Consider the following 57,085-nt stretch of genomic DNA (forward strand, 5'->3'; position numbering starts at 1 on the left):
TCGAGCAGCGCATCGACAACAAGATCATCCGCCCCAGCGCCAACTACACCGGGCCGGAGAACCTGAAGTTCGTGCCGATCAAGGATCGCAAGTAAGACCGGCTGCCGGATTGCCCGCGGGTTGCTTTGATCCGAGCCTGCGGGCAAAGGGGGTAGTTGGTCGCTGACACGGGGCCACTACCCCCTTTTTCATACCTATATCGATTTCCCTACACCATGAATTCTGCAAACCGCAAACCGCTACCGGGCACCAAGCTGGATTACTTCGACGCGCGCGCCGCGGTCGAGGCCATCCAGCCGGGTGCCTACGACAAGCTGCCGTACACGTCGCGCGTGCTGGCAGAAAACCTGGTGCGCCGCTGCGACCCCGCCACGCTGACGGATTCGCTGAAGCAGCTGATCGAGCGCAAGCGCGACCTCGACTTCCCGTGGTTCCCCGCCCGCGTGGTGTGCCACGACATCCTGGGCCAGACTGCGCTGGTGGACCTGGCTGGCCTGCGCGACGCCATTGCCGACCAGGGCGGCGACCCCGCCAAGGTCAACCCGGTGGTGCCGGTGCAGCTGATCGTCGACCACTCGCTGGCGGTGGAATGCGGCGGCTTCGATCCCGATGCCTTCGCCAAGAACCGCGCGATCGAGGACCGCCGCAACGAAGACCGCTTCCACTTTATCGACTGGACCAAGAAGGCGTTCAAGAACGTCGACGTGATCCCGCCGGGCAACGGCATCATGCACCAGATCAACCTGGAGAAGATGTCGCCGGTGATCCATGCTGACAACGGGGTGGCCTATCCCGACACCTGCGTCGGCACCGACAGCCACACGCCGCACGTCGATGCGCTGGGCGTGATCGCCATCGGCGTGGGCGGCCTGGAAGCCGAGAACGTGATGCTCGGCCGCGCCTCGTGGATGCGCCTGCCGGATATCGTCGGCGTCGAGCTGACCGGCAAGCGCCAGCCCGGCATCACCGCCACCGACATCGTGCTGGCACTGACCGAATTCCTGCGCAAGGAAAAAGTGGTCGGCGCCTACCTGGAGTTCCGCGGCGAAGGCGCCTCGAGCCTGACGCTGGGCGACCGCGCCACCATCTCCAACATGGCCCCGGAATACGGCGCCACCGCGGCGATGTTCTTCATCGACGAGCAGACCATCGAATACCTGCGCCTGACCGGCCGCACCGACGAACAGCTCAAGCTGGTCGAGACGTACGCCAAGGCCGCGGGCCTGTGGGCGGATTCGCTGCAGAACGCCGAATACGAGCGCGTGCTGAAGTTCGACCTGTCGAGCGTAGTGCGCAACATGGCCGGCCCGTCCAACCCGCACAAGCGCCTGCCGACCTCGGCGCTGGCCGAGCGCGGCATCGCCGTGGACCTGGACCAGGCCCGCGCGCAGGAAGCCGAGGGCCTGATGCCTGATGGCGCGGTCATCATCGCCGCCATCACCAGTTGCACCAACACCAGCAACCCGCGTAACGTGATCGCCGCCGCGCTGCTGGCACGCAATGCCAATGCGCGCGGCCTGACCCGCAAGCCGTGGGTCAAGTCGTCGCTGGCGCCTGGCTCGAAGGCGGTCGAGCTGTACCTGGAAGAAGCCAACCTGCTGCCCGACCTGGAAAAGCTCGGCTTCGGCATCGTCGCTTTTGCCTGCACCACCTGCAATGGCATGTCCGGCGCGCTCGATCCGAAGATCCAGCAGGAAATCATCGACCGCGACCTGTACGCGACCGCCGTGCTGTCGGGCAACCGCAACTTCGACGGCCGCATCCACCCGTACGCCAAGCAGGCCTTCCTGGCCTCGCCGCCGCTGGTGGTTGCCTATGCCATCGCCGGCACCATCCGCTTCGATATCGAAAAGGATGTGCTGGGCACCGACCAGGACGGCAAGCCGGTGTACCTGAAGGACATCTGGCCGAGCGACGAAGAGATCGACGCGATCGTCAAACAGAGCGTGAAGCCCGAGCAGTTCCGCAAGGTCTACGAGCCGATGTTCGCGCTGACCGCGGACACCGGCGAGAGCGCCGCGCCGCTGTACGACTGGCGCCCGCAGAGCACCTATATCCGCCGCCCGCCGTACTGGGAAGGCGCGCTGGCCGGCGAGCGCACGCTGCAGGGCCTGCGTCCGCTGGCGGTGCTGGGCGACAACATCACCACCGACCACCTGTCGCCGTCCAATGCCATCCTGCTGAACAGCGCGGCGGGCGAGTACCTGGCCAGGATGGGCCTGCCGGAAGAGGACTTCAACTCGTACGCGACCCACCGCGGCGACCACCTGACCGCGCAACGCGCCACCTTCGCCAACCCCACGCTGATCAATGAAATGGCCGTGGTCGACGGCCAGGTCAAGAAGGGTTCGCTGGCCCGCATCGAGCCGGAAGGCAAGGTGGTGCGCATGTGGGAAGCGATCGAGACCTATATGGACCGCAAGCAGCCGCTGATCATCATCGCCGGCGCGGACTATGGCCAGGGCTCGTCGCGCGACTGGGCCGCCAAGGGCGTGCGCCTGGCCGGCGTGGAAGCGATCGTTGCCGAGGGCTTCGAGCGCATCCACCGCACCAACCTGATCGGCATGGGCGTGCTGCCGCTGGAGTTCAAGCCGGGCGTGAACCGCCTGACCCTGGGGCTGGACGGCACCGAGACCTACGACGTGATCGGCGCACGCCAGCCGCGCGCGACGTTGACGCTGGTGGTGCATCGCAAGAATGGCGAGCGCGTCGAAGTGCCGGTGACCTGCCGCCTCGACAGCGACGAGGAAGTATCGATCTACGAGGCCGGCGGCGTGCTGCAGCGCTTTGCGCAGGACTTCCTGGAGTCGAACAAGGCGGCGGCTTAACTCGTTGCCGAGTGTTTGCGCCCTCTCCCGCGTGCGGGAGAGGGGCGCGTCCGCAAGGGGTGCCGGTTGCGATCGGCTTCCTTCGCATACCTAACCATGATATTCATTCCCATGGCCCACGTATCCCAGATCAAGATCCCCGCCACCTACATCCGTGGCGGCACCAGCAAGGGCGTGTTCTTCCGCCTGCAGGACCTGCCCGAGACCGCGCAGGTTCCCGGTCCGGCCCGCGACGCGCTGCTGCTGCGTGTGATCGGCAGCCCCGATCCCTATGGCAAGCAGATCGACGGCATGGGCGCGGCCACCTCCAGTACCAGCAAGACCGTGATCCTGTCCAAGAGCACGCGTCCGGACCACGATGTCGACTACCTGTTCGGCCAGGTCTCGATCGACCAGCCCTTTGTCGACTGGAGCGGCAACTGCGGCAACCTGTCGGCCGCGGTCGGCCCGTTCGCGATCAGCGCCGGCCTGGTCGATCCGAGCCGCATTCCGCAGAACGGCGTGGCCGTGGTGCGCATCTGGCAGGCCAATATCGGCAAGACCATCATCGGCCACGTGCCCATCACCAATGGCGAAGTGCAGGAAACCGGTGACTTCGAGCTCGACGGCGTGACCTTCCCCGCCGCCGAGGTCCAGCTCGAGTTCATGGACCCCGCGGCCGAGGAAGAAGGCGCCGGCGGTGCGATGTTCCCGACCGGCAACGTGGTCGACGACCTGGAAGTGCCGGGCGTCGGCACGCTCAAGGCCACCATGATCAACGCCGGCATCCCGACCATCTTCGTCAATGCCGAGAGCATCGGCTACACCGGCACCGAGCTGCAGGACGCCATCAACAGCGACACCAGGGCGCTGGCGATGTTCGAGACCATCCGCGCCTACGGCGCGCTGCGCATGGGCCTGATCAAGAACGTCGACGAGGCGGCCAAGCGCCAGCACACGCCCAAGGTGGCGTTCGTGGCCCGGCCGGTGGACTACACCGCCTCCAGCGGCAAGAAGGTGGCCGCGGCCGATGTTGACCTGCTGGTGCGCGCGCTCTCCATGGGCAAGCTGCACCACGCCATGATGGGCACGGCCGCGGTGGCGATCGGCACCGCGGCGGCCATCCCCGGCACGCTGGTCAACCTGGCAGCGGGCGGCGGCGAACGCAATGCGGTCCGGTTCGGACATCCGTCCGGCACCCTGCGGGTCGGCGCCGAGGCCCAGCAGGTCGACGGCGAATGGGTGGTCAGGAAGGCCATCATGAGCCGCAGCGCGCGCGTGCTGATGGAAGGCTGGGTGCGCGTGCCGGGCGACGCGTTCTGAGCTGGCTGCAACAGAAAACGCCGGGGCCGGCGAGGCTCGGCCGGCCCGGCGATGTATGCGCCTGAAGTTATGGGAAAGGCGGTTTTATGCCGAATCGGCATAACCCTTGCGCCGCCCTTCCACCGCCATTTTCTCCTCACGTATAGTCTCTGCCGCTGCCTGAACCGGACCCTGCACCACAGGCCCGGCCGCGGGCAGCCACCGACTGAACACGGACGGCACCATTCCACCCATAAGGTATGTCGTGCCGCTTCCAGTACGGGCCACACGTTCGTATAGATACCGAGGAGAACCATGAAATATTCCGCCCGCGTCACCACGCTGGCCGCTGCCCTGCTGTCGGCGAGCCTGATCACCGGCGCCGCCCACGCGCAGCTCGCGCCTGCGGCCCAGCCTGCCGCCGCCGCTGCCACGGCCCCGGCCGAAGCGCGCAAGGCCAACATCGTCATCATCGGCACCGGCGGCACCATTGCCGGCGCCGGCGCGGCGGCGACCAACACCGCCGCCTACCAGTCCGCCGTGGTCCCGGTCGACAAGATCATCGCCTCGGTGCCGGAAATCTCCAAGGTCGCCAACGTCAAGGGCGAGCAGATCTTCCAGATCGGCTCGGAGAGCTTCAACAACGAACGCCTGCTCAAGCTGGCCAAGCGCGTGTCGGAACTGCTCAAGCAGCCTGACGTCGACGGCATCGTGATCACGCACGGTACCGACACCATCGAGGAAACCGCGTATTTCCTCAACCTGACGCTGAAGAGCGACAAGCCGGTGGTGGTGGTCGGCTCGATGCGCCCGGGCACCGCACTGGGTGCCGACGGCGCGCTGAACCTCTATGACGCCGTGCTGGTCGCCTCTAACCCGGCGTCCAAGGGCAAGGGCACGCTGGCGGTGCTGAACGACGAGATCCACACCGGCCGCGACGTCTCCAAGACCAACACCTTCAAGACCGAGACCTTCCGCTCGCCGTTCGGCCCGCTCGGCTACGTGGTGGAAGGCCGCACGCTGTTCTACCGCCTGCCGGCACGGCCGCACACGGTGCAGACGCAGTGGGACATCGACAAGATCGACAAGCTGCCCGAGGTGGCGGTGGTCTACGCCTACGGCAACGCCAACCCGGCCGCGGTCGACGCGGCGGTGAAGAGCGGCGCCAAGGCCATCATCTACGCCGCCACCGGCAACGGCAGCGTCGGCGACTACATGGTCGAGCCGCTCAAGGCCGCGCGCGCCAAGGGCGTGCATATCGTGCGCGCGTCGCGCACGGGCAGCGGCGTGGTGGTACGCAATGCCGAGCAGCCGGACGACAAGTACGACTGGATCGTCACCGACGACCAGCTGCCGCAGAAGGCGCGCATCCTGATGGCGCTGGCTCTGACGCAGACCAACGACAGCAAGGCGCTGCAGCAGGTCTTCTGGAAATACTGATCCAGGCAGCACGGATCCGCGCGCCGCGCAGGGCTCACCTGGCGGCGCGCGTCCCCGCCGTGATCAGCCGGGCCGCTGCGCGCCCGTGCTCATCGTCTCCGCCACGACCGTCCTCGGCATGCTGCCGTCGGGTCGCGCCAGTGCAACTGGCGCGCGTGGTGGTGAAGGCTAAAGTTTGGCGGTTAATTGCGTTAATAGAAACGTGCACGCACGCGGGCGCAGCGGCTCAGAACATCGCACTGCTCATCAAGGCCCTGGCAACCAGCACGCCTTCGTCGGGCGCTTCGGCGTACACCGAGACATCCGTCACCACCTGCCGGCGGCCACGCCGGGCCACCGAGGCCACCGCCCTCAGCGCGGCACCCTGTGCCGGCGCCAGGTATTGGATCGACAGCGAACCGGTGGCACCGCCCTGCACCTCGTCGGCACTAGCACCAGACGCAGCCGCGGCCGCGCCGGCAATGTCGATCAATGTCGCGATGACGCCGCCGTGCACGATGCTGCCGTGGGTCACGTTGGTCGGCAGGAACGGCATCTCCAGCTCGACATGGTCCGGCGCCAGGCTTGCCAGCCGCACGCCGAGGGCACGCGCCACGGGAGATCCCAGCAGCACGGTGTCGACCATGGCGCGCATGCGCGGGTCGACGCCGGCCGGGCGGCGGTGTTGGGACAGGGGCACGGCGGCGATGGTATGGGGCATGGCTGGACTCCTGAAAAGGCGCGATTCCTGCCGCAGCGTAATGGCGCCTGCCGCATGGCTCAATGACGTCCGAGGTAATCCCCGCCCCCACGGCACGGCCTTTGGCCGGGCTGCCGCTGCGGTCCCGATATAATGGGCGGCCGTTTTACCCTCCGCCCTGCGACCACCATGCCGTCACCTTACGAATCCGCCCCGCTCCGCCCCGAACCGGACCACGGCAGCACGGATTCCACGCTGTCCGAGCGCCCGGACAGCCCCTGCATCGGCATCTGCTCGACCTTGTTCGACGAGGTGTGCCAGGGCTGCGGCCGCACCGCGGCCGAGGTCAGCAACTGGGTATTTTTCAGCGACGAGGAAAAGCAGCAGGTGTGGGATCGCATCACGCGCGAAGGCACCGGCAAGCGTTTCCGCCAGGGCTGAGCCGCGCTCACCCGTAGCCCGTCATTCGCCGGACAGGCGCCGCTCCATCGCTTCGACTTCGCGCCGCTCCAGGCGCTGCCGTGCCAGCTTGCGCCAGTTTTCGGCCAGCGGTGCCAGCGCGGCCATTTCCTCCAGCGCGGCATAGTCGAGCCGCTCGACATACAGCACCTGCAGCAGACGGTGCAGCGACCATCCGGGACAGGGCCGCGCCACCAGTTCCAGCATATCGCCCGCGGCCACGTCGCCGGTTTCCAGCACGCGGTAGTACCAGCCGGTGCGCAGGCTCTGCTGCACGGCGCGCGACATGCCCGCATAGCCGAAGCGGTGGTTGAGCTTCCAGCACGGCTGGCGCGCCTGCGACACCTCGACCCGCGCCGTGCCCAGGCGGAATTGGTCGCCGATGCAGACGTCCGCTTCGGTCAGGCCCGTGGTGCTCAGGTTCTCGCCGAAGGCGCCAGGCGTGTCGAGGACGCCGTCGGCTGACGCGCCCTGTTCCCGCAGCGTCAGGCGCCACGCCGGGTAGTGGTCGAAGGCATAGTGGTGCAGCGCCTTTTCCGGGCCGCCGTGGTGGCGCGGATCTCCCTGCCCGTCGCCCTCGAGCCCGGTGGCGGTCACGCGCAGCCGCGCGCGCGTTGCGGCCTTGGCAATGCCGCTGGGTACGCCCTTGGGTCCGAACGGGCGCACGGCGCCGGTCAGCACCGCATCGACCGGCACGCGGATGGCGGATAGCGGCTGGCTCATAGTCCGGCTTGCTCCAGCCAGCGCGCGAACATGCGTTCCCCCGCCGCCGCCACGGTCGCGCCGACCTGCGCGGTGCGCGCGCGGATAGTGCGCGGATCGATGCCGGCCTTGCCCAGTTCGACGGTATGGCCGATCAGCCAGGCCTCGATATCGCGCGGCATGACCTCGGGGTGGAACTGCAGCGCCAGCGCCTGGTTGCCGATGGCATAGGCCTGGTTCGGCACCGCCGCGGTCGAGGCCAGCAGCTGCGCGCCGGCGGGCAGGTCGAAGGTGTCGCCGTGCCAGTGCAGGACTTCCCATTGCGCCGCGGCCAGCTCGGCCAGCGCCGAATCCTGCCCGGCCGGCGTCGGCGTAATCGGCGCCCAGCCGATCTCGCGCGGGCCGGGGTAGACCCTGGCGCCGGCGGCGCGCGCGATCAGCTGCGCGCCCAGGCAGACGCCGATGAGCTTGCCGCCGGCGCCCAGGCGCTGGCGGATCAGCGCGATTTCCGCCTCCAGCCACGGATAGGCGTTGGTCTCGTAGACGCCGATGGGGCCGCCGAGCACCAGCAGCAGGTCGGCCGGCTCGCTGGCGATGGGGCCAAGATCGTCGACGCCGGCCTGGAACACCCGCAGCGTGTGTCCGCGCGCGCGCAGGGCGTTGCCGATCACGCCCGCATGCTCGAAGGCGACGTGCTGGATCACATGGGTGGTACGCGTTGTCATCAGGGACTCCTTGCCGGGCTTGAGGGAGATAAAGGCCCTCATGTTAGCGTCTGTCGCCAACGCCCGGCGGACGACCCGGGCATGACCTCGCCAGTTTGAGAACCTTCCCGGCGAGGCATGCCGCGGTCCGCGCTATTTTGTCGCAGGCGCCAGCACCAGGGCGTCCGCCGCGCCCTGCTGACCGCGGGCTGCCGCCGGCGGCATGGTGATGTACTCCACCGCCGCCCACTTGCCGATCCAGTCACGGTAGCGCGGCAGCAGCGCATTGCCGGACTGCCCGGTGGAGTCCATGAAGCGCGACGCCGCCAGGTCGGACAGGTCATAGAGCGCGCGCACGCTGGCCGCGTGGGTGTTTTCGAACGGCGCCTTGTCGTCGCGCAGGTTGTGCCGGCCGACGTTGACCGTGTAGGTGTCGCCACCGGTCGGCACGCGCAGGTTGAACAGCGGCGCCAGGTAGCCGACCTTGCCGAACGGCCGGTGCTCCAGCCGCGCCGCATGGGCCTCGCCCCAGCGCCAGCGCGCGGGGTCGTCACCATAGCGGCGCGACAGGTCCGCCATGGCCTGGGTCCAGGCGTCGGCCACGGCATCGTCGCAGCTCTCGGCCGGGCCGGTATGGGGCCGGTCGCACCAGAACGCGCCCAGCTTGCGCGGATCGCGCAGGATGTTGAGCATGGGCTGCTGCACGTTGCGCTGGTCCCACAGGCGCACGAAGATCGCCTCGCCGGTCTTCTCCTCGAACAGCCGGCGCGACAGCTCGCGCAGCCATGCGGTGACCACCAGCGGCTCGGCGCGCGCGGGGTCCATGGTGCCGTCCCACTGGCGCAAGGCCTGCAGCAAGGCGCGTTCGCGCGCCGGGCGCGCGGCGTCGTTGCTGACCGGCGCGGCCAGCAGCAGCGGCAAGACATCGCGCACCGCCAGGGAGACCACGTCCTTCTGGATCGCGGCAAAGCTGTCGAAGCTGTGCTTCGGCGTGGCCGCCAGCAGCGTGCGGATGCGGTCGAAGCGATACGGCACCGTCCATTCGCTGGTGATGAAGTACGGATAGTCGGGCGCGACGATGCGCTGGTTGGCCGTCACGATCACGCCCCCGGCGGGGTTGTACTGGTGCGGCAGCGCCTCGAACGGGATAAAGCCGGTCCAGTCGTAGCGCGCATCCCAGCCGGGCGCCGGCGCCAGGCCCTTGAGGTCGTTGTCGGCGCGGCGCAGCGGCACGCGGCCCGGCGCGTAGAAGCCGATATTGCCGTCGACGTCGGCATAGACGATGTTCTGCTGCGGCGAGTGGAAGTCGCGCAGCGCGTCGGTAAAGCTGTTCCAGTCGCGCGCCTGGTTCAGCCGCAGCCCGGCGAGGAAGGTACGGTCATCCGCGCGCAGCGCGGTCCACTGGAATGCCACCACGTATTGCGCGCCCAGCGGCTCGGCGGCGCTGGTAAGCGACTCGGCCACGTCGGAAATCACCGGCCCGTGGCGCGTGCTGCGGACCTTCAGCGTCACGTCGGCGGCGCCCTTGACGCGGATGGTTTCGGTGCGGGTCTCGAACGCGGCCCAGCCCTGCGGCGTCTGGTACTGGGTGTCGTTGCCCGGACGCACGCGTTCGATATACAGGTCCTGCACATCCGGCGCGGTATTGGTCAGCCCCCAGGCGATCCGGTCATTGTGGCCCAGCACCACCAGCGGCATGCCGGGCAGCGTCGCGCCGGCCACCTCGAGCCCGGGCGCGCTCAGGCGCGCCAAGTACCACAGCGCCGGCGCCTGCAGCCCCAGGTGCGGATCGTTGGCCAGCATCGGCTTGCCCGATTGCGTGTGCGCGCCCGACACCACCCAGTTGTTCGAGCCCATGCCCTCGACATAGCCCGGCGGGGCCTTGTCGCCGACGCTGGCCATCGCGCTCGCCAGCGGCGCCAGCTGCCGGTACAGATGGCCATAGTCCATGGTGCGTACCGGCTGCTCGCCCGGATACGGCGCCAGCAGTTCGCTGATGCGGGCCACCGGCAGCACCTGCGCCAGCCGCATGCGCAGCGTCTCCTGGGTCCAGTTGCCGCCCAGGTCCCATGCCATCATGGTCTGCCAGCCCAGCGTGTCGGCCGGTTCCCAGCGCTCGGGCCGGGTGCGCAGCAGCAGGAACTCCGGCGGCAGCGGGCCCTGGCGCTGGTCGATCCATGCATTGACGCCGTCGGCATAGGCCTGCAGCGCCGCGCGCGCCTCGGGCGACGCCTGCGCGAAGATGGCCTCGGCGTTGCGCCGCACGCCCAGCGTGCGCAGGAACTTGTCGTTATCGACGGCGGACGGGCCCAGGATCTCCGCGAGCCGGCCGGCGACGATGCGCTTGTTCATCTGCATCTGCCACAGCCGGTCTTGCGCGTGGACGTAGCCCAGCGCGAACCACGCATCGACCTTGCTGGCGGCGCGGATATGCGGCACGCCATGGCGATCGCGCACCACCGTGACCGGTTCGCGCAACCCGGCCAGCACCTCGTTGCCCGACACCGGCGGCTGTGCCGCATGGCGATACCAGACCAGCGCGCCCGCCGCGCCGGCCACCGCCAGCCCCAGCAGCACCGCCAGCCACCTGGTCAGCCGACCCAACGCGCGCATCGTTGTTCCCCCTGTTGTCGTTGTCATGTTGTTCGGGCATTATCCGCGCATCTTCCGCACGAAAAAATGCCCGGACCGGCCGGGCATTTCCTCGCTGATGGCCTGCTTGCCGCGCGCCCGTCAGGCGGCGGACTTCTTCAGCTGCAGCGACTTGTACTCGAGGAATTCCTCCAGCCCGTACTTGCCGGCTTCGCGCCCGTTGCCGGACTGCTTGTAGCCGCCGAACGGCGCCTGCATGTTGAACGGCCCGCCGTTGATATCGACCTGGCCGGTGCGGATGCGGCGCGCCACGCGGATCGCGCGGGCCTCGTCGCCGGACCACACGCCGCCGCCGAGGCCATAGATGCTGTCGTTGGCGATGCGCACCGCGTCTTCCTCGGTGTCATAGCAGATGATCGACAGCACCGGCCCGAAGATCTCCTCCTGCGCCACAGTCGCGCGCGGCTCGACGTTGCCGAGCACGGTCGGCTTGACGTAAAAGCCCTGGTCCAGCCCTTCAGGGGTCTCGGGGCCGCCGGCCACCAGCTCGGCGCCCTCTTCCAGGCCGCGGCGGATATAGCCGGTCACGCGGTCCTTCTGCACCGCGGAGATCAGCGGGCCCAGCTTGCTGGTTTCCTGCAGCGGATCGCCCACGGTAAAGCCGGCCACCACCTTCTGCGCGATCGCCTTGACTTCGTCGTAGCGGGCGCGCGGCACCAGCATGCGCGTGTGCGCCGAGCAGGTCTGGCCGGAGTTGAGGAAGCAGGCATTGATGGTGCCCTTGACCGCCGCCGGCAGGTCGGCATCGTCCAGGATCACCGAGGCCGACTTGCCGCCCAGCTCCAGCGCGACGCGCTTGACGGTCTGCGCCGCCAGCTCGGACACGCGCTTGCCGGCGCGGGTGGAGCCGGTGAACGACACCATGTCGACTTCCGGATGGCTGGCCAGCACCTCGCCCACCACCGGGCCGTAACCGGTCACCAGGTTGAACACGCCGGGCGGCAGCCCCGCGGCCTCGATCACCTCGGCCAGCACGAAGGCATTGAGCGGCGCCACCTCGGACGGCTTGAGCACCACGGTGCAGCCCGCGGCCAGCGCCGGCGCCACCTTCAGCGTGATCTGGTTGAGCGGGTAGTTCCACGGCGTGATCGCGCCGACCACGCCAACCGGCTCGCGCACCACCAGCGAGTTGCCGACTTCTTCCTCGAAGCGGAAGCCTTCCAGCAGCCTGGCGGCCTGGCCCCAGTTGTAGACCGGGCCGCCCACCTGGATCGCGCGGGCCAGCTTGATCGGCATGCCGACTTCGCCGGCGATCAGCTGGGCCAGTTCTTCGCTGCGCGCCTTCAGCCCTTCGGCAATCCTGGCGATATAGCCCGCCCGCTCTGCCGGCGGCGTTGCGGACCAGCCGTCGAAGGCCGCGCGCGCGGCCTGGATGGCGTCTTCGGCGTCGCGCGCCGAGCCTTCGGGAATCGTCCCCATCACCGCCTCGGTGGCGGAATGGATGACATCGATCTTGCCGGTGCCGTGGGGCGCAACCCACTTGCCGTTAATGAAGAGTTTGTCTCGTTGTTGCATGGCCACAGTTCTCGGTTTGGTGAATTGGCGATTGCAATTTTTTGTTACTTTTATGGTGCACGCACATTGTAGAGCGGATTCCGGCCCATGTTATGGCGCTGCGGAAAACGGCGCCGGCCGTGCCTGCCGCTGCGCACAAGAACATGGCGATAATCGGCCGCGGGTGACAGGCGGGAGACTCGCCACGGCGCGCGCACATAACAAGACTAAGGGGACAAAGGCATGGTCGATCCGATCTACCGAAAGACGGAGGCGGGGCAGGATGAAATCCGCAGCCGCGCGCGCAAGCTGGACCACAAGCTGCGCGCGCTGCTGCTGATGGTCAACGGCGAGCGCCGCGAGCAGGCATTGCTGGCGCAGGTGGCGGGCATGGGGATCGGCCCGGAGGCCATGGCAACGCTGCTGGCGCAGGGGCTGGTCGAAGCCGTCGCCGAACCGGCACAGCCGCGCGCCGCCGCGCCGCAAGTGCCGTTGGGTGCCGCGCCGCCGGCTGCCGACACCAACCTGTTCTCCGTCTACGCGATGCGCCATGCGCCGGGAACCGAGCTGGCGGCGCCGCCGCAAGCCAGTGAAGCCGCGGCCCACTCGCCCGCCGAAATCCAGGCGTACCAGCGCCTTTACCACTTCTATACCGACGTGATCGGGCAGCATCTCGGGCTGCGCGGCTACATGCTGCAGGTGAAGGTGGAGAAGGCCGCCGACCTGCCCGCGCTGATGGCGCTGCGCGAACCGCTGCACGCGGCGCTGCTCAAGGCGCGGGGCGACATCACCGCCCGCGCCATCATGGCGCAACTGGACCAGGTCCGCGACGGCAGCGCCGCCTGACCCGCCGGCCCGGACAACAAAAAGGCCGCCCGGAGGCGGCCTTCGACATGCAGCGGGATTTGACGCTCAGCCGTCGATGCCCTGCGACTGCAGGTACTCGTCGTACGTGCCCAGGTAGTCGGTCAGCGTGCCGTCGGTGCGCACTTCGATAATGCGCGTGGCCAGGCCGCTGACGAACTCGCGGTCGTGCGAGACGAAGATCAGCGTGCCCTGGAACTTGTCCAGCGCGATCTGCATCGACTCGATCGATTCCATGTCCATGTGGTTGGTCGGCTCGTCCAGCGCCAGCACGTTGTGGCGGCCCAGCATCAGCTTGCCCCAGATCATGCGGCCCTTCTCGCCGCCGGACAGCACCTTGACGTTCTTCTTGATGTCGTCGGCCGAGAACAGCAGGCGGCCCAGCGTGCCGCGCAGCGAGGTCTCGTCGTCGCCGGCCTGGGTCCACTGGCTCATCCAGTCCATCACGTCGCGGTCTTCCGGGAACTCCTCGTAGGTGTCCTGCGGCATGTAGCCGACGTTGGCGTTCTCGGCCCACTTGACCGTGCCGCGGTCGACCTCGACGCCGCGCTGCACGCCGGTCTGCACCGCGCCGTTCAGCAGGCTGCGCAGCAGCGTGGTCTTGCCCGCGCCGTTCTCGCCGATGATGGCCACGCGCTCGCCAGCCTGGATCGCCAGCGACAGGTTATTGATGATCTTGCGGTCGTAGCTCTTGGTGATGCCTTCGACCTCAACCGCGAGGTTGTGCAGCTTCTTCTCGAATTCGAAGCGGATGAACGGGTTCTGGCGCGACGAGGGCTTGATGTCCTCGACCTTGATCTTCTCGATCTGCTTGGCGCGCGAGGTCGCCTGGCGGGCCTTGGACTTGTTGGCCGAGAAGCGGCGCACGAAGTCCTGCAGCTCGCTGATGCGCTCCTTGGCGCGCGCGTTGGCGGCCATCTGGCGCTCGCGGGCCTGCATCGACGCTTCCATGTACTCGTCGTAGTTGCCCGGGTAGACCTTGAGCGTGCCGTAGTCCATGTCGGCCATGTGGGTGCAGACCGAGTTCAGGAAGTGGCGATCGTGGGAAATGATGATCATGGTGGAGTTGCGCTCGTTGAGCACGGTCTCCAGCCAGCGGATGGTGTTGATGTCCAGGTTGTTGGTGGGCTCGTCCAGCAGCAGCACGTCCGGGTTCGAGAACAGTGCCTGCGCCAGCAGCACGCGCAGCTTCCAGCCCGGCGCCACGTCGCTCATCGGGCCCTGGTGCTGCGCGGTGGGGATGCCCACGCCCAGCAGCAGTTCGCCGGCGCGCGCCTCGGCGGTGTAGCCGTCGTATTCGGCGTACTTGGCCTCGAGCTCGGCGGCCTTCATGTAGTCTTCGTCGGTCGCTTCCGGATTGGCGTAGATGGCGTCGCGCTCCTGCGCGGCGGCCCACATCTCGGTGTGGCCCATCATCACCACGTCGAGCACGCGCATGTCTTCATAGGCGAACTGGTCCTGGCGCAGCTTGCCCAGGCGGATGCCCGGCTCCAGCATGACGTTGCCCGACGACGGCTCGAGGTCGCCGCCCAGGATCTTCATGAAGGTGGACTTGCCGCAGCCGTTCGCGCCGATCAGGCCGTAGCGGTTGCCCTCGCCGAACTTGACCGAGATATTCTCGAACAACGGCTTGGGGCCGAACTGCATGGTGATGTTTGCGGTAGAAAGCACGTCTGGAACCTTGTCTGGAGATTGTGGCGCCGCGGCGCGGGCCGGAAGGATTCCGGCAGCCATGGCCGGCGTTGCGGCACGGGCCACGCCGGGTTCATGCGCGAACCCGGCAGGAAATCAGGAAATAACCGCGCATTCTATCATCCGGACGCAATCCTTGCGACCGGCGCGCGCGGCGGCGAGCCGCGGGCTCAGGCCAGCGGCGGCAGCACCGGATAGCCCGAGAACGCCATGCTGAAGCCGTCGGCACGTGCGGACAGCCGCACCTGTGCGCCGACCGGCAGCGTCAGCTTGCGGGCGCAATGCCCGAACGGCAGGCCGGTCAGCACCGGCACCGGCAGCTGCTCGCGCAGGTAGGCCACCACGGCGTCCATGTCGTAGCCGTTGTCGTAGTCGGTGACGCGGTAGTTGGAGAAATCGCCCAGCACGATGGCGCGCTGCGCGCCCAGCACGCCCGCCTGCTCCAGCTGGACCAGCATGCGCTCGACCCGGTAAGGGGGCTCGTTGATGTCTTCCAGGAACAGCACCCCGCCCTGCACCTGCGGCATGAACGGCGTGCCCAGCAGGCTGCACAGCATCGCCAGGTTGCCGCCCCACAGCGTGCCCTCGACGCTGCCGGAGAACGGCTGGCCGCCGGACTGCGGCGCGGCGATGTCGACGCGGTAGGCTGGGTTGCGCAGGATGCCCTCGAAGTGCTCCCACATATAGGCGTCGACGCCCTCGGCGCCAAAGTCCGCCAGCAGCATCGGCCCGGCAAAGGTGACGCCGCCGGTGGCCGCCAGGTAGGCCAGCTGGAACGCGGTGAAGTCGCTGTGGCCGACGATGGGCGTGCCGCTGGCACGCGCCTGTGCGGCGATGCGGGCAAAGTCGACCTGCGCCAGCAAGCGCGCGATGCCATAACCGCCGCGCACCGCCAGCGTCAGTTCATGCGGCACGCCGGTGCCGATCGCGTGCAGGTCGGCCAGCCGCTCCGCGTCGGTGCCGCCGAAGCGCAGGTAGCGCCGCGCCAGCACGTCGGGGTTGGTCATGTGGTAGCCATGGTGCTTGAGCCAGGCGCAGCCCCGCGCGGCGATGGCGACATCGTGCGGATACCCGGACGAGGCGATCAGTCGGACTTCGGTATGCGGCCTGCTGTTCGGCGTGCTCATGCTTCAGTGTCGTGGTTCTGGTCGGGTGCGGCGGCCGGCGCCGGCTGGCGTGCCGCCTTCTGTGCCGCCTTCTGCGCGCGGCGCCGGGCGCCGAAGAAATCCTTCAGCATCTGGCCGCATGGGTCGGCCAGCACGCCCCCGGCGATGGTGGTCTGGTGGTTGAGCTGCGCCTGTTCGAACAGGTTGACCACGCTGCCGGCGGCGCCGGTCTTGGGATCGCTCGCGCCGAACACCACATGGCGCAGCCGTGCGTGCAGGATCGCGCCGCTGCACATGGCGCACGGCTCCAGCGTCACGTACAGCTCGCACTCGGGCATGCGGTAGTTGCCGACCACCTGCGCGGCGGCGCGCAACGCCTGCATTTCGGCGTGCGCAGACGGATCGACCGAGCGGATCGGCAGGTTGTGGCCGCGCGCGATGATGGTGTCGTTCCAGACCACCACGGCGCCCACCGGCACTTCGCCCGCGGCTTCGGCCAGGCGGGCCTCTTCGAGCGCGGCGCGCATGTAGCGCGCGTCGCGCTCGGCGGCCAGCGCCGGATCGTCCGGCAGCGCGGGCGGCGCGCGCAGCGGCAGGGGTGGCGGCAGCGGCGGCGGCTGGGTCATTCGTCGCCCGCTCAGTCCTGCGCGGGCAGCACCGCCGGCGCGCTGACCTCGGCCCAGCAATTGGGCGTTTCGAACAGCACCAGCCGGGTCAGCTGCAGGTGGTGGCCGAAGCAGTCCTTGAACACCGGGGCCAGGATGTCGAAGGCCACCTGGGCCAGATTCTCGACCGTCGGAATAGCGTCCAGCACCACGGTCTTGTGCCCTTCCATCGATTGCAGGAAGTTCAGCAGCGCGGTGTCGCCGCGGTAGATCAGGAAGGCGTGGTCCCACTTGCTGACCAGGTGCTCGTTGGCGAGCGCCTTGATGTCGCCGAAATCCAGGATCATGCCGTCATCCGAGGCGCCCTCGCGGTGCAGCACCTCGCCCGACAGCGTCAGGTCCAGCCGATAGCGGTGGCCGTGGATATTGCGGCACTGCCCGCAGTGGTTGGGGATGCGGTGGCCGGAGTCGAACTCCAGCCGGCGGGTGATGGAAACTTGTTTGCTCATGTGTACCGGCGCCGGTGCCGGCGGCCTGCGTTGAAGCGGACGCCGCGCGTGCGTCCGAAGCCTCTATTGTGGACTGAATTGCCTGCTTGATGCTGGCCTGATGGCTGGCCAAGCGGCTCGCGCGCGGCTGGCCAGCGGCACTGCCGCTCAGCGGATCCCCAGCAGCTTGTGGGTCTGCAGCGACAGCCGCCAGCGCGGGTGGCGCTGGCAGAAGGCCACCGCGGCGGCGGTATTTTCGCGCGCCAGCGGACCGTCCATGGCCTGCACCAGGAAATGGCGGAAATCAAGCTTCTCGTATGCGGCAAAGTCCTGCCCTTCCTGCGGGATCACCACCTTCAGCTCGTCGCCGCGCGTAACCACCAGCTCCGAACCCATCTTGGGGCTGACGCAGACCCAGTCGATGCCCGGCGGCACGGCGATGGTGCCGTTGGTCTCGATCGCGATCTCGAAGCCCTGCGCGTGCAGCGCGTCGATCAGCGGCGCGTCGAGCTGCAACAGCGGCTCGCCCCCGGTGCAGACCACCAGCGGCTTGCCGCCGGCGCCCTGCGGCCACTCCGACGCGACCACCGCGGCCAGTTCCCCGGCGCTGCGGTACTTGCCGCCGCGCGTGCCGTCGGTGCCGACGAAATCCGTATCGCAGAACTGGCACACCGCGCTGGCGCGGTCTTGCTCCCGGCCGCTCCACAGGTTGCAGCCGGCAAAGCGGCAGAACACCGCGGCGCGACCGGCGTTGGCGCCTTCGCCCTGCAGCGTATAGAAGATTTCCTTGACGGCGTAAGTCATGCGTGGGGTCTCTCTTGGACCGTAAACAGCGGTTCGGCAGCGTCTTGCTGGCCGGGGTTCAGTAAAGGATGGGCAGGGCCGGTGCCGGACCTCGCGCCGCGTGGTCACATTGGCGCGTGGTCGCGCCCTCGATGTGGACCGGAACGTATCGATCGGGGCGGCTGTGCTGGCAGCGCGGGGGCTGCCGGGTGGGGCTGTCCTGGCCTGTCGCAGGCTGCGCCCGGCATGGGGCCGGACGTGCTGAAAGTATACCAGAGGCCCCAGGGTTTCCGCTTGGCCGCCGCGACCCGGTCCGCCCCGGCAAAGGTGATGTACAGCGCTCGCGCCGGGCCGACGCCGGCCCGTTGCATGCCTACTTCAGCCCGAGGTAGTCGCGCTTGCCGATCTGCACGCCCTTGTGGCGCAGGATGTCGTAGGCGGTGGTCACGTGGAAATAAAAATTGGGCAAGGCAAAGCCGAGCAGGTAGGACTTGCCGTCGAAGCGCAGCGGGCCCTGCGGCAGCTTCAGTTCGACCACGCGCTGTTCGCTGCCTTCCAGCTGCGCCGGCGTAATCTGCTCCAGGAACACGATGGTGCGGCCGATGCGGTCCTGCAGTTCCGCAAAGGTGGTTTCGGTATCGGCAAACGACGGCACCTCGATCCCGGCCAGCCGCGCGGCGGAGCCCTTGGCGGCATCGCTGGCACGCTGCACCTGCGCCGGCAGCGGGTCCATGTCGGCGATCAGGCGGGTCTGGATCAGGTCGGCCGGGTCCATCCCCTGCGCCTGCGCGTGCGCCGCGCCCTTGGCGAGGATCGCGTCGAGGTTGCCGAGCGCGCGGATAAACGGAGGGATCGATACGTCGTACATCGAAAGTGCCATGGAGGGTCTCCTGTGCAGGGGGCGGGTTTCTTGTGTTGCGGCCCCTTGGGCATGCGGACCGCAGCCGCGAGCATAGACCGGATCGGCCTTCGCTGCCGGACCGTGCGCCGCTGGCCGGCAACCTGCATTAACATAGCCAGCCACCGCCCCCGCAATCTTGCAATCCAGCCGCCCTGCCCAGCCCGCGCCCGACATGAACGCGCCGTTCCCTCTCCGCACGGAATGCCCGCCCGGTGCCTGCATCTGCGGGCGCGAAGCGCTGCTGAGCGACCCCGATGCCGACCTGCGCGTGCTGCGCCTGACGCGCGCCGAGGAAAAGCGGCTGGTCGAACGGCTCGAGAACCTGACCAGCCTGGCCGAGCTGCAACGGATGGAGGACCTGATGCAGGCCCAGCTCGGCATCGTGCTGAGCATCACGCCCAGCGCGCGCGGCGTGCGCACCGTGCGCGGCATCAGCATCCAGGTGCTGGAGCAGCCCGGCCTGTGCCGCAAGATCCGCCAGTCGATCCCGTCCGCGATCCGGCGCAGCATGGAGGCCCATCCCGAGATCGCCTACGCGATCGTCGACGCGCACGACCTGCTGGGCGGAGCCTGAACGCGCCGCTCATGCGCCGCTCACGCGCTGCTGTCCGCCAGCCGCAGCGCGTGTTCGCGCACATCCGCCGGCCAGTCGGCGATCTGCCGGGCAAACCCCGCCAGGTCGTTGGCAAACAGCGCCCGGCTCGCCTCCTCGAAGCCGGCCAGGTCGCCGGCAATCGCCACCATGAAGTGATAGGCGCGCTCGCTGGCGGCGCGGCTGCGGTCCTTGCCGGCGTGATCGCGGCGCGCCTGCTCGACCAGCTTGCGCAGCGCCACCGACGCGCCGCCGGGCTGCGCGGCCAGCCATTCCCAGTGGCGCGGCAGCAGCGTCACCTCGCGCGACACCACCCCCAGCTTTGGCCGGCCCCGGCCGCGCGGTTCGGCCGCTTCCGGGGCATCGGCGCCCTCGCCGGCGGCCGGCTGCGGCGCGGCCAGCTGCGCCGCGCGCACTGCCGACCGTTCAACAATCTCGTCGTCGGTGCCGCTGGTATCCAGGTCGATCGAGCGGCCGGTGCTGTCGTCGAATACCAGCACCGGCCCGGCCGCGCCGCTGTCCAGGGCGCGTCTTAGCGCCAGTGCGTTGTCCGGCAGCGGACCCGAGGCGATGCGGCGGTGGCCGTCGAAGGTGGTGAAATGGTGAGGCGCGGGTGCGGTCATGGCAGGTCTGCGAAAGAGAAACAGGAACATCGCCAAATATTACCCGGATAAAATAAGAAGTCAATATTACCCGGGTAATTTATGTCGATCCGGGCCATCTGGCTGTAGGACCGCGCCGGATACCTGCGCCGGCATCGCTGACCTATCACTGAGACATAGGCAGAACAGGAGGCCGGGCGGCATGACGATTTCATACTGGGCAGCCGGGACAACCCTTTCCAGCCCGCCCCTGGACGGCGACGCGACCTGCGACGCCTGCGTGATCGGCGCGGGCATCGCCGGGCTGTCGGTCGCGTATGAACTGGCCGCGGCCGGACAGTCCGTGATCGTGATCGATGCGGACGGGCCTGGCGCGGGCGAAACCGGCCGGACCACCGCGCACCTGATGACGGCCTTCGACGATTACTTCTTCTACATCGAGCGCCATCTCGGCCATCAGGCGGCACGGCAGGTGGCGCAGAGCCACGCGGCGGCGGTGTCGCGGATGGAGTCGATCTGCGCGGCGGAGGCCATCGACTGCGACTTCCGGCGCGTCGACGGCTTCCTCTTTGCCGAATCGTCCGATGGCGAGGACCTGCTCTCCCGGGAACTCGATGCCGCGCACCGGGCCGGGCTCGACGAGGTCGAGCGGGTCAGCGACGTGCCGACCGGCAAGGTGGCGCTGCGCTCGGCGCTGCGGTTCCCGCGGCAAGGGCAGCTCCACCCGCTGAAGTACCTCGGCGGCCTGGTCGACGCGATCCAGCGCCGCGGCGGCAAGGTCTACGGCAAGACCCGCGCCATGGAGGTCGACGACGGCCGGCCCGCTACCGTGCGCACCGACAGCGGCGCGCGCATCGAGGCCGGCAATGTCATCGTTGCCACCAATACACCGTTCATCGACCGCTTTGCCATCCATACCAAGCAGGCTGCGTACCGGACCTTCGTGGTGGGCATGAAGGTGCCGCGCGGCAGCATGCCGCCGTGCCAGTTCTGGGACACGCTCGATCCCTACCATTACGTGCGCATCGCCGGCGACCTCGATGCCGGCCACCAGCTGCTGATCAGCGGCGGCGAGGATCACAAGGTCGGCCAGGCGGACGATGCCGGGCAGCGCTTCGGCAGGCTGGTCGACTGGACCCGCCAGCGCTTCCCGGTGGTCGACGAACCCGTGTTCGCGTGGTCGGGCCAGGTGATGGAGCCGGTCGACGGGGTCGCCTTTATCGGCCGCAACCCGGGCGATACCAATGTCTATGTCGTCACCGGCGATTCCGGCAATGGCATGACCCACGGCGCCATTGCCGGCATGCTGATCCGCGACCAGATCACCGACCGCACCAACGACTGGGCCGAGCTTTACGATCCCTCGCGCAAGTCGGTGACGGCCGTGGTCGAGTATGCGCGCGAGAACGCCAACGTGGTGGCCCAGTACGCCGACTGGCTCGGCAAGGACGACGGCGTCGCGCTCGATGCCATCGCGCCCGGCGCCGGGCATGTGGTCAAGGCCGGCGGCCGCCATGTGGCCGCGTTCCGCGATGCGGATGGCGGCCTGCACACCTTCGACGCCACCTGCCCGCACCTGAAATGCCTGGTCCAGTGGAACAGCCTGGAGCAATCCTTCGATTGCCCCTGCCATGGCTCGCGCTTCGGCGTCGATGGCTCGGTGCTGCATGGTCCGGCAAAAGGTGGCCTGGAACCCGTCGACGTGACACGGGACGACCAGCACCATCATTGAACGGGGAGGCACGCCGCGCCGGCGCGGCGAACGCAAGGGCCCATGCGCGCCCGGAACGTCAAAGGAGTCGCCATGCTCACTCCCGCCAGCATTGCCAAGCACCCGATCCACCCGATGCTGATCACCATCCCCATCGGCTTGTGGATCTTTTCCTTTGTCTGCGACCTGATCCGCTATTTCGGCGGCGACAGTCCCAACTGGCCGGTGGTGGCCTTGTATGCCATGGTCGGCGGCATCATTGGCGCGCTGGTCGCGGCGCTACCCGGCCTGATCGACCTGCTGTCGCTGCCCAGCGGCATCCGCCGCATTGCGCTGCTGCACATGGGAATCAACCTGACGGTGGTCGCGCTCTATGTGGTCAATGCCTGGTGGCGCATGCGCGGGGCCGGGGTTGGCGCCGTCGTGCTGTCGGCGGTCGCCATCGGCCTGCTGGCGGTATCCGGCTGGCTGGGCGGGAAGATGGTGCATGTCCATGGCGTGGGCGTGCAGACGCCGCCGGCACCGCTGCGGTGACAAGGCCGGCCCTTGCAGCACCCTAAAGCAGGTCGCGCAGCCTGTAGTACCACATCCCCAGCACCAGCGCGGGGGTCCTGAACAGCGCACCGCCCGGGAAGCGGTGATGCCGGATGCGGGTAAACACATCGAACCTCGAGGCATCGCCGCACATCGCCTCGGCGATCAGCTTGCCGGCCATGCCGGCAAACGACAGCCCGTGGCCGGAGAATCCCTGCGCATAGTAGAGGTTGGTGCCGATGCGGCCCAGGTCGGGTGCCCGGTTCATGGTGATATCGACGAAGCCGCCCCAGGAATAATCGATATTCAAATCCGCCGTCTGTGGAAAGACCTGCAGCATGCGCGCGCGGATGCGCTGCACCAGGTTGCCCGGCGGGCGCGCGCTGAAGGTCTCGCCGGCCCCGAACAGCAGGCGGTTGTCGGCGCTGAGACGGAAATAGTCGACGATCAGGTTGTTGTCGGATACCGCGACCCGGCTCGGCATCAGCGCGGCGGCACGTTGCGCCTCCATCGGCTCGGTCGCGATCATGTACGTCCCCACCGGCATGATGCGCGCCGCGATTTCCGGCGCCAGATGGTCGCCGAACTCGCCCAGGTAGACGTTGCCGGCCAGCACCACCTGCCGGCAGCGCACTTCGCCCTCGGCGGTCTTCACCACCGGCGCCTGGTCGCGCTCGACGCGATACGCGGCCGAATTCTCGAAGACCTCGACACCCTGCCGGCGCGCCGCATCGCCCAGCCCCAGGCAGTACTTGAGCGGATGCAGATGGCCCGAGTGCGGGTCATACGCCCCGGCGACAAAGCGGTCGCTGGCGACATGGCGGCCAAGGTGCGGACGTTCGACCCATTCGAGCGGATAGTCATAGCGCTCGCGCATATGGCGCACCCAGCGGCGCAGGCCGTCGACCTTGTGCGCCCTTGGCGCCAGCGTCATGTAGCCGCGCACGTGGTCGCAGTCGATGCCGTAGGTGGCGATGCGCTGCTCCAGCAGGCGCATGCCCTCGACCGATGCATTCCAGGCCGCCTGCGCGACCTCGGCCGGGCACTGGCGCTCGATCGCGCCCTCCCCCTCGGCGCCGAAGCCGACGATGGCCTGGCCGCCATTGCGTCCGGAAGCGCCCCAGCCGATCCGGTGCGCCTCGAGCAGCGCCACATGAAAGCCGCGCGCGGCCAGTTCCAGCGCGCAGGACAGGCCGGCGTAGCCGCCGCCCACCACGCACACCTCCGCCTCCGTGCGTCCCTGCAATGGCGGGCTCGGCGCCGGCCGCGCGACGCTCGCCTCGTAGTACGAGTTTTCGATGACGCCCAGTTCTTTTTGCAGCAGCCCCGACATCGCCCTCGGCTCCGGTTGCGCCTGGCCTGCGCCTACGGCACGCGCACGTTGACGAACTGCCAGGGGTCTTCGTCGCCCGCTTCCGGATACAGCTGCGAGTGCTGCGTCAGCGGCGTCCAGTCGGCATAGACGCCGACCAGCTCGCCCAGGTAGGGCCGCGCGATGCGCAGCACGGTTTCGTAATCCAGGTCATCGGGCTCGACCACGCCCGCGCGCGGATGCTCCAGCGCCCAGACCATGCCGCCCAGGATGCCGGCAACCACTTGCAGGCTGGTGGCGGTGTTGTGATCCACCAGCTGCCGGGCCTGGTCCGTGGCCAGCCTGGAGCCGTACCAGTAGGCGCCGCGCGCATTGCCCATCAGCAAGACCCCGAGCTCATCCATGCCGGCGACGATATCGTCGCGCAGGATGCGCTGGTGGTCCTGCTTGCGCCCCCCGTTGCCCATCAGTTCGTCGATCGACAGCAGCGCGTCGTCGCAAGGATGGTAAGCGTAGTGCACCGTCGGCCGGTAAACGACTTCGCCGTTGTCGCGAAGGGTCAGGTGATCGGCAATCGAAATCGACTCGCCGTGCGTGATCAGAAAGCCGTGGTAAGGGCCACCGAGCGGCGTCCAGCTGCGCACGCGCGTGCCGAATCCGGGGCGCGTCAAGTACACCGCCGCATCCGAGCCGAACCCGTGCCGGCGCGCGTCCGCGGGCCAGTGCCGCTCGTGCGTGCCCCAGCCCAGTTCCGCCGGCTGCAGCCCTTCCTCGATAAAGGCGTCGACCGACCACGTATTGATGAACTCGTTGGCTACCTTGCGCCGGTCGCCCACCTGGGTGTCCTGCTCGGCGATGTGGATGGCGCGGATATCGAGCTGGCGGGCCAGTGCCGCCCAGTCCTCGAAGCTGGCCGGCCGCTCATGGTCGACGTCGTTGTCCGCAGCGATATTGACCAGCGCCTGCTTGACCAGCGCCGACACCAGGCCGGGGTTGGCGCCCTGCGTCAGGATCGCGGTGGGGCCGTCGCGCTTGTCGAGGCGGAACGCCAGCACGCCTTCGCGCAGGGCATAGTTGCTGCGGCGTGACAGCGGCGCGTCCGGGTCCGTGGCCGCGCCTGCCCACGGCTCGATCGAGGTATCCAAGTACAGCGCGCCGTGCTCCCAGCAATAGCGCACCAGCGCCTCGCTCGAGACATTGACCGACAGGTTCAGCAGGAAGTCACCTTCGCCGACGAGGTCCTGCAGCACCTGCTTGTGGTTCTCCTCGGTCAGCGCCTTGGTCACCACGCGGATGCCATAAGCCTGCGCAACCGAGAGATCGTTGCCCGCCGGACAGATCACGGTGATCTGCGCCGGCGTGATGTCGAGATGGCGCAGCAGCACCGGCAACACGGAACGCGCAATGCTGCCGAAACCAACGATCAGCATGCGGCCGTCCAGGCGGCCGAATTTCTTGAAAGTGGTTGCCGGCGCATCCATCGCATGCTCCCGAGATACCGCTGCCGCGGAGATGACTTTTATTTCTCATAAGCAATCCCCATGCCGGTCGCCCGGGTTGCGCCATGCGCAGCGATATGCCGCTGCCTGCTGCCGCGCACACCGACCGATGTGACCTCAGGTAACTCTTGCCGCCTGACACCGGCAAACCTTGCAATGGTGTGCACGGCAGCATGCGCGCCGGGCTGGAACGCCCCTTGCGGCTACCGTGCTTCCAATGCAAGGAGACGACGATGAAAGCTCGGACATGGATGATGGCATGGCTTGCCTGCACGGCGCTGGCAAGCGGTGCGGCACTGGCGCAGGGCGCCGGTGGCGCCGGTGGCGCCGGTGGCGCCGGTGGTGGCGGCGGCTCGGGCGGCAGCTCGGGCGGCGGCAGCGCCGGCACGGGCCCGTCGGGCACGCCCGGCACGCCGGGCAGCCCGGGCACGCCCGGCACCGGCACCAGCATGACCGACGGCGGCGGCAAGGCCGCCAGCGGCGACACGCACGGCAGCTCGCGCTCTTCGGCCGGCAAGCGGCATGGCACTGACGCCGGCGCCGGCCGCGCGGCGGGGGCATCGGGCGTGGCCGCGCCCTCCGGCTCGACCGGTTCGCCGTCGGTCACTGGCTCGGGAACCACGCGTAGCGGCGGACTGGACGCGCCCAGCACGGGCACCGGCGGTACCGGCACCACCGGACCGTCGGGTGGCGCGCCTGGAACCGGCATGGGGCGCTGAGCGCGCTACCTGAGCGCGGACAGCAGCACGGGCGCGTGGCCCGCCGGCTAGAACGGCGCCGCGAACGTCAGCCGCACGCCCTGCTGCAGCCCGCCCATGCCGACCATCACGTTGTAGTCGAGCCCAAACGTCATCGAGCGCCTGCGCAGCTTGCCGCCCAGCCCCAGCTGCAGGCGGTCGCGCCCGTATGGCGCGTTGCCCACCGTGTAGGCGGGGCCGGTGCCGGCAAGGTCGGCGTACGCCAGCCCGGCCGCGCTCTGGCCGCTGAAATCATGCTGGTACTCCAGCCGCGCGAACGGCAGGAACAGCCCCCATCGCGTCGACGTGGCGTATTCCGTGCGCAGCCCGAGCGTGCCGGACACCGTGGTCACGGTCTGGCCGAAATACTTCAGCGCGCTGAAGCCGGCGCCGGTCTCGGTGAACGGGTCGAGCGTGCTGTCGGACACCGACAGGCGTCCGTACGGCGAGACCAGCCAGGCCTCGCTCCGATACTCGTATCCCGCCGACAGCGAGGCAAAGATCTGGTGCCCGTCGCGCTTGCCGTAGGCGAACGCGCTTTCGTCACCGACCCAGCGGCGCGAGTCGAAGCTGAGCGAGCCATAGCCGGCGACGCCGTCGACAAACAGCGATGGCTGCGGCCGGTAGCTGCCATACAGCGCGGCACTGAAACTGTCCGCGGTGCTGCGCGTGCCGGCCGAACCCACGTCGGTGCTGTCGCGGCCATAGCCGAAGCCGATGCCGAGCGTGAGCTGGTCGGAGAAGCGATAGTCGACCCCGGCGGTCACGCCACCCGTGGTGAAGCGAAAGCCCGAGCGCTGCGTCCCCGCGTTGGCGAAGCCGAAGTCGACGGTGCCCGCGGTCCAGAATGCCAGGCGCGCGTCGTCGGTGTCGTCCGTGCCAGCCGCGTCGGCGCCGCTGCCGGGGTCCGCGCCGCCGGGAAGGTCCGGGGCGTTGCCGGCGCCAGCGCTGGCCGCGGCGGTCGCGCGCGCGGCACGGGAGTCGGTCGCGGGGTCGGGCCCGCGTCCGCGCTGGCCGGTCGAGGCCGTGCCGCGCAGGCAGGCATCGCGCGCGGCGAAGCCTTCGACCGCCTGGCAGCGTTCCGGATCGGCCTGGGCGCGCGGCATCACCACCGAGATCTGGTTGCCTGACGGCGCCCTGCCCTTGCCGTGCAGCGCCTCCAGGCGCTGGTTGTAGTTGGCGATCTGCGCGGTGGCGAAGCGCCGCGCGGCCTGGATCTGCGCGTTGACCAGCCCGACCACGTCGGGATCGGTGGACGGATCCCGGCGCGCCGCCACGGCCACCTGGATCAGCGCCGGCGACGAGGTCGCCACGGCATTGCTGAGCGTATAGGTCACCACCGCGGTGCCGGCGAAAGCGGCCGCCGGCACGAAGTTGACGGTGTAGGCGGTGGCGGCGAGCTGCCTGCCGTCGGCGGCCGGCGTCTTCGGCGCGGCGCTGGCGACGGTGGCGGTGCCGGCCTCGGCAGGCACCACCGACACGATCGCGGCACCGGTAAACGGCCCGCCGCTGGCGCCCTCGGTCACGTCGATGTCGACGGGCCGGCCCGCCAGCGTCGACACCTGCTTCTGCGCCACCGGCACCGGCACCGCATTGACCGTGACGGTCACCGGCACCGGCGCCGAGGTCCCCGCGCTGTTGGCCAGCGCATACGTGAAGGTGATCGGGCCCGAGGCGGTCGGCACCGGCGTATAGACGATGTCCAGTCCGTTCACCACGGCGCTGCCGCTGCTCGGTGGCGTGACGATGCTGACGCCGGAGAAAGGCCCGTTGGCGGCGTTGGCGGCGGCATGGATGGTCACCGGCGCATTCGACAGCGTGGTCACCGCCACCGGCGGCGCCGAGGGCATGCCCTGTCCCGTCGCCAGCGTATAGACGCGGCTGATGCTGTACGGGGCGCCGGTGCCGGTGCTGCTGTCGGTCACGCGCACCGTGAACGTATGGCTGCCGGCCGCCGACGGCGTACCGCTCAGCACACCGGTGGACGGGTTCAGCGACAGCCCCGCGGGCAGCGATCCGGCCGCCACGGCAAAGGTGTACGGCGCGGTGCCGCCGCCGGCGGCAAAGGCCTGGCTGTACGAAGCCCCTGCGACCGGCGCAGGCAGCGTCGCGGGCGACAGGCTCAGCGCCGGGGCGCTCACCGTCAGCGTATAGGCGCGGCTGCCGGTATAGGGGCCGGTGCCGGTGCTGCTGTCGGTGGCGCTCACGGTGACGTTGTACGTGCCGCCTGCGCTCGGCGTGCCCGACAGCACGCCGCCGGCCGACAGCGACATGCCGGCGGGCAAGGTGCCCGCCGTGATCGCGAACGTGTACGGCGCCGTGCCGCCGCTGGCCGTGAAGACCTGGCTGTAGGCCGCGGCGACGGCGGCCTGCGGCAGCGTGGCCGGCTGGATGGCAATGGTCGGCGCACCGATCGCGACGCTGTACGCGCGGCTTCCCGTAAAGCCCAGGCTGTCGGTCGCGCGGATCGCGAAGTTGTAGTTGCCCCCGGCCACCGTGGTGCCGGCAATGGCGCCGGTACTGCCATTGAGCGTCAGCCCGGGCGGCAAGGCGCCCGCGACCACGCTGTACGTGTAGGGCGCGGTGCCGCCGCTCGCGCTCACGCTCTGGCTATACGCGATGCCCAGCGCGGGATTGGCCAGCGTGGCCGGCGTCAGCGTGACCGTCGGCGCCGCGATGGTCAGCGCATAAGCGCCGGCCACGCTGTATGGCCCGGTCCCGCCGCTGCTGTCGTTTGCCTGGATCGTGAAGGACACGGTCCCCGCCGTGGCCGGCGTACCCGACAACACGCCCGTCGCGGTGTTGAACGACATCCCTGCCGGCATGGTGCCGCTATTGACCGTGATCGCGTAGGTATAGGGTGCGGTACCGCCGCTCGCGACGAAGGCCTGCCTGAACGGCGTGCCCGCCGCCGCGCCAAGCGGCCCCGGCGCCGGCGACAGGCTCATCGCCGCGCCGCCCACCACCATCGACAGCGTGCCGCTGGTGACGCTGAAAGGCCCCGTCCCCGTGCTGCTGTCCGTGGCCCGCACCGTGAAGTTGAAGGTGCCGCCCGCGATGGGCGTCCCGGCAAGCACACCCGAACTCGACAGCGCCATGCCGGGCGGCAACACGCCCGAGGCCAAGGTATAGGTGTACGGCCCGGTGCCACCGGTGGCCCCCGCCAGCGACTGGCTGTAGGCGCCTCCCACCGAGCCTGGAGGCGGCGATGACGGCGTGTAGATCAGCGTCGGGCTCGCCACGGTGATGGTCACGGTAGCGGGCGCCGAGGTGCCGGACGCATTGGTGGCCGTATAGGTGAAGCTGTCCGGTCCCGCGTAGGACGAGGTGGGCGTATAGGTGATCGAGGTACCGGTGGCGATCGCCGTGCCGTGGGCGGGCGGCGACGCCACGCTGACGCTGGCGGCCGCGCCGCCGGTAAGGTTCAGCGTGATGGGGTTGCCGGCGCTGCCATACGCCACCGTGGCGCTGACGTTGTTGGCCACCGGAAGCGCCGAGACATAGGTGAAGCGGTCGGCGGCGCTGATGGCGCTGGTGCCGGCGGCCGTGGTCACGGTCACGTCGACGGTGCCGGCCGCGCCAAGGGGCGCCGTGGCGCTCAGCGAGGTCGGGCTGTTGACCACGAACGATGCGGCCGCGGCGCCGAACCTGACCGCGGTCACGCCGACAAAGTTGGTGCCGGAAACGGTCACGGTGGTGCCGCCGCTGGCCGGGCCGGACGAAGGCGTCACCCCGGTCACGGTCGGCGGGCCGGCCGCGACGTGGAAGTGCACCGTGCCGGCAGGCGACCAGGTCGCGCCGTTGTCGCTTGTATAGAAGACTGCGGTGTCGGTGCCGACGAAACCGGCGGGCGGCGTGTAGACAAAGCCGTTTTCGTTCTGGCCGTTCGGCAGGTTGCCGTTGTAGACGTACAGCGTGGCGCCCTGCACAGTGGGCGTGGCCTGCGTCGATGCGCCGAAGTTGCCGTTGCCGAACGCGTCGTAGGCAATGCCGAACTGGTTCGGATCGCAGGCGGAGTAGTCCGCCACGGTGAAGGCATAGACCCTTTGCTGGTTGGACGTGGCGGCGATGTTCAGCGTGCACGAGACCGCAAAGGCCGGCGCGGGAGACCCCAGCAGCAAACCCAGCCACAGCGCCACCAGTAGCGACCACAGCCGGCAACGCCAGCCCTGCCAACTGCGATGCACACGTGCGACGGCCCCCGCCGTCCGCCCGGCACGCTCCGCGCCGGCGCAACCCCTGGCTTGTCTTGACACCCGATTTCTCCCGACACCCGCGGCTTGCGGCGGGTTGCCATTGCCGTCGTCGAGCGCGGCGCGCGGAGGCTTGGCCGGGCGCGGCTCGGGACGGGCGTTGTTATTTTTGTTGACTTTCCGCTGGCATCGCCAACACTTCGGTCTGTCCGTGAATCGCGCGGGATGGGCTGCGGAACGGGCCGCAGTAGTGATGCGGCCCGGTGCAGAAAATACGTCAAATCGATCAAAACGTAATTGATCAAATTTGATACCAGATATCAAATTTAATTAAATCGATGCTGGTGCCGCGCCGTTGGCAGGCAGGCGCCGCGTCTTTTGGGTGTTGTTTTGGGGTGTTGTTCAACCGGGGAGGCAGATCTTGGACCAGTATCTGGGGGAAATCCGGCTGTGCGCGTTCGCGTTTGCGCCGAAGGGCTGGGCGCTGTGCGACGGCGCCTTGTTGTCCATCGCGCAGAACCAGGCGCTGTTCAGCCTGCTCGGCACGCAATACGGCGGCAACGGCACCACCAATTTCGCCTTGCCCGACCTGCGCGGCCGCACGCCGCTGCACCGCGATCCCGACGGCATCGCACAGGGCCGGATGGCCGGGGTCGAGGCAGTCACGCTGACGACCGCGCAGGTGCCAGCCCATACCCATCCGTTCAACGTCTCTTCCAGCCCGGCGACGGCGCTGAACGTCGGCGTGTCGCAAGACCGCGTGCTGGCGGCCAGCAACCTGTACAACCCCAGCGATCCGTCGATCTCCGGCCCCGGTGAGCTGCTGTACGGCACGCCCGACTCGCTCACGCCATGGCTGGACGAAGCCTGCGGCAGCACCGGCGGCGGGCAGCCGCACGACAACATGCAGCCGTCGCTGGTGCTGAACTACATCATTTCGCTGGCCGGCATCTACCCGAGCCGGGGTTGAGGAGACATCATGGCGCAACCGTTCGTGGGTGAGATCCGCATGTTTGCCGGCAACTTTGCACCGGAGGGATGGCAATTCTGCGCTGGCCAGACGCTCAGCATTGCCCAGTACGAGATGCTGTTCTCGCTGCTGGGCACTATCTACGGCGGCGACGGCACCACCACCTTCAGGCTGCCGGACCTGCGTGGCAACCTGCCGCTGGGCCAGGGCGCGGGGCCGGGACTGAGCGAACGCACCATCGGCCAGGCCTTCGGCAGCCCGAACATAACGCTGCTGCCGGGCCAGATCCCCGGGCACACCCATCCGATCCAGGCAACCAACACCATGGCCTCGACGGTGACGCCGGGACCGGGCGTACTGCCCGGCACCACGCCGTCGCCCAACGCGTTCTACGACTCCGGCACCGCCAACCCGCCCGGCAAGAACGCCTTTGCAGCCGGCACGCTCGGCATGAGCGGCGGCACGCAGCCGCACAGCAACCAGATGCCGACGCTGTCGCTGAACTACATCATCGCCACGGATGGCATCTATCCGTCGCAAAGCTGAGCCGGGCGCAAGCCAACCTGGACCACGGAGGCCATATGTCAGACCAGTACCTGGGAGAAATCCGCATCTTCGGCTGCGCCTACCCGCCGGCCGGCTGGGCCGCGTGCGACGGCCAGCTGCTGGCGATCCAGCAGAATACGGCGCTGTTCTCGCTGCTCGGCGCCCAGTACGGCGGCAACGGCACCACCAACTTCGCCCTGCCCGACCTGCGCGGCCGCGCGGTGACCGGGCCGCTCGACAACCAGCCGGGCAATCCGCAGGGCGCGGCCACGGTCGCGCTCACCGCGGCGGAAATGCCCGCGCACAACCACGCGGTTTACGGCGATACCGCGCGCGCGGTGTCCACCGAGGCCAGCGCCAGGCTGCCCGCCCGCTTCATGCTGCCCAACAACCAGAGCTGCATCCCCGTCAACGCCTCGCCGGCCCCTGCCATGACCACGTTGTCGCCGCAGGCCGTGGGTGCGTCCGGCGCGAGCCAGCCGCACGAGAACATGCAGCCCTATACGGCGCTGATGTACTGCATCGCGCTGACCGGCGAGTATCCGCCACGTGAGTAGGCCAGCGATGCCCGCCGTGGACGTGCCAGCCATCGACGTGCCCGGCATCGCGCTGCGGTTCGGCACGGTTTCCGGACGGTGCAGGACAACGGCATCTATCGACGGATGGTCTGGGACGGTCCACGCTCCGTTGCCGACGGGCCCGCGCAGGCCTGAGTCAAACGCCGCTTGCTGCCAGCGGCCCTCATCCCCCACTGCCCGCCCTGCCCGCTCGCCCTAATCCCGATGAGTAATGGCGAGCGGCATGGCGCAATCCTATATTGCCCCAGCAGCATCCATGTCCGGCGCAACGCGCAACGCGCAACGCAAAGCGACATCGCTGCACGGAGCCCGGGCCAGAGCAACTACTCAGCCGCCAGCCGCGCTTCCGTTCCGCATCCCGATCCATAAGGCGGCACATTGTTGCGGGGGTGAATGCCGTTCCCGTTGCTTGATGACCGATTCGAGATCCGAGGGGTAACACCATGAACGCTCCAACCGTCAGTGCATTCGATTTCTCATCGCCCGGCGCCGTGCAGTTCAATGCCGGCGCCCCAGCCATCATCCTGGGGGCAAGCACCGTGCACGTGCTGGCCTGGATCTACGTGGACAGCGCCGGACTGCCCGCCGACCAGAAAGTATTTTCGCTCAGCCAATCGCTGATCCTGGGCGTCGGCACCGGCGATGGCGACGTGCCGATGCTCTATCCGGAGGTGTGGGACAACGCCGGCAACCGCTACACCTTCCAGGCCGGGCAGATCCCGACCGACCAGTGGAGCCTGGTGGAAATGATCTGGACCCAGGGCCAGAGCCTGGTGGGACTGGTCAACGGGGTGCAGGTGCAATCGGTGCCGGTGTCAGGCAATCCGCTGCAGCCACCGGTGGCCGACGGCACCAGCTATGTGGGCGCGTTCTGGGACAGCTACTCGTATCCGTTCTGCGGCATGGTGCAGTCGGTGCTGCTGACCAACGGCGCCGACCAGACCGCCACCCAGGGCTTTGCGCTGCAGCCGTCGGGCGCGATCAGCAACTGGGGACCGAGCGCCCCGGTGTTCATCGGCGGCGCCCGCACCGTAACGCTCGACACGCCGCCGGCAACGCCCTATGGCGCGGCGGACCAACCGCCCGCGCCGACCTACGTCGGCGAGCAAATGCCGGGTACCGTCACTGCCAGCACGCCGTTCGCCATGCTGGTACCAGGCACCGACAGCAGCACCTACACCATCCTCGGCATCAGCCAGGTGTGGCAGCAGCTGGTGGAGCTGACCGGACAGCCCGGCCTGGACACCGGCTACGAGGTCGACGTGACCACCGGCGTCAGCATCACCGACAGCGAAACCCAAACCCTTGGCGTCAGCCTGGGGCTGGAGTCGGGTTTCGACATCGGCGTGTTCAGCGCCAAGGTCAACCTGACGCTGTCCTATTCGGTGTCGTTCACCGAGGAACTGTCGATCACCGAAGCCACCACCATCGCCAAGCGGTTCGACATCGACAAGCCCGACGTGACCACGACCGGAGTCTGGTGGCAAGCCGTGCCGACCCTCACCACGTTCCAGGTGGTCAACAACATGAACACGGTCGGCGCCAGCGTGCAGGACCCGCTGCCTGAGATCGCCGCCACGGTCTACCCGCCGCAAAGCCAGCGCACGCTGAAGACCGGGACCAGCCCGCTGGCCAGCCAGGCGAGCGCGGCGCGGCCGTCGCTCAGGTTGTAGCGTTCCGGCCAGCCACCGCCAGCGCCACGCTCAGGCGCCCGTCCCTTGCGCGGGGGCGGCCGCCTGCAAGGTCCACAGCGGCGGCCATTGCGAAAACGGCGGCACGGTGTGGGCGATCGCCACTACGCCGTGCCGCCCGCCCGCGCCGACCTTGTCGTAGATCACGCGCGCATGCACCTTCACGGTATCGACGCTGACGCCGAGGATGGCCGCGATGTCCTCGTTCGACTTGCCTTGCGCCAGCCATCCGCACACCTCGAGCTGGCGCGGCGTCAGGGTCGGAAATGCCAGCCGCAGGCGTTCGGCCGGCCCCAGCCTGGCGACGGTGCGCTGCTGCGCCTGGCGATAGCAGCGCAGCAAGTGCGGGCGCAGCGCCTGCAGGCGGTCGCGGTCGCCGTCGCTGAACGGCGGGCTGCCGCTGACGCGAAGGCTCACCACGGTGACCACATAGCCTTCGTGCTCGAACACGATCGCCAGCAGCCGCCGCGCATTCGACGGCAGCAAGGCTTCCCGCGCCATCGGCAGCGCCATGAACTCGTCATCGCTGAAGAAATCCGATTCGCGCAAGGCGCGTTCGCCATAGAACGCGGGGTCGTACTGCCAGAACGGATGGGTGTGGCGGTGCCTGGCGAAGGCCTGCATGCCGCGCGCCCGCGCGGCGGGGTCGTCGTCCATCGAGACCAGCGCGCGGAACTCCTGGCTGCGATGGTGGAATTCGGCATAGGCGACGACGTCGCCGTCGGTAAGCCTGGCCACGCTGGGGAACAGCACTTCCGGCAGCGCGCGCAGGTCGGATTCGTGCTCGTACAGGGAGATCACTTCATCCCTGAATGCCTGCAGCTTCTTGTCCTCTGACGTCAGGGCGGTCGGTGAGGGGCGCATGCTTGCCTTTCGCCTGCGGCGGCACAAGGGTAACGACAAGAAGGGTAACGACAAGAATGATGAAAATGCCAGACCGTCGGATTGTAGCGTGCCGCACGCGGAGGCGACATGCGGCGGCGCCACGCGAGTGCGCCGCAACCCGCCCGGCCTGTGGCGGCCACCCGGCGACTGCTCCGGTGCCGAAACTTTGCCCCCGGCCCCGCGTTCTAAATTTTCATATGCTGAGCAAATTGTCTGCCACATTGTCTGGGAAGCGGCACACCCTCCGGCACGCGCTCTGGTTCTGGCTGGCAGTCGGCACCGTGGCCGTGCTGGTGGTCGCGGTCGCGATGTCGCCCGCGTTCAAGCAACTGGTCGACCAGGCGGTTGGCTGGGCGCGCGAGATCATGGCACAGCACCCCGTCGCGGGGGCGCTGGTGTTCTTCGTGTTCTCGGCCGTTTCGGCGATGCTGGCCTTTGCCTCGAGCGTGGTGCTGGTGCCGGTGGCGAGCGAGGTATGGGGCAAGCCGCTGACGGTGCTGCTGCTGTGGGGCGGCTGGCTGGTGGGCGCGTGCGCGGCCTTCGGCATCGGCCGCCTGGCCGGTCCGCTGCTCGCCCGTATCGGCTACGCGGACAAGCTGGAGCAATACCGGGGCTATGTGTCGAAGCGCATGAAGTTCTGGGCGGTGCTGCTGTTCTGCATCGCGGTGCCTTCGGAAATCCCCGGCTACCTGTTCGGCACCATGCGCTACCCCTTCCTGAAATTCCTCGCGGCCATGGCCCTCGCCGAAGCCGGCTATGCGTTCGGCATCGTCGTCGCGGGCGAAAGCCTTGCCATTGACCAGCCCCTGCACTTCCTTGTCGCCGTCGGTGTCCTCGCAGTGGTGGCGGTCGCGGCCGGCCTGGCGCTGCGAGCGCGCAGGCACCGCTCGCGCCGCTTGCACCAGCGCTGACATGACTGGTATGCGGGGCGTTGGCGCCACCGCGGCCGCTTGGCCGCGCCCGGACCTCTCACAGGTTTTGCCCGATAATCCACTAATACAGGTAATTGCCTGTTTTCACAAATAACAGGCCAAAGCTTGTAAATCCAAGAAACAGGCAATATCCTGTATCTGTCCGGCCGCCGGCCGGCTTCGGGACCGCGCCATGCACTACGCCATCAAGACCGTCAACCAGTTGCGTCCGATTCTGCAGGGCTTCCGCAAGTCGCGCGGCATGACCCAGGCCGTAATGGCAGAGCACCTCGGGGTCACGCAGCAGACGTATGCCGAACTGGAAGCCAACCCCGCCGCCGTCAGCGTCGAACGCCTGCTGCGGGTGCTGCGCGTGCTCGGCGTCGAACTCGTGCTGTCGCAGGCGGACGCCGGCGCCACCGCGCAGCCCGGACCAGTCCGAGCCCAGGCCAAGCCCAGGGCGCCGGCAAACAAGACCGAGCAGCCGCCCCGCCCCGCGACTGGCCGGCGCGCGCGCGAGGACTGGTGACCATGGCGCGCGCGCGGCAAGGCAACCGCCTCGACCTGTGGATGAACGGCATCCCGGTCGGCCATTGGGAAACCGGGGCCGGTGGTGACCGCCTGGTCTATCGCGAAGACTGGATCGCCGACCCGCAAGGACGCCCGCTATCGCTGTCGCTGCCGTTCACACCGGGCAACCAGCCGCACCGCGGCCCCGCGGTGGCCAACTATTTCGACAACCTGCTGCCCGACAGCGATGTCATCCGGCGCCGCATCGCGGCGCGCTACCGGGCCGGCGGCACCGACGCCTTCGCGCTGCTGGACAAGGTGGGGCGCGACTGCGTCGGCGCCATCCAGATGCTGCCGCCCGGCGAAGCGCCCGAGGCACTGCAGACGGTCAGCGGCCGCGCGCTCACGGAAGACGAGATTGCGACGCTGCTGCACGAAACCACGTCGGCGCCCGTGCTCGGCCATCGCGAGCCCATCGACGACCTGCGGCTGTCGATCGCCGGCGCGCAGGAGAAGACCGCGCTGCTGCGCTGGCGCGGACAATGGCAGCTGCCCCAGGGCAGCACGCCGACCACGCACATCTTCAAGCTGCCACTCGGCCTGGTGGGCAATATGCGCGCCGACATGCGCACCTCGGTCGAAAACGAATGGCTGTGCGCGCAGATCGTCGCGGCCTATGGCCTGCCGGTGGCGCAGTGCGAAATCGCCCGCTTTGCCGGCACCAAGGCGCTGGTGGTCGAACGCTTCGACCGCAGGCCGTCGAGTCGCGGCACCTGGCTGCTGCGCCTGCCGCAGGAAGACATGTGCCAGGCCACCGGGACCTCGGCCTTGCAGAAATACGAGTCCGACGGCGGACCCGGCATCCGGCAGATTGCCGAAATCCTGTCCGGCTCGCGCGCTGCGGCCGCCGACCGCCGGCATTTCTTCATGGCGCAGGTGGTGTTCTGGCTGCTGGCCGCAACCGACGGCCATGCCAAGAACTTCAGCATCAGCCACCTGCCGGGCAGCCAGTATGAGGCGACGCCGCTGTACGACGTGCTGTCGGCGCACCCGGTGATCGGCCGCGGCCGCAACCAGCTGGCGCCGCAGAAGGCACGGCTGGCGATGGCGCTGCATGGCCGGAACACCCACTACGCCATCCATGAGATCCGCGCGCGCCACTGGTTTGCACAGGGACAGCGCATCGGCTTTTCTCCGGCCGAGGTGGAGGCCATCCTGGACCACGTGACCGGGCAGACCGCCCAGGTCATCGACACGGTCGCGTCGGCATTGCCGGCGGACTTTCCGCTGGATGTGGCCGACGCGATCTTCGACGGCATGCGCCGGCAAAACCGCAAGCTGGCGGCGCGGGCCGAGGCGGACCTGTGAGCGCGGGCGGACGCCAGCGCAGGCATCGGGAACGAAACCGGAAGGAAGTGGTGCCCATGGGCAGGATCGAACTGCCGACCTCTCCCTTACCAAGGGAGTGCTCTACCACTGAGCCACATGGGCGGGTGTTCCGGCGTGGGACCGCGCGGAATCATCTGGAGCGGGAGACGAGTCTCGAACTCGCGACCTCAACCTTGGCAAGGTTGCGCTCTACCAACTGAGCTACTCCCGCGTACTTTGGCTCCCCGACCTGGGCTCGAACCAGGGACCTGCGGATTAACAGTCCGTCGCTCTACCGACTGAGCTATCGGGGAACATATCGCGTTTTCGGCGAAGCGCGAATTCTACAACATCATCGCGCCGAATTGAAAGCCCCGTTTTGAAAGCTGTTGCACCGTTGCCTTTGGACTCGCGCCAGCGGTCACGCCGCGCCGCGCAAGCCACCGTATCGCCGTGTATCCGGACCGGGAAGGTCCTGTACCGCGATACCAAAAGACGATGCCCCACGGGCGCTATCCAGCGGCGAGACAAAGGGCCCGGCCGCTGCCGGGCAGTGCTAGGCGTAGCTCTCGAACTTCCCCGTCATGGCGGGTTCGCTCCAGCCAAGGCCCGGGTGGATGCGATGCCCCAGATCGTGCGCGGCGACCTCGACAGGCGGCACGGCATACCGCTCCGGCTGGCGCTCCGGCCGGACCGGTGCCTGCTGCGCCTCCAGTTCGAGACAGTGCTTGAAGTCGCTCGCCGCCAGGCGCGCGCCGATGAACTTGCCGAACGCATCGAGCTGGACTTGCGAGGTCATGCCGGCGCTGCCGCCGATGGCCGGACAGATGATCCACGTCGTTTCGCCGCGGGTGAACAGGTGCAGCCGCCTGGCCTGGTCCGCCGGCCGCAGCGCGTGCTCTTCGCCCGCGATGCCCTCCAGCGAGAACGCTTCGACGTATTCGTCGGTATGGCGGTGGCTCAGGCAGATGACCACCTTCGGCCGCCAGCGCTCGCAGGTGTTGGCGATGAAGCGGAAGCGTTCGCCCTGCCGGCACAACGTGACATAGCGCTTCTGCGGAATCAGTTCCGGCTGGCCGCGGAACGCCTTGGACCACGTGGTTCTGCCGTCGACATGGGCGGGCAGCGGGAACAGGCTCAGCCTGAATTCCGCGCCCGCGGGCGAGTACAGGTGGCTCCAGTAGTAGTGTTCCCAGTCGTTGTCGCCGAGCCGCACCCCAAGCGCCTCGGCCCGCGCGGCGGCCATGATGCGCGCCACGCACTGGTGGCCGAACCACCTGGCCATGTCTTGTCGATGTTGTTGGCGGTACACGGCGTCCCAGGCCGGTGGTGCCAGCTGCGGATTAAGCGGCGCGACGATAGGCTCCGACCACGCCGGGCTTCGGTCGCATATCCAGACCGCAGCCCTTGGATTGCCGCCCTCCATTCCGACGTAGGAGGCAAAATACCGGTCCAGTTCCTGACGCGTGAACATCCGTGAATGCTGCATTTTATCCCTTGCTGCTTAGTGGGACCCCCAGTATTTAATGCCGCAGCATGCCGCCGCCGCAACGGGCGTACGTACTGCCGTGGTCATAAGCAAATTCTTTTTCAGGCAGGGAAATAGACGGACGGGCAATGCCCCTCCCCCGAGCGGCATGCATCCATCGGTTTTTTATAATGTCCTGAACTGCCCACTTGCGTGATGGGAACAGGCGTGTTCCGGCGCGCGGCCGCCGTGGCAGGCGGTCCGGTCGCGGGAATCTCGGGAGCCACTGCTGGCCCCGACCAGACGTATTACGTCCGTGCGGATTTAAACAGGCCGAAGCATATTCATTATTTTTCTTCCCCCAGAAAATACAAAAAATTACAAATGTTTCAAAACCTGGCCGAGGTGTCGCGCACCGGGATAAACCACCCGTCGCTCACCAAACGCACCATGCCGGTGCCGGCTCGACTGATATTGGGCTCTACGGCCCTTTCTCGTTGAGATGATTTTATCCAATGACCCTCGATATAGGAATTTCAATCTTCTAAGGTCTGAAATAAGCGATCTGCTGCGGCGCAATATATTTTGGGTGCGATTTTCCATCCCCTCGACGGAGGGGATAAAAAACAGCTGACGGATTAACGGAACCGGGCGGTGCCGCCCGGGTGCGGGTCAGAACCCGGAAAACCGGATGCCGATCGAGCCGTAACCGTAGTAGCGGTCCAGCTTGCCGGCAGTGGTCGCGTTGTAGAGGAACGGGATGGTGCCGACGAAGTTGTACAGGGAGGCCTGCCCGCGCAGGAACACCTCCACGTTCTTGGCCACCCCGTACGACAGTTCAAGCCCCAGCGTATGGTTGGACTTGATCGGCGCGTTGCCATAGGTCTCGGCGCGGCTGTCGACATTGCTGCGCAGCAGGTACTGGAACTGGTAGCCCAGGCGCGCCGCGAAGCGGTCGTATTTCCAGCGCCAGGATGCACCCAGGTTCAGGTAGCCGGCGGTGTAGTTGAAATCGTCGTTGAAATCCAGCCCGAACTGGCTGGCGTTGACGGAGAACGATGCCGACTGCAGGGTGACGTTGCCCACGTTGCAGGGCGCCGCCAGCTGGCCATTGGCGAGATTGTCCGAGCCGATGGCAACATTGAAATTGCAGTTGCCGCGCTGCAGCCGGGTATTGAGGCTGCCGACCGAAACGCGGCTGATGCCGAGCCCGACAAAGCCGGTGAGCTGGTTGCGCTCGCTCAGCTCGCCGGAGAAGATCACGTCGGCCTGGGCCTGGACGTCATTGGCGTTGTTCACCGTGAGGCTGTTAAACGTGGTGTTGCGGACCATCACCGGCGACGAGCGGTTCAGGCTGCCGGCGTGGTCGCCCCACAGCGAGAAACGCAGCATGATGCGATCGCGCGCGCCGGCCTCGGCCAGCGGGTCATAGTGCATCGCCACCATCCAGGTATCGATGTGGTTGCGGTCCTGCCCGTACTCGATGCCGCGGCGCCAGTAGGTGGCCGATCCCGACCAGTGCGGCGAGAACTTGTAGCCCAGCATCAGCTTGCCGCCGCTGTAGTCGCCCGCGTTGTCCGACACCGGGCCCTGGCGCCCGCGCAGGTTGAACACATCGACGCTGCGGTTGACCATGTCGTAGCTGGCCTCCACCCGCACCGAGCTGAACTCGCCGGTGGCGGGCTCGGCTTGCATGAACACATCGTCCGGGGCGGCGCTGGCGGTACCGACGGCACCCAGCCCCAGCATCAGGGCGCAGGCCTGGTCCAGCCGGCGCTTTCGAAGCAGCTGCATAGGAAACTCCGAGGCCACTGGGCGAGCCTCATGCGCGGCGCGTTCCGCCGAAGCGGCCGGCGCAGACACAACATGACCCGGTCATCGTGGGTGCGACGCATGCCACATGCACCGCGCGTCCGGATGACCGGGAGCCTGGCCTTCCCCGTGCGGGCGGAAGGCCTTTGCTGCGGCGCTACGCGCCGGTCACGGGTTGAGCGTGACCGTGGTCTTGAGGCCGTCGCCGACCACCATCTCTGCGTCGGTCTTGACCAGCGCCGTCTTGGCGAAGGCGACGTCGTTGTTGACCAGCATGCCCACGCGCACGTCCCGGCCGGGGCGGCCGGTGGTGGTGGCGAAGGTCACCGGGAAGGTGCTGGTCGCCTTGGGGGTGAGCGCGTCGACCTGCGCCTGGCTGAGCGCGCCGGAAGAGCGCAGCTTGCCGAGGAAGGTGGTGAACGGCAGGTTGAGCGAGCCGCCGTTGGCGCTGGAGAACAGGCTGTCGGCAGCGGCGTTGGTCAGGCTTGCGGCAACCGACAGGTTGCCGCTGACACGGAACGAATACGCGGTGTTGGCCGGCACCACCGCGTCGACCAGTTGCGAGCCGTTGAAGGTCAGCGTGACGTTCTCGATGATGACATCGACCTGGTTGCCGTTATAGGTGTAGCTCAGCCCCGCGCGCACCTGCGTCGGCCCGCCGTTGAAGGCGTCGCCATTCTGCGCCACGCCGACCTGGATCGCATTGAGCGAGCCGCCGGTGGCAGTGATGGTGTCGGTGATCGGCTGCGTCACACCGTTGATGGTCAGGTTCGACAGCACCAGCGAGTTCTTCAGCCGGACCGCATCGGCCACGCTGTTGATGGCGCCGGCGTCGACCACGCCGCCGAGATTCGCGGCGACCTGCTGGATCTGTGCGGCACTGCCGCTCGATACCGCGTCGCCGAGCTGCGCCAGCCCCGCCGCGTTCGCCGCGTTGGCCAGTGCGCCAGCCGGCACCGCCTGCACCAGCGCCGTGGTCGTGGCCGTCTGGGCGCTCTGCGTGACGATGTTGATCGAACCGCCCTCGATCAGGGCCGACAGCGTTTCGGTGGGGCTGCTGCTGACGTCGATCGCTTCCAGCGCGGTGCTGACGCTATCCACTTCGCTGGCGATCACCGGCGCGGCCAGTGCGGCCACATTGGTGGCCACGGCGCCGATGTTCGACTGCAGGCTGGTGGGCAGCCCCGCTTGCGCGTTCTGCACGGCGCTGGACACCACGCCCGCCACCAGCGCACCGCTGCTCAGATCCGCCGTGCCCGCCGCGCTTGCCACCGCGGTGGCAACCGCCTTCGACGCCGCCGCGGCCGAATCGGCCGGCGTCAGCGTGCCGCCCGCGCCCAGGCCCGTCAGGGTCTTGGAGACGTGGTCGACCAGTTGCTGCACCACGACCGCCGCGCGCAGCGCCTGTGCATCCTGCATCGGGTCAAGCGTGGCCAGGTCCTTGCCTGCCAGGCCCAGTCCCGTCGCCAGCGGCGCGACCTGGCCTGCGCCCAGCTGCACCGCCAGCGTGGTCAGCGGCGAGACCACCTGGGTCACGCCCTCCCGGTAATCGATCGCCGGGGCCTGCAGCACGCCGGCGAACGGCAGGTTGGTGCCGACATCGGTGCCGCCGGTCAGCTTCAGCGCGCTCTTGGTGCAGCCTGCCGGGAAGGTGAAGTCGCCGGTGGCATTGGTGACCGCGGTCTTGTTCTCGCAATCGAGGAAGGTCACGGTCGAGCCCGACAGGTAGAAGTCCACCGCCTTGCCGCTTACCGTGGCAGAGGGCTGGGACGGCTGGGAAGGCGCTGGCGAATCGTCGCCGCCGCCGCAAGCCACGAGCGTTGCCGCCGCGCCTGCCATGATGCCAAGCATGAAGATGTTCCGGGTTTTAGTTTGCACGCTGCTCTCCTGAGATCAATACATCGCTACGACGAAACATGGTGAGGGCGTCCATGACGCTCGCTGGCGAGGGTTCATGGCTGGCTCACCGGCTCCTGCGCCATGCCGATGACGTGTCCGGAGAAATCGTCCGGGCGCAGCCAGCGCGACAGGTACTGCCCCATCGCGTCGAGCAGCACGTCGGACATCATTCCCCCGGCTCCGGCCAGCGGCGGACAGATCAGCCACGTGGTGCCGTCGCGTTCCAGCACGCGCAGCGTCTTGGGCTGGTCGGCGGGCTGCAGCACGTGGTCGGTGGCGTGCGCCTGCGCCAGGCCGAAGGCCTGCGCGAAGTCGTCGGCATGGCGCTCGCCCAGGCATATCACCACCTTCGGCTTCCACAACCGGCGAATTCCGTCGATAAAGGCAAAGCGCCGGCCCGCGCGGCACAGGTCGAGATAGCGCTGCCGCGGAAACAGTTCCGGCTGGCCGCGGAACGCCTTCGACCACGGGATTTCTTCGGTCACCCGCGCCGGCAGCGGAAACAGGCTGAGCTTGAACTCGGCGCCCTGCGGGCCGTACAGGTGATGGTCGAAGTAATGCTTCCAGTCCTGCTCGCCCATGGTGGTCTTGAACACCCTGGCGCGCGCGGCGGCCATGATGCGCGCGATCCTCTGGTGCGATTGCCAGCGCTCCATGTGGTGCCGGTACTTGTAGCGGTAGGCGGCATCCCAGGCGGTGGGCCGCGCATGCGGAACCAGCGGGCCCGCCAGCGGCGCCACGCCGGGCAGCGGAGAGCTGTCGCAGAACCAGACCGCAGCGCCTGGATTGCCGCCTTCCATCCCTACGTACGACGCGAAATACGAATCCAGCTGTTCGCGCGTGAAGACCGTCAGTGGCTCTGTGTTCTTTCTCATTCCTCTACCGCGGTGGAGTGAAGGATGCCCGGACGCTGCACCGCATCCGCCGTGCCGGTGCCTCGCACCAGGGCGGCGGTTCCGGACCCGCTCGTCATCGCTTTTTATTCTCACCCCCGCAGCGAGGGGTGCGCTGCCCTGTCGTTTCCCTCCTTGCGCGGGGTAACGCGCAAGCGCGAATGGCGGCATTTTCGCGCGCGAAAAAACGCGCGAAAGTGGATCACATCCGCCACGATTTGCGCCGCAGGCACCGGCGCGAGGCCGCTTCACACGCGTCCGGAGTTTCCCTTCCGATGAAGGGTACCGACGCTTTTGGCCGCATCGCACTATTCGCTCCTGAAAACACGGAGCACGCCGGGGCCTTCAGCGCACCGGCAGAACGAGAGCGTTGCAGTTGCATGGACGGCCCTCACCGATGCGGCCCGTGGCAGGTCATGCGCTGACCGCCGCTACACCATGGAACCGCTGCCGCAAGGCAGCCCCGCACGACTCTGCTTGATCACGCCATGAGCATGCACAGTCAGATGCATGCCATGCGACGAGCCTGGCCGCCACTTCGCGCGGACCGGGAGTTCGGAGGAGACAACAAGGGCGTGGGCACTCGCATGGGCGCCCATTACTCAACGCTTCTGGGAGAAGCAATTGGGTATCTATCGCGATATGTTTGCCAGGCACCACGATCAGCTCGCGCTGATGGCTCGCCTGCTCGACGCCGGCGCCATCTGGGTGGCGGCAATCCTGGCCAGTGAAGTGCGGTTCGACACCGCGCAGGCCCCCATCCACCAGTTCATCCAGTACTTTGCCTGTGCCATTGCCTTCATCGTGCTGCCAGGCTTCGACGTGTACACGTCGTGGCGCGGACGCAGCCTGTTCTCGCTCGCCGCGCGGCTGCTGTCGGCTTGGAGCCTGGTCTGGCTGGTGAGCCTGCTGCTGACCTACCTGCTGCACCAGACCGACTCGCTGTCGCGCCTGTGGATGGTGTACTGGTACCTGTTCGCGCTGGCGGCACTGGTGGCGCTGCGCGTGGTCAGCCGGGCCGTGCTCAACCTGCTGCGCGTTGCCGGCGCCAACAACAAGCGCGTCGTCATCGTCGGCTTCGGCCGCACCGGCCAGGAGATGTACCGCCGCGCCACTGCCAGCCACACCACCGGCTACAAGATCAGCGGCATCTATGCCGCCGAAGGCGAGCCCACGCCGGAAGGACGCCGCCGCATCAACGACAGCGCCGACATCGCCGCGTTCGCGCGCGAGCACGGCATTGCCGAGATCTGGCTGACGCTGCCGATGAGCGAGCACCGGCTGATGCAGGAGATCGCCTTCTCGCTGCGCAATGATTTCATCGACATCAAGTGGATGCCGAGCGTGCTCGACTTCGACCTGCTCAACCACAACGTCGGCAACTTCCTCGGCATGCCCGCCGTGGAGATGAACAAGCCGCCTTCGCTGGGGGTGCGCGGCACCATCAAGGCCCTCTTCGACCGCACCTTCGCCGCGCTGGTGCTGGTGGCGCTGTCGCCGCTGTTCCTGCTGATCGCGGTGCTGATCAAGCGCGACTCGCCCGGGCCGGTGTTCTTCAAGCAGGAACGGCTGGGCCTGGACGGGCGCGTCATCCACGTCTACAAGTTCCGCAGCATGAAGGTGCATGCCGAGCACGGCGTGGTCACGCAGGCCACCAAGGGCGACAGCCGCATCACGCCGATCGGCGCCTTCCTGCGCCGCACCAGCCTGGACGAGCTGCCGCAGTTCATCAACGTGCTGAAGGGCGAGATGAGCGTGGTGGGCCCGCGCCCGCATGCGATGGCGCACAACAACATGTACAAGGAGCAGCTCGACTTCTACATGCTGCGCCACCGCGTCAAGCCGGGCATCACCGGGTGGGCGCAGATCAACGGCTACCGCGGCGAGACCGACACCCTGGACAAGATGGCCAAGCGGGTCGAGCACGACATCTTCTACATCCGCAACTGGTCGTTCTGGCTCGACCTGCGCATCATTTTCTGGACCGCCTTCCGCGGCTGGATGGGCAGCAACGCCTACTGAGCCACAGCCATCCGCTTCCCGTGACGCCATCTAACCGCAAGCCAATGATCAAAGTCCTGCATGTCACAGAGTGCCTGGGAGGTGTCGAGACCTACCTGCACCTGCTGGCCTCCCATATCAACGACGAGCGCATCAGCTTCCACTTCGCGCTGCCGAAGCAATGCTCGGTGTCGGCGGTTGCCGATGCCCGCAATTTCGGCGTCAGCTACCTGCCGATTCCGCGCAAGCTCGATCCGCTGAACGACCTGAAGGCGGCACTGAACCTGCGCGCGCTGGTAAAGCGCGTGGCGCCGCAGATCGTCCACCTGCACAGCTCCAAGGCGGGGCTGGTGGGACGGCTGGCCTGCATCGGCCTGGACGTGCGCGTGGTCTACACCCCGCATGCCTACTATTACCTGGGCCTGCGCGGCATCAAGCGGCGCGTGTTCCTGATGGCTGAGCGCTTCCTGCACCGGCTCACCGACGCGGTGCTGGCAACCTCGCCGTCGGAACGCGACCGCGCCATCCATGAGGTGGGCCTGCCGCGCGAGCGCGCGCATTCCATCCTGAATGCCGTCGAGCCCCGCTCCGTGCCGGTGGAACGGCAGCTGGGCGCCGGCGTCAAGCGCGTGATCATGGTGGCGCGGATCAGCCCGCAGAAGAACATCCCCATGTTCCTGGACGTGGCAAAGCTGTTCCAGGGCCGTCCCGACATCGAGTTCATGCTGGTTGGCTACGGCCATTATGAGAACGACCGCGCCACGCTCGATGCCATGCTGGAGGAACGCGGGCTGGTCGAGGGCAAGGACATTACCGCGATCGCTTGGATGAGCCGCTCCGAGCTGCTGGAACTGCTGGCGCATGCCGCGGTGGTGGTGCTGACCTCGCACTACGAGAGCTTCGGCTACGTGCTGGCGGAAGCCAATGCGCTGGCGATCCCGGTGGTCGGCACCGACGTCGACGGCATCAAGGACATCATCGTCGATGGCAGCAACGGCTTTATCGTGCCGGTGGACGACGCCGCTTCGATGGCGAGTTCGATCGAAGCCATCGTCGGCGATGCCACGCTGTGGCAAACCATGTCCGAGCAAGCGGTGACGCGCGCCAAGTCCGAGTTCAACATCGTGACCCAGGCCAGGAAGTTCGAGTCCTTCTACTCACGCGCGCTGCTTGCCTAGCACCGCGCCGACGGCGCTGGTCAGGGCGGCGCAGTGCCGCCGGGCCAGCTCGCCAGCAGCATCTCCGCGTCGGCAAGCACGGTGCCGTCCTGCAGCGCCGCGCACGGGCGCGCGCCTGCGGCGGTGCCCAGCGCCCTCACCTTGCAGCCGTCCGACCCCGTCTGCCCGAGCGCCTCGCGCAACAGCGCCCGGCCTTGCGGCCCCCAATAAATGCGATGCACCGCGCCGTCCTTGCGCAGCGACAGCACGAAGCTGTCCTGGCGCTGGCGCCATTGCGCGTCCTGCGCCCCGGACAACAGGCCCAGCACGTCGCGCAGCATGGCGATGACCGGCTTCTCCGAGCCATCGTTCCTGAGCAGACCGAAGTTCGCCTCGCGATCCCATCTCGCCTGGCCGCGGTCGCGCCACGCGTAGATGCCGAGCATGGGCGCTTGCGCCATGACGCCGGCCAGCACCTGCCTGGCGATCAGCGTCGCCTGCGTGGCTTCGCTGCGCACCGGCAGGTACGAGGCATAGCCCCATTCGCTGACGATCAGCTGCGCGCCCGGACGCGGCGAATTGCGGATGCGGCCGCCCAGCTGCCGATAGTCGCGCAGCAGCGTCTCGGGCGTGGCGCGGTACGGATGGACGCTCAGCCCCTTGATGCAGCCCAGGCGCTGATCGGTCAGCAGGTGCGACAAGGACTGTTCCGCCACCGGATTTGCCGGCCCGGGCATGCGCGCCAGGCCGAACAGGTAAACGGCGGGGGGCGGCGCCGTGCCGGCCTGCGCCAGCGCGTCGCAGATCTTGCCGGCGGTGGAGATCAGCCGCGAAATGGGTACCGACGGATGCAGGAAGGTCTTGTTGTCGGGCTCGTTCCAGATCTCGTACGACAGGTCCGGCCCCGCGTTGCGCTGCATGAACTGGCTGGCGAACGCGGCGAACCTGGCCTCGCTGGCATCGCTGCCACCCTCCTCGCCCTGGTCGCCCCAGATATACCGCCCGCCATACAGCGTAACCAGCATCTGCAGGCCGGCCTGGCGTGCCTGGGCGATGACCTGCGCGTAGCGCTGCGGCGCCAGGTGCCCGCGCACCACCTCGGGCCGCACGCCGAAGCGCACATGGGTAAAGCCCAGGCGCCGGATCTCGGCGAAGTCGCGCGCCGACACCGTGGCCGGATCGATCTGCACGGCAAAGGCCGGCATCGACGCAATCCGGCCCGAAGCCTGCCCGTTCTCGGCATGCGCAGGCCGGGCGGGCCACCAGCCCGAGACCGCGACCAGCGCCGCCAGCGCCAGCGCGCGCGTCTGCGCCCCACGGCGCGGCGATGCGGCGCTACGCGGCGGCATGCCTGCGCAGTACGCCCATGGCGAGCGCACCGGTCTGGAACAGCGCGATGACGAGGAACGACACCAGCATGATCTGCGCCGCCACGAGATAGTCGAGCTGCGGATAACGCCAGGCGCCCAGCGCGATGCCCGCCAGCAGGCCGATGCCCGCTGCCAGGAAGATCGCCCGCGCCATGCCGAACGACTTCAGCAAGGTACGCAGGCACATCACCACCGCAAACACGATCGGAAACAGCGAAAAGAAGCGCACGTCGAGATCCCCATAGGCCGCGCCGAACAGCATGACCACGAGCTGGTCGCCAAACAGCAGCAGCAGCACGCTCAGCGCGCCGGACAGCATCACCCCGCCCAGCACGAAGCCGGCCGCGTTCCTGGCCAGCGTCCGCGTGTCGTCCTGCCGGAACGACGCCGCGAATCTCGGCATCAGGTGGTAGCCCAGCGCCATCAGGACATACTGGGCCGGCAGCAGCACTGTCAGCAGGATGCGGAACTTGGCCGAGTCGGCAAAGTGTCCCAGCGAGCCTAGCAGCACCACCAGGCCCGGCCCGACCAGCCAGCTCATCAGCTGCGCGCTGGCCGAGCTGGCACCGAACCCCAGCCACTGGCGCGGCGACTCCGGCCGGCCCGGGATCAATTCGAGGCGGCCGCGGCGGCGCAGCGTGGCGGCCGCGACCACGGTCGGCAACAGGATCGCGGCCGCGAGCATCAGCATTGCCGCGGGCGCCGGCTGCGTGCCGGAGGCCAGGCCGATCATGGCCACGCCGCCGCCGATCAGCGTGTGGCAGATCAGCAGCCCGGCATAGCCGCGCGTCTTCGCGCCCACGGTCCTGAGCACCCAGTACGCGGTGTAGCTGGCGAACAGCACCGCCGCCGCCGCACAGGCCGACGTGCTAAGGCCATGCCCGTACAGGTACAGGATGGACCCGGCCGCGACCGGAAACACCGTCAGCACCGCGACCTCGGCCGAGAAGCGCACGCGCAGCTTGATCCCCTCGATCAGCGCCGGCTCGTGCAGGAACGAAACATAGAAGATGTTGATGAACACCACCAGCGACAGCACCACCGCCACCAGCCCATAGCCCGCCACATCCATCGAGCGGGCCAGCGCCACGTTGATGCCGAACTGCACCGCCGTATACGCGGCCTGCTCGAACACCGCGCCCAGCGCCGGCAGCATGCGGCGCATCATGGCGCCCCCTCGAGCGAAGGCGCCGCCCGGAGCGGCGCCGGCGCGGCCGGCACGGCCAGCTTCTGGTCGAACAGCAGCGCCAGCCCCTGCCTGATGTCGCGGCCCAGACGCGCCGAGCGCTTGAACTGCGCCGCCCCCAGCGAACGCGCGTAGGCCAGCCGTTCAATCACGTCTTCGGCGCCAGCGCTCTGCCGCACCGCGAAATCGCCGCGCCCGCTCAGCTTGAAGAACGACGCGACCTTGGTGTCCCAGACAATGCCGACTGACGGCACGCCGAAGCTGAAGGCAATGATGTTGGCGTGCATGCGGTGCCCGACCATGCTGTGGCAGCCCGCGATGATCGCTGCCAGCTCCGCTGGCGACTTCGGCAGCAGGTAATCCACGCCGTCCGCAGCTTCCGCGCCCAGCCGGCTCCTGACCGTGGCCGCGGCGAGATTGTCTTCCTCCGCGCCATTGGTGAACAGCACCACGCGCTGACCGCCCTGCCGCAACTTGTGCACCAGTTCCACGAACATGCCCAGCCCCGCGCCCTGCTCCGATACCGCGACCAGGTCCGCGTTGTAGTGCAGCGACTCGACGTCCGAGACGCAGATGCCCACGTCCCAGCGCTTCGCCAGCCCGTGCTCCGCATACAGCGACGCACTCAGGATGGCGGGATCGGGGATGATGGCGACGTCGCAAGGCTCGCCCGCGCCAAGGCCAACGATATTGCGGCGCGAGCTTTCATCCCGCACCGAGACGAATTGCGGCGCCGCCAGCGCAAAGAAGCGCGACACCAGGTAGCGCCCCAGCCGCGACCAGCCGGCCGCCACGCCCACCGACACCAGCGCAACCTTGGCGTCCTTGCCGAGGCACCGGGCCAGCAGGTAGAGCTTGAGCGGGAAGTTCAGGTCCACGTCGCACAGCAGCTGGCCGCCGCCGACCACCACCATATCGGCATCGGCCAGCTGCTGCTGCCAGCGGGTGCGCCACTGCCGCCGGTATTTCAGCCAGATGGCTGCGGTCAGCACCGGCACACGGGCCCAGCCCGGCAGCCGCGAGAAGATCCGCATCAGGCGGCCCTTCTTCAGCGAGTTTTCCCCCAGCCGGGTGCGCCCGGCGATGTCCAGGTAGCTGACCCGGCAATCCGGCACGGCCTGGCGGATCAGGTGGCCCAGCGTTTCGGCGATCACCGCATCGCCGAGGTTGTCACTGTATGGCACCGCGCATATGACGACGTGCTTCATCTTGTTTGGCCGGCAAGGCTGTTAGCAAAGGGATGAGGAACAGGCTGACCGAGGTGAGGTGGCGAACATAGCTGCCCAGGTCAGGCTCGAAGATAAACTGCACCAGGATATGCGCAACGACCAGCGTGGCAAACCAGCGGCGCTTGCGCTCGGCGTCGGTCGCCGCCGGCGTGCCGGACAAGCCGCGCAGCGCCACGCGCAGGATTGCCGCATGCATCAGCATCATGGCCAGGTCGACCGGCGCGCGGAAGCTGATCACCGGCAACACGAACATGACCGCCGCGTACAGGTAGTTGACGATGAAATTGACACCGGATGTGGGCGGATACAGGTTCCAGATCATGGTGCGGTTGTCGCTGCCGATGCTCAGCGCATAGTTGTTCGAGATGTCCCGCGGCGACTGCAGGATATACAGGATCTCGGACGGTGCCACCAGGATCGCGCCCACCACGCAGGCCAGCACGATGGCCTTCCATGCCGGGCTCAGCCGCGCCGTTGCGCGGATGCCGAGCGCCAGCACCAGGATCATCGCGTAGTAATTGCGGATAAAGAGCGCGTAGCAACCGTACAGCACCATGGTCATGACCACCAGCGCGCGGAACGACACGCCGCGCGACATTCCGCCCATGACCAGCACGATCGACATCGCGATCACCACGGTTTCCTTGCCCGGCGACAGCAGGTTCAGCAGCATGCAGGGCAGCACGAACAGCCAGCGCGTGGCCAGGTCACGCAGGCTCGCCACCCGGCTCGACGCCATCGCCAGATAGGCCACGCCGACGGTGGCGGTGACCACATTCACATATTCCGCGCCGAACACCGAGAACACCTTGGCGGTGGCGGCGAACGAATCGTCGAGGTCGGTCGAGCCGCTGACCAGGAATTCCAGCATCTTGTTGGAATCGGTGACCCATTTTTCCGGCAGCGCGTCGCGGCCGAAGAAATAGATCACCAGGTAGAGCAGGCTCAGCACCAGGCTCGCCACCGTGGCCAGCCCGCGCTCGGCCAGCACCCAGTCGCGGTCCAGTCGCGCGGCTTGCATGGCTTAAGCCTTCTCGCTCTGAGAGTAGCCGTAGTAGGCATAGCGATAGCGCCCGTACTTGGAGCCATAGCCGTAGCGGAAGGCGTTGGGGTCGAGGCCGTTGAAGATCACACCCTTCACGCTTACGTTGACCTGCGCCAGCTGCTTGGCGCATTCCGAGATCTCGCCGATCGAGCTCTTGCCGAATCGCGTGACCAGGAACACCGTGCCGCAACGCTCGGCCAGGATCGCGGCATCGGCGACGGCCAGCACCGGCGGGGTGTCGACCATCAGCATGTCGTAGCGCGCGCTGAGCTCCTCGAGCAGCCTGACCATGCGTTCCTTCAGCATCAGCTCGGCGGGGTTCGGCGGGATCGTCCCCGTGCCGATGAAGTCCAGTCCCTGCACTACGTCGCGGTGGATCACGTCTTCCAGCGCCAGCTTGCCGGCCAGCACGTCGGACAAACCGGGTTCGCGGTCCTTGCCGAAATACTGGTTCAGGTAGCCCTTGCGCATGTCGGCGTCGACCAGCAGCACGCGCTTGCCGCCCGAGGCCATCAACGCGGCCAGGTTGACCGAGACGAAGGACTTGCCCACGCCGGCGGTGGCACCGGTCAGCAGCACGCGGTTGTTGGGCGCATCCAGCATCGCGAACTGCAGCGACGTGCGCAGGCTGCGCAGGCTTTCCACCGAGGGCTCGTTGGGGAAGCGGTCGGCCAGCAGGTAGTGGCCGCGCTTGCGCGCCTGGATGTCCTTGCTGATGGTGAGCTGGTGTTCGGACTGGGGCACGGTCGCATAGACGCTGAGTCCGGTGTGTTCCTCGATGTCCTTGGGATCGGTGATCCCCCCATACAGGGCATTGCGGACAAAGGCCACCACCGCCCCGGCCAGCAGGCCAAGCACCGCCGCCAGCACGATCACCAGCGCCTTCTTCGGCTTGACCGGCTCCTCGGGCACCGGCGAGGTGTCGACCAGGCGCACGCTGCCGACCTTGCCCGCCTTCACCAGCTTGAGCTGCTGCATATTGTTCAGCATGCCGACATAGAGGTCATTGTTGACCTGCACGTCGCGCATCAGGCGCACGGTATCCTGCTCCAGGTTCGGCAGGGTCTTGACCCGGCCGGCTACCGCCCCCGCCTTGGCGGCCAGCGCGGCAATCTGCTTGTCGACCGCCTGCATCGACGGATGGCCGGGGGCAAAGCGGGTCACCAGCTCGGCGCGCTTCTGCTTGAGTTCCAGCAGCGAGGTTTCGGCGGTCACGCTCTCCTGCAGGAAGGCCTTGCCCTCTTCGCTGAGGTTGAAGGTGCCGCGCTCGTTGCGCATGGCGTTGTACTTCACTTCGGCGCGCTCGAGCTCGCCCTTCAGCTGCGGCAGCAGGTTGTTGAGGAACAGCAGCGACTTCTCCGCCTCCGCGGCCTTGCGGTTGATGTTCTGCGCCACGTACTCGTCGCCGATCTCGTTGAGGATCGCCGCCGTCAGCCTGGCGTCATTGCCTTCCAGCGAGGCCCCGATCACGCCGCTCTGCTTGCCCTTCTCCGCGATGTTCAGCTGCTGCTGCAGTTGTTCCAGCGTCTTCAGCCGCGACTGGCGCACCAGGTTGAAGGCAATGCCCGGCTTGGCCTTCAGCGCCGTCACCAGCAGCCGGATCTCGCCGACCGCATGGCTGGCCTCGACCGCTTCGCCGACGCGGCCGACGATGGGCTGGTCCAGGCTGCTCTGCTCGAGCCGGTAGCGGCCATCGCCCAGGCTCACCAGCAGGAAGTTCTCGCCCTGCAGCGCCTCGGGCACGTCGAAGGTCGGCACCTCGATCGCTTCCCCGCCCCAGGCATAGCCGCCCATGCCGAACAGGCCGGGTTCGGACAGCCCCTTCGACTGGCTGGCGATCCAGGGCCCGACCAGCGGAAAATACTTCGGCTTGGCATCGATATAGAGCCGCAGGTTGTCGACCGCCTTGCCGACCACCATGCGCGAGCGCAGGATCTCGATTTCCGCGGTCGCCTGCGTCTTGACGTCGAACAGCGACGAGACATCGCCCAGCAGGCCGTTGGGACTGTTCTGGCTGTCCTCGACCTGCACCAGGATATTGGCCTCGTACACCGGGCGCGCCAGGAACGCGTAGGCAACCCCTAGCGTCAGGATGGCGAAGGCAATGGCCGCGATCAGCCAGCGGTTTGCCACCAGCACGTCCAGGTAGCGGACGACGGCAATCTCGTCCGACTGGGCCGGCGCCGCGACGGGAATATAAGTGGACTGGTTCATGGCAAGCAGGACGGTATCGGTTTAACCCAGGGCCCGGATGCGCGGCACCCAGGACTCCACGCCGCGCTGGATCAGCTGCAGCGCGCTCTCGAATGCCGCACGGGGCTGGCGGTAGGGATCGGGCACATCGAACTTTTCCAGCTCGCCCAGGCGGAACACGCGCCCGGTGGTGGCCGGGTGCAGGCGCTGGATCTCCTGCCGCTGCGCGCCGTCCATCACCAGGATCAGGTCCGCGCGCCGGATCAGCACGTGATTGAGTTGCTGCGCCCGGTGCCCGGATATATCCACGCCCTGGCGGCTCATCAGGTCCACCGCATGCGGATCCGCCGCGTGCCCGGACAGCGCGCCCAGGCCGGCGGAGACCACCTCGCCGTCGGGCAGCGCCTGCCTGAGCAGGCCCTGTGCCATCGGGCTGCGGCAGATATTGCCGATGCAGACCACGAGTACGGTCTTGATCATTTGACTGCGTTCGCGGTGGAGGTGAAGAAGTTGCCGCTCGGCACCAGCTGGTTGATCACGCGGCTCCAGCGCACCACGCCCGCGGCATCGACATAGACCACGTCGCGCGGCTTCAGCTCGAAGGCCTCGGCCAGGGCGAAGGCGACCGGCGACTTGCCGTCGAGGTGGAACACCTCGGCCTCGCCGTCGGCGGCCTTGCGGATCACGTAGAGTTCCTTGGCGTTGGCCGAATTGGGATTCAGGCCGCCGGCCTCACCGATCGCTTCGCTGAGCGTGAGCCGGCCGTTGCGCGGCATCACCGGCGTCGGCTTGACGACTTCGCCGGTCACGAAGACCTTGCTGTCCTCACGCTGCTCCACGCGCACGATGTCGCCGTTGCGCAGCAGGATGCGCGCCGGATCGATGCCCTGCTGCAGCAGCGCCGGCAGGCTGACGTAGTAGATCTTGCCCTCGCGCGAGATGCGGATGCGGCTGTTGTCGCCGGTCAGCACGTTGATGCCGCCGGCGCGGTTGAGCGCCTCGACCAGCGTCATCGGCACGTCGTCGATATTCTGCGGGCCCGGCGTCTTCACTTCGCCGTCGAGGTAGACACGCTTGCTGCGAAACGCCAGCACGCGCACCGTGACCTGCGGCATCGTCACCACCGGCTTGAGCTGGGTGCTCAGCTGCCCGCGGATCTGGTCCGGGGTCTGGCCGAGCACCTTGAGCACGCCGGCATAGGGAAACTGGATGGTGCCCGCCGGACTGACCACATAGCCGGGAATGTTGGCCGCGCCGCTGTAGCTGGGGATCTCGTAGGCGGCGCCGATCGAGTAGGTCTGCGTGGGGAACACCAGCTCCGGATGGTCCCACACCACGATCGAGAGAATGTCGCCGACGCCTACGGTATAAGGTCCGGGCTCGCCGAACAAGGCTTCGACGCCGGCGTTCGCGGGCGGCGTGGCGGCCTTCAGCGTGCGCACCAGCGCCGGCGTGATCTGCGTGACCTTGGGCACCGACTGCGGGTCCTCCGGATCCAGCGGGCGCTGCGGATCGAAGCGCATGCCCGGCGCCAGCGCGCACGATGCCAGCAACGGAACGATCCCCAGGCACATGACGGCCCTGCCAAACCTCAAGCTGCTTGAAAGCTTTAGCACTCTCGATGATTCCCTTGTTTGCAAGAAGACCCGCATGGCCCGCCGCCACCGCTGTCGCGATGCGCAGCGGTGACTCCGCCGGTTCGACATGGCACCCGCTGAGGGGCCTGTCCGCTTGTTGTACGCCCGCGGATCTGAACCTGGCGGTGTTGACTGGTGTGTGCCCGGCGCGCTGGGCGCGCTCTTTTCCGCACTGCGTCATCCGTAAATGACCGGCGAAGTTTATGGCTCGCGGGACTACATCTTCAAGGCGCGGCCGGCGTTTTTACCAAGTTTCCGATCCCCCCATCAGAGTGGAAACGAATTCCGTCCCAACGCGTGAGGGGTACCGCGGGTGGTGCGACGCAGCACAATCGCGGGTGGCACCCCGTGCCGACTTAAGGGTGTAGGCGATTGATTCCCTGTTGCGCCTACACCCTCTTTCTTTGCCGTCGGATGAAGCCAGACGTCGCTGCAATCCCTGCAAACGCCCCAGGCGTTGCCGAACCTTATGAAGGGAACCATTGAAATGACAAGTCGCGTTAGCAAGGCCGTCTTCCCGGTCGCAGGCCTGGGCACCCGCTTCCTCCCGGCCACCAAGGCCAGCCCCAAGGAAATGCTTCCGGTGGTGGACAAGCCGCTGATCCAGTACGCCGTGGAGGAAGCCATGGCCGCGGGCATCACCGAGATGATCTTCGTCACCGGCCGTTCCAAGCGCGCCATCGAGGACCATTTCGACAAGGCCTTCGAACTGGAGGTGGAACTCGAGGCCAAGAACAAGCAGGCGCTGCTGGACGTGGTGCGCTCGATCAAGCCGGCCAACGTCGAATGCTTCTACGTGCGCCAGTCCGAAGCACTGGGCCTGGGCCACGCGGTGCTGTGCGCGGCCAAGCTGGTGGGCGACGCCCCGTTCGCCGTGATGCTGGCCGACGACCTGATCGACGGCCAGCCGCCGGTGATGAAGCAGATGGTGGATGCGTACGACCACTACAACTGCTCGGTGCTGGGCGTCGAAGAGATCCTGCCGGAGCAGAGCCGCTCCTACGGCGTGGTCGAGGGCCGCGAGTGGGCCGAAGGCGTGATCAAGGTCTCGGGCATCGTCGAGAAGCCCGCGCCGGAAGAGGCGCCGTCCAACCTTGGCGTGGTCGGCCGCTACATCCTGACGCCGCGCATCTTCGACCACCTGCGCGCGCTCAAGCCCGGCGCCGGCGGCGAGTTCCAGCTGACCGACGCGATCCAGTCGCTGCTGAGCCAGGAACAGGTGCTGGCCTATCGCTATCACGGCACGCGCTATGACTGCGGCAGCAAGCTGGGCTACCTCAAGGCGACCGTCGAGTTTGCGCTGAAGCACCAGGAAACCGGCGCACAGTTCCGCCGCTACCTGGAGCAGCGCGAGCCCCAGCTGCTGCACAGCCTGGCGGCCTGACGGTCTCCTGCCCCACGCCCCTTCCGAACCGCACAGCAACCACGAGGCCGCCGCCAAATGATCGACTGGATCCACCTGGGCAAGGCATTCCTTCTCGGCCTGCTCGAGGGCCTGACGGAATTCCTGCCCATTTCGAGCACCGGGCACCTGATCCTGGTCGGCGACTGGATCGACTTCGCCTCGCACGAGGCGCGCGTGTTCGACGTGGTGATCCAATTGGGCGCGATCCTGGCCGTGTGCTGGCTGTACCGTGCAAAGATCACCGACCTGTGCGAAGGCGTGGTGCGGCGCGATCCCGACGCGCTGCGCTTCGCCACCGCGGTGCTGGTCGCCTTCCTGCCGGCCGCGGTCATCGGCGCGCTGCTCATCGGCCCGATCAAGCACCATCTGTTCGATCCGGCCGTGGTCGCCGCCGCACTGATCGCGGGCGGCCTGGTCATACTCTGGGTCGAGCGCCGCAGCACCGTGCCGCGCATCCACGCCATCGAAGACTT

The 57,085-nt window shown here is 67.9% G+C and carries 47 protein-coding genes and 3 tRNA genes (1 of these 50 only partly in view); 20 read left to right on the plus strand and 30 right to left on the minus strand.

Annotated features, from left to right (window positions below):
- Positions 1-215 precede the first annotated feature (215 nt).
- The 3 genes from acnD to CBM2588_RS09240 all read left to right on the plus strand — a co-directional run bounded on the left by acnD (position 216) and on the right by CBM2588_RS09240 (position 5,549).
- Positions 216-2,828, plus strand: coding sequence for a Fe/S-dependent 2-methylisocitrate dehydratase AcnD (gene acnD, locus CBM2588_RS09230; protein ID WP_115680285.1), 2,613 nt, complete (start codon positions 216-218; stop codon positions 2,826-2,828).
- Between the two features lie 111 nt (positions 2,829-2,939).
- Positions 2,940-4,130: a 2-methylaconitate cis-trans isomerase PrpF gene (prpF, locus tag CBM2588_RS09235; protein ID WP_115680286.1), complete on the plus strand. Its 1,191-nt coding sequence runs from the start codon at positions 2,940-2,942 to the stop codon at positions 4,128-4,130.
- 294 nt (positions 4,131-4,424) lie between these two features.
- The gene (locus CBM2588_RS09240) at positions 4,425-5,549 is read left to right on the plus strand and encodes an asparaginase (RefSeq protein WP_115680287.1); all 1,125 of its coding nucleotides are present in this window, start codon (positions 4,425-4,427) and stop codon (positions 5,547-5,549) included.
- Positions 5,550-5,775: 226 nt separating this feature from the next.
- On the opposite strand, the gene CBM2588_RS09245 is transcribed toward CBM2588_RS09240, so the two are convergent.
- The gene (locus tag CBM2588_RS09245) at positions 5,776-6,249 is read right to left on the minus strand and encodes a PaaI family thioesterase (protein WP_115680288.1); all 474 of its coding nucleotides are present in this window, start codon (positions 6,247-6,249) and stop codon (positions 5,776-5,778) included.
- A gap of 168 nt (positions 6,250-6,417) precedes the next feature.
- Between CBM2588_RS09245 and CBM2588_RS09250 the strand changes: the two genes are divergently transcribed.
- Positions 6,418-6,669 (plus strand): DUF1289 domain-containing protein, encoded by a 252-nt coding sequence (locus CBM2588_RS09250; RefSeq protein WP_115680289.1) that lies wholly within the window; start codon positions 6,418-6,420, stop codon positions 6,667-6,669.
- A gap of 21 nt (positions 6,670-6,690) precedes the next feature.
- Here the strand turns inward: CBM2588_RS09250 and CBM2588_RS09255 are convergent, their stop codons facing one another.
- From CBM2588_RS09255 to CBM2588_RS09270, 4 genes are all read right to left on the minus strand, one after another.
- Positions 6,691-7,410, minus strand: a complete 720-nt coding sequence (locus tag CBM2588_RS09255) for an MOSC domain-containing protein (protein ID WP_115680290.1) — start codon at positions 7,408-7,410, stop codon at positions 6,691-6,693.
- Entirely contained in the window at positions 7,407-8,114 is a 708-nt protein-coding gene (locus CBM2588_RS09260; RefSeq protein ID WP_115680291.1) for a glutamine amidotransferase, read from the minus strand. The genes CBM2588_RS09255 and CBM2588_RS09260 overlap by 4 nt, the downstream gene beginning before the upstream one ends.
- Positions 8,115-8,246: 132 nt before the next feature.
- Positions 8,247-10,706 carry a penicillin acylase family protein gene (locus CBM2588_RS09265; protein ID WP_115680292.1) on the minus strand — a complete coding sequence of 820 codons (2,460 nt, stop codon included), beginning with the start codon at positions 10,704-10,706 and terminating at the stop codon, positions 8,247-8,249.
- Positions 10,707-10,826: 120 nt separating this feature from the next.
- Positions 10,827-12,260 (minus strand): aldehyde dehydrogenase family protein, encoded by a 1,434-nt coding sequence (locus CBM2588_RS09270; RefSeq protein ID WP_115680293.1) that lies wholly within the window; start codon positions 12,258-12,260, stop codon positions 10,827-10,829.
- A gap of 222 nt (positions 12,261-12,482) precedes the next feature.
- Here CBM2588_RS09270 and CBM2588_RS09275 point away from each other — a divergent pair, with 222 nt between their 5' ends.
- Positions 12,483-13,085 (plus strand): hypothetical protein, encoded by a 603-nt coding sequence (locus tag CBM2588_RS09275; protein ID WP_115680294.1) that lies wholly within the window; start codon positions 12,483-12,485, stop codon positions 13,083-13,085.
- Positions 13,086-13,151: 66 nt separating this feature from the next.
- Here the strand turns inward: CBM2588_RS09275 and CBM2588_RS09280 are convergent, their stop codons facing one another.
- The 6 genes from CBM2588_RS09280 to CBM2588_RS09305 form a co-directional block, all read right to left on the minus strand.
- Entirely contained in the window at positions 13,152-14,774 is a 1,623-nt protein-coding gene (locus CBM2588_RS09280; RefSeq protein WP_018005629.1) for an ABC-F family ATPase, read from the minus strand.
- 191 nt (positions 14,775-14,965) lie between these two features.
- Positions 14,966-15,922: a muramoyltetrapeptide carboxypeptidase gene (ldcA, locus tag CBM2588_RS09285; RefSeq protein WP_115680295.1), complete on the minus strand. Its 957-nt coding sequence runs from the start codon at positions 15,920-15,922 to the stop codon at positions 14,966-14,968.
- A complete protein-coding gene (gene tadA / locus CBM2588_RS09290; RefSeq protein WP_172583575.1) occupies positions 15,919-16,527 on the minus strand; it encodes a tRNA adenosine(34) deaminase TadA in 609 nt (202 codons plus the stop codon). The genes ldcA and tadA overlap by 4 nt, the downstream gene beginning before the upstream one ends.
- A gap of 11 nt (positions 16,528-16,538) precedes the next feature.
- Entirely contained in the window at positions 16,539-17,015 is a 477-nt protein-coding gene (locus tag CBM2588_RS09295; RefSeq protein ID WP_012352882.1) for a 6-pyruvoyl trahydropterin synthase family protein, read from the minus strand.
- A gap of 147 nt (positions 17,016-17,162) precedes the next feature.
- Positions 17,163-17,798: a 7-carboxy-7-deazaguanine synthase gene (gene queE, locus CBM2588_RS09300; protein ID WP_115680296.1), complete on the minus strand. Its 636-nt coding sequence runs from the start codon at positions 17,796-17,798 to the stop codon at positions 17,163-17,165.
- 352 nt (positions 17,799-18,150) lie between these two features.
- Positions 18,151-18,657, minus strand: coding sequence for a DUF1993 domain-containing protein (locus tag CBM2588_RS09305; RefSeq protein ID WP_115680297.1), 507 nt, complete (start codon positions 18,655-18,657; stop codon positions 18,151-18,153).
- A gap of 193 nt (positions 18,658-18,850) precedes the next feature.
- On the opposite strand from CBM2588_RS09305, the gene CBM2588_RS09310 reads away from it, so the two are divergent.
- Positions 18,851-19,252 carry a hypothetical protein gene (locus CBM2588_RS09310; RefSeq protein WP_115680298.1) on the plus strand — a complete coding sequence of 134 codons (402 nt, stop codon included), beginning with the start codon at positions 18,851-18,853 and terminating at the stop codon, positions 19,250-19,252.
- A 20-nt stretch (positions 19,253-19,272) separates the two neighbouring features.
- Here CBM2588_RS09310 and CBM2588_RS09315 read toward each other — a convergent pair whose 3' ends face one another.
- Positions 19,273-19,893, minus strand: a complete 621-nt coding sequence (locus CBM2588_RS09315; protein WP_115680299.1) for a DUF2239 family protein — start codon at positions 19,891-19,893, stop codon at positions 19,273-19,275.
- A 181-nt stretch (positions 19,894-20,074) separates the two neighbouring features.
- On the opposite strand from CBM2588_RS09315, the gene CBM2588_RS09320 reads away from it, so the two are divergent.
- Together CBM2588_RS09320 and CBM2588_RS09325 are read left to right on the plus strand one after the other, a co-directional pair.
- A complete protein-coding gene (locus CBM2588_RS09320; RefSeq protein WP_231942124.1) occupies positions 20,075-21,604 on the plus strand; it encodes an FAD-dependent oxidoreductase in 1,530 nt (509 codons plus the stop codon).
- Positions 21,605-21,676: 72 nt separating this feature from the next.
- The gene (locus tag CBM2588_RS09325; protein WP_115680301.1) at positions 21,677-22,117 is read left to right on the plus strand and encodes a DUF2231 domain-containing protein; all 441 of its coding nucleotides are present in this window, start codon (positions 21,677-21,679) and stop codon (positions 22,115-22,117) included.
- Between the two features lie 22 nt (positions 22,118-22,139).
- On the opposite strand, the gene CBM2588_RS09330 is transcribed toward CBM2588_RS09325, so the two are convergent.
- Together CBM2588_RS09330 and CBM2588_RS09335 are read right to left on the minus strand one after the other, a co-directional pair.
- A complete protein-coding gene (locus CBM2588_RS09330) occupies positions 22,140-23,450 on the minus strand; it encodes an NAD(P)/FAD-dependent oxidoreductase (RefSeq protein ID WP_115680302.1) in 1,311 nt (436 codons plus the stop codon).
- 32 nt (positions 23,451-23,482) lie between these two features.
- Entirely contained in the window at positions 23,483-24,910 is a 1,428-nt protein-coding gene (locus tag CBM2588_RS09335) for a homospermidine synthase (protein WP_115680303.1), read from the minus strand.
- A 251-nt stretch (positions 24,911-25,161) separates the two neighbouring features.
- Between CBM2588_RS09335 and CBM2588_RS09340 the strand changes: the two genes are divergently transcribed.
- A complete protein-coding gene (locus CBM2588_RS09340) occupies positions 25,162-25,647 on the plus strand; it encodes a hypothetical protein (protein WP_231942125.1) in 486 nt (161 codons plus the stop codon).
- A 47-nt stretch (positions 25,648-25,694) separates the two neighbouring features.
- On the opposite strand, the gene CBM2588_RS09345 is transcribed toward CBM2588_RS09340, so the two are convergent.
- Complete coding sequence (locus CBM2588_RS09345) at positions 25,695-29,852, minus strand: putative Ig domain-containing protein (protein WP_439897430.1); 4,158 nt, start codon at positions 29,850-29,852, stop codon at positions 25,695-25,697.
- Positions 29,853-30,279: 427 nt separating this feature from the next.
- On the opposite strand from CBM2588_RS09345, the gene CBM2588_RS09350 reads away from it, so the two are divergent.
- The 4 genes from CBM2588_RS09350 (at position 30,280) to CBM2588_RS09365 (ending at position 33,625) form a co-directional block, all read left to right on the plus strand.
- Complete coding sequence (locus CBM2588_RS09350; protein ID WP_115680305.1) at positions 30,280-30,828, plus strand: phage tail protein; 549 nt, start codon at positions 30,280-30,282, stop codon at positions 30,826-30,828.
- A gap of 9 nt (positions 30,829-30,837) precedes the next feature.
- Complete coding sequence (locus tag CBM2588_RS09355; protein ID WP_115680306.1) at positions 30,838-31,374, plus strand: phage tail protein; 537 nt, start codon at positions 30,838-30,840, stop codon at positions 31,372-31,374.
- A gap of 35 nt (positions 31,375-31,409) precedes the next feature.
- The gene (locus CBM2588_RS09360; protein ID WP_115680307.1) at positions 31,410-31,931 is read left to right on the plus strand and encodes a phage tail protein; all 522 of its coding nucleotides are present in this window, start codon (positions 31,410-31,412) and stop codon (positions 31,929-31,931) included.
- Positions 31,932-32,395: 464 nt separating this feature from the next.
- Positions 32,396-33,625: a hypothetical protein gene (locus tag CBM2588_RS09365; protein ID WP_115680308.1), complete on the plus strand. Its 1,230-nt coding sequence runs from the start codon at positions 32,396-32,398 to the stop codon at positions 33,623-33,625.
- Positions 33,626-33,655: 30 nt separating this feature from the next.
- Here the strand turns inward: CBM2588_RS09365 and CBM2588_RS09370 are convergent, their stop codons facing one another.
- Entirely contained in the window at positions 33,656-34,507 is an 852-nt protein-coding gene (locus CBM2588_RS09370) for a helix-turn-helix transcriptional regulator (RefSeq protein ID WP_115680309.1), read from the minus strand.
- A gap of 242 nt (positions 34,508-34,749) precedes the next feature.
- Between CBM2588_RS09370 and CBM2588_RS09375 the strand changes: the two genes are divergently transcribed.
- From CBM2588_RS09375 to CBM2588_RS09385, 3 genes are all read left to right on the plus strand, one after another.
- The gene (locus tag CBM2588_RS09375) at positions 34,750-35,439 is read left to right on the plus strand and encodes a VTT domain-containing protein (protein WP_115680310.1); all 690 of its coding nucleotides are present in this window, start codon (positions 34,750-34,752) and stop codon (positions 35,437-35,439) included.
- 193 nt (positions 35,440-35,632) lie between these two features.
- Entirely contained in the window at positions 35,633-35,968 is a 336-nt protein-coding gene (locus tag CBM2588_RS09380) for a helix-turn-helix transcriptional regulator (protein ID WP_115680311.1), read from the plus strand.
- Positions 35,969-35,970: 2 nt separating this feature from the next.
- Positions 35,971-37,317 (plus strand): type II toxin-antitoxin system HipA family toxin, encoded by a 1,347-nt coding sequence (locus CBM2588_RS09385; RefSeq protein WP_172583576.1) that lies wholly within the window; start codon positions 35,971-35,973, stop codon positions 37,315-37,317.
- A gap of 48 nt (positions 37,318-37,365) precedes the next feature.
- On the opposite strand, the gene CBM2588_RS09390 is transcribed toward CBM2588_RS09385, so the two are convergent.
- The 7 genes from CBM2588_RS09390 to CBM2588_RS09420 form a co-directional block, all read right to left on the minus strand.
- A tRNA-Thr gene (locus CBM2588_RS09390) sits at positions 37,366-37,440 on the minus strand.
- Between the two features lie 33 nt (positions 37,441-37,473).
- Positions 37,474-37,549 (minus strand) — tRNA-Gly (locus tag CBM2588_RS09395).
- Positions 37,550-37,555: 6 nt separating this feature from the next.
- Positions 37,556-37,631: transfer RNA gene (locus CBM2588_RS09400), tRNA-Asn, on the minus strand.
- Positions 37,632-37,873: 242 nt separating this feature from the next.
- The gene (locus CBM2588_RS09405; protein ID WP_231942126.1) at positions 37,874-38,602 is read right to left on the minus strand and encodes a transcriptional regulator; all 729 of its coding nucleotides are present in this window, start codon (positions 38,600-38,602) and stop codon (positions 37,874-37,876) included.
- Between the two features lie 855 nt (positions 38,603-39,457).
- The gene (locus CBM2588_RS09410; RefSeq protein ID WP_115680314.1) at positions 39,458-40,579 is read right to left on the minus strand and encodes a hypothetical protein; all 1,122 of its coding nucleotides are present in this window, start codon (positions 40,577-40,579) and stop codon (positions 39,458-39,460) included.
- Between the two features lie 186 nt (positions 40,580-40,765).
- Entirely contained in the window at positions 40,766-42,475 is a 1,710-nt protein-coding gene (locus CBM2588_RS09415) for a hypothetical protein (protein ID WP_172583577.1), read from the minus strand.
- 74 nt (positions 42,476-42,549) lie between these two features.
- Positions 42,550-43,371 (minus strand): transcriptional regulator, encoded by an 822-nt coding sequence (locus tag CBM2588_RS09420; RefSeq protein ID WP_115680316.1) that lies wholly within the window; start codon positions 43,369-43,371, stop codon positions 42,550-42,552.
- Positions 43,372-44,031: 660 nt separating this feature from the next.
- Between CBM2588_RS09420 and CBM2588_RS09425 the strand changes: the two genes are divergently transcribed.
- Together CBM2588_RS09425 and CBM2588_RS09430 are read left to right on the plus strand one after the other, a co-directional pair.
- Positions 44,032-45,411: an undecaprenyl-phosphate glucose phosphotransferase gene (locus tag CBM2588_RS09425; RefSeq protein ID WP_115680317.1), complete on the plus strand. Its 1,380-nt coding sequence runs from the start codon at positions 44,032-44,034 to the stop codon at positions 45,409-45,411.
- A gap of 44 nt (positions 45,412-45,455) precedes the next feature.
- Entirely contained in the window at positions 45,456-46,568 is a 1,113-nt protein-coding gene (locus CBM2588_RS09430) for a glycosyltransferase (protein WP_115680318.1), read from the plus strand.
- 20 nt (positions 46,569-46,588) lie between these two features.
- Here the strand turns inward: CBM2588_RS09430 and CBM2588_RS09435 are convergent, their stop codons facing one another.
- From CBM2588_RS09435 to CBM2588_RS09465, 7 genes are read right to left on the minus strand one after another with little or no spacing between them, the layout of a single operon-like run.
- Complete coding sequence (locus tag CBM2588_RS09435) at positions 46,589-47,896, minus strand: hypothetical protein (protein ID WP_115680319.1); 1,308 nt, start codon at positions 47,894-47,896, stop codon at positions 46,589-46,591.
- Positions 47,883-49,085 (minus strand): lipopolysaccharide biosynthesis protein, encoded by a 1,203-nt coding sequence (locus tag CBM2588_RS09440; RefSeq protein WP_115680320.1) that lies wholly within the window; start codon positions 49,083-49,085, stop codon positions 47,883-47,885. Before CBM2588_RS09440 ends, CBM2588_RS09435 begins: the two co-directional genes overlap by 14 nt.
- Positions 49,082-50,311, minus strand: a complete 1,230-nt coding sequence (locus tag CBM2588_RS09445; protein ID WP_115680321.1) for a polysaccharide pyruvyl transferase family protein — start codon at positions 50,309-50,311, stop codon at positions 49,082-49,084. The genes CBM2588_RS09440 and CBM2588_RS09445 overlap by 4 nt, the downstream gene beginning before the upstream one ends.
- A complete protein-coding gene (locus tag CBM2588_RS09450; RefSeq protein WP_115680322.1) occupies positions 50,274-51,353 on the minus strand; it encodes a hypothetical protein in 1,080 nt (359 codons plus the stop codon). Before CBM2588_RS09450 ends, CBM2588_RS09445 begins: the two co-directional genes overlap by 38 nt.
- Before the next feature lie 3 nt (positions 51,354-51,356).
- A complete protein-coding gene (locus CBM2588_RS09455) occupies positions 51,357-53,591 on the minus strand; it encodes a polysaccharide biosynthesis tyrosine autokinase (RefSeq protein ID WP_115680323.1) in 2,235 nt (744 codons plus the stop codon).
- A 21-nt stretch (positions 53,592-53,612) separates the two neighbouring features.
- Positions 53,613-54,050 carry a low molecular weight protein-tyrosine-phosphatase gene (locus tag CBM2588_RS09460; RefSeq protein WP_115680324.1) on the minus strand — a complete coding sequence of 146 codons (438 nt, stop codon included), beginning with the start codon at positions 54,048-54,050 and terminating at the stop codon, positions 53,613-53,615.
- Positions 54,047-55,186, minus strand: coding sequence for a polysaccharide biosynthesis/export family protein (locus CBM2588_RS09465; RefSeq protein WP_018005665.1), 1,140 nt, complete (start codon positions 55,184-55,186; stop codon positions 54,047-54,049). The genes CBM2588_RS09460 and CBM2588_RS09465 overlap by 4 nt, the downstream gene beginning before the upstream one ends.
- Before the next feature lie 508 nt (positions 55,187-55,694).
- Here CBM2588_RS09465 and galU point away from each other — a divergent pair.
- Entirely contained in the window at positions 55,695-56,591 is an 897-nt protein-coding gene (galU, locus tag CBM2588_RS09470) for a UTP--glucose-1-phosphate uridylyltransferase GalU (RefSeq protein ID WP_115681450.1), read from the plus strand.
- 57 nt (positions 56,592-56,648) lie between these two features.
- Positions 56,649-57,085, plus strand: the 5' portion of a protein-coding gene (locus tag CBM2588_RS09475) for an undecaprenyl-diphosphate phosphatase (RefSeq protein ID WP_115680325.1). It continues 379 nt past the right edge of the window; 437 of the gene's 816 nt are visible here — the first part of the coding sequence; it begins with the start codon at positions 56,649-56,651; the stop codon falls past the right edge of the window.

It is taken from the genome of Cupriavidus taiwanensis (assembly GCF_900250075.1).
GTDB lineage: Bacteria > Pseudomonadota > Gammaproteobacteria > Burkholderiales > Burkholderiaceae > Cupriavidus > Cupriavidus taiwanensis_C.

Bases quoted from the DNA above. Each gene is read 5' to 3' on its own strand.
- acnD (WP_115680285.1), top strand. From the start codon at position 216: ATGAATTCTGCAAACCGCAAACCGCTACCGGGCACCAAGCTGGATTAC.
- prpF (WP_115680286.1), top strand. From the start codon at position 2,940: ATGGCCCACGTATCCCAGATCAAGATCCCCGCCACCTACATCCGTGGC.
- CBM2588_RS09240 (WP_115680287.1), top strand. From the start codon at position 4,425: ATGAAATATTCCGCCCGCGTCACCACGCTGGCCGCTGCCCTGCTGTCG.
- CBM2588_RS09245 (WP_115680288.1), bottom strand. From the start codon at position 6,249: ATGCCCCATACCATCGCCGCCGTGCCCCTGTCCCAACACCGCCGCCCG.
- CBM2588_RS09250 (WP_115680289.1), top strand. From the start codon at position 6,418: ATGCCGTCACCTTACGAATCCGCCCCGCTCCGCCCCGAACCGGACCAC.
- CBM2588_RS09255 (WP_115680290.1), bottom strand. From the start codon at position 7,410: ATGAGCCAGCCGCTATCCGCCATCCGCGTGCCGGTCGATGCGGTGCTG.
- CBM2588_RS09260 (WP_115680291.1), bottom strand. From the start codon at position 8,114: ATGACAACGCGTACCACCCATGTGATCCAGCACGTCGCCTTCGAGCAT.
- CBM2588_RS09265 (WP_115680292.1), bottom strand. From the start codon at position 10,706: ATGCGCGCGTTGGGTCGGCTGACCAGGTGGCTGGCGGTGCTGCTGGGG.
- CBM2588_RS09270 (WP_115680293.1), bottom strand. From the start codon at position 12,260: ATGCAACAACGAGACAAACTCTTCATTAACGGCAAGTGGGTTGCGCCC.
- CBM2588_RS09275 (WP_115680294.1), top strand. From the start codon at position 12,483: ATGGTCGATCCGATCTACCGAAAGACGGAGGCGGGGCAGGATGAAATC.
- ldcA (WP_115680295.1), bottom strand. From the start codon at position 15,922: ATGAGCACGCCGAACAGCAGGCCGCATACCGAAGTCCGACTGATCGCC.
- tadA (WP_172583575.1), bottom strand. From the start codon at position 16,527: ATGACCCAGCCGCCGCCGCTGCCGCCACCCCTGCCGCTGCGCGCGCCG.
- CBM2588_RS09295 (WP_012352882.1), bottom strand. From the start codon at position 17,015: ATGAGCAAACAAGTTTCCATCACCCGCCGGCTGGAGTTCGACTCCGGC.
- queE (WP_115680296.1), bottom strand. From the start codon at position 17,798: ATGACTTACGCCGTCAAGGAAATCTTCTATACGCTGCAGGGCGAAGGC.
- CBM2588_RS09305 (WP_115680297.1), bottom strand. From the start codon at position 18,657: ATGGCACTTTCGATGTACGACGTATCGATCCCTCCGTTTATCCGCGCG.
- CBM2588_RS09310 (WP_115680298.1), top strand. From the start codon at position 18,851: ATGAACGCGCCGTTCCCTCTCCGCACGGAATGCCCGCCCGGTGCCTGC.
- CBM2588_RS09315 (WP_115680299.1), bottom strand. From the start codon at position 19,893: ATGACCGCACCCGCGCCTCACCATTTCACCACCTTCGACGGCCACCGC.
- CBM2588_RS09320 (WP_231942124.1), top strand. From the start codon at position 20,075: ATGACGATTTCATACTGGGCAGCCGGGACAACCCTTTCCAGCCCGCCC.
- CBM2588_RS09325 (WP_115680301.1), top strand. From the start codon at position 21,677: ATGCTCACTCCCGCCAGCATTGCCAAGCACCCGATCCACCCGATGCTG.
- CBM2588_RS09330 (WP_115680302.1), bottom strand. From the start codon at position 23,450: ATGTCGGGGCTGCTGCAAAAAGAACTGGGCGTCATCGAAAACTCGTAC.
- CBM2588_RS09335 (WP_115680303.1), bottom strand. From the start codon at position 24,910: ATGGATGCGCCGGCAACCACTTTCAAGAAATTCGGCCGCCTGGACGGC.
- CBM2588_RS09340 (WP_231942125.1), top strand. From the start codon at position 25,162: ATGAAAGCTCGGACATGGATGATGGCATGGCTTGCCTGCACGGCGCTG.
- CBM2588_RS09355 (WP_115680306.1), top strand. From the start codon at position 30,838: ATGGCGCAACCGTTCGTGGGTGAGATCCGCATGTTTGCCGGCAACTTT.
- CBM2588_RS09360 (WP_115680307.1), top strand. From the start codon at position 31,410: ATGTCAGACCAGTACCTGGGAGAAATCCGCATCTTCGGCTGCGCCTAC.
- CBM2588_RS09365 (WP_115680308.1), top strand. From the start codon at position 32,396: ATGAACGCTCCAACCGTCAGTGCATTCGATTTCTCATCGCCCGGCGCC.
- CBM2588_RS09370 (WP_115680309.1), bottom strand. From the start codon at position 34,507: ATGCGCCCCTCACCGACCGCCCTGACGTCAGAGGACAAGAAGCTGCAG.
- CBM2588_RS09380 (WP_115680311.1), top strand. From the start codon at position 35,633: ATGCACTACGCCATCAAGACCGTCAACCAGTTGCGTCCGATTCTGCAG.
- CBM2588_RS09385 (WP_172583576.1), top strand. From the start codon at position 35,971: ATGGCGCGCGCGCGGCAAGGCAACCGCCTCGACCTGTGGATGAACGGC.
- CBM2588_RS09405 (WP_231942126.1), bottom strand. From the start codon at position 38,602: ATGGCCAGGTGGTTCGGCCACCAGTGCGTGGCGCGCATCATGGCCGCC.
- CBM2588_RS09410 (WP_115680314.1), bottom strand. From the start codon at position 40,579: ATGCAGCTGCTTCGAAAGCGCCGGCTGGACCAGGCCTGCGCCCTGATG.
- CBM2588_RS09420 (WP_115680316.1), bottom strand. From the start codon at position 43,371: ATGAGAAAGAACACAGAGCCACTGACGGTCTTCACGCGCGAACAGCTG.
- CBM2588_RS09425 (WP_115680317.1), top strand. From the start codon at position 44,032: ATGTTTGCCAGGCACCACGATCAGCTCGCGCTGATGGCTCGCCTGCTC.
- CBM2588_RS09430 (WP_115680318.1), top strand. From the start codon at position 45,456: ATGATCAAAGTCCTGCATGTCACAGAGTGCCTGGGAGGTGTCGAGACC.
- CBM2588_RS09435 (WP_115680319.1), bottom strand. From the start codon at position 47,896: ATGCCGCCGCGTAGCGCCGCATCGCCGCGCCGTGGGGCGCAGACGCGC.
- CBM2588_RS09440 (WP_115680320.1), bottom strand. From the start codon at position 49,085: ATGATGCGCCGCATGCTGCCGGCGCTGGGCGCGGTGTTCGAGCAGGCC.
- CBM2588_RS09445 (WP_115680321.1), bottom strand. From the start codon at position 50,311: ATGAAGCACGTCGTCATATGCGCGGTGCCATACAGTGACAACCTCGGC.
- CBM2588_RS09450 (WP_115680322.1), bottom strand. From the start codon at position 51,353: ATGCAAGCCGCGCGACTGGACCGCGACTGGGTGCTGGCCGAGCGCGGG.
- CBM2588_RS09455 (WP_115680323.1), bottom strand. From the start codon at position 53,591: ATGAACCAGTCCACTTATATTCCCGTCGCGGCGCCGGCCCAGTCGGAC.
- CBM2588_RS09460 (WP_115680324.1), bottom strand. From the start codon at position 54,050: ATGATCAAGACCGTACTCGTGGTCTGCATCGGCAATATCTGCCGCAGC.
- galU (WP_115681450.1), top strand. From the start codon at position 55,695: ATGACAAGTCGCGTTAGCAAGGCCGTCTTCCCGGTCGCAGGCCTGGGC.